Raw genomic sequence first — 55,611 nt, 5'->3', positions numbered from 1 at the left:
GCCACGAACAAATCCGTCGTGGTCGCCGGCAACGGCACGTGCGACATCGCCGGCGATACGGAGAGCGTCGCCTACCTGTACATCGCCGACCGCTAGATCTCGATCTTAGCCGCCGCCCGGTACCAGCTCACCCCGTCGCCGTCGGCCTCGCGCACCGCCAAGCCCCGCCCGATCAGGCAGTTCAGGTGCGCCAGGGCCTCGCCCGTGGCCATGCCCAGCAGGTCCGGGCCGATCGGCCGGGCGAACAGGCTGCCGAACACGTCGACCACCCGCTTGGGCTCGACCAGCTTGCCAGCCAGTCGCGTCAGGGCCCGCTCGTGGCCCGAGATCAACCCGTCGATGCGGGCGTGCAGCCCCCGGAACGGGTCGTTGTGGGCCGGCAGGACCAGCACCGTGTCCGGCGCCACCGCCTTCACCTTGGCCAGCGAGGCGAGCCAGTCGCTCAGCGGGTCGGCGTCCGGCTCGGTCGGGAACACCGAGACGTTGGACGAGATCCTGGGCAGCACCTGGTCGCCGGAGATCAGCACGCCCAGGTCCTGGCACCACAGGCAGGCGTGATCGGGCGAGTGGCCCTGGCCGGTCACCACCCGCCAGTCGTGGTCGCCGATCGCGAAGACCTCGCCGTCGGTCATCCGGCGGTAGCTGTCGGGCAGTTGGTGGATCGCCTTGCCGAAGCCGCCGAACCGGGCCTTGTAGGTGTCGATCGCCGCCTCGTCCCAACCGGCGGCGTGGAAGAACCGCACCCCGTCCTCGGGCGCCGCGCGGCCGGTGTCGGCCGCCAGCATCCGGCACTGGAAATATTCCAGCCGGGTCATCCACAGGCGGACGTCGAACTTGCGGACGATCCAGCCGGCCAGGCCGACATGATCGGGATGCAGGTGGGTGACGATCACCCGGGTGACGGGCCGTCCGCCCAGGGCGCCGGCGAAGGCCGCGCGCCAGGCCTGCGAGGTCTCCTGGGTCTGCAAGCCGGTGTCTACCACCGCCCAGCCCTCGCCGTCGGCGATCGCCCAGACATTGATGAAGCCCAGCGAGCCGCCCAGCGGCTGGCGCAGCCACAGGACGCCGGGCGCGACCTCGACGGCCTGGCCCGACCCCGTCTCCGGCGCCGTTTCGAACGGATAGACCAACCGCGGCCTCGACGACCTTTCGGGCGGTTCGACCGCGCCGTCCTCGATCCCGTCCCGCATCTGCGCCCTCCGGTCGCGGCCATCGTCATGATTGCGCCCCCGTCGGACGACATCTTGACCCTCGATGCAAGCGGGCCTTAAGTCCGCCGCGAGGAATTTACCCCAGGAGACGCACCCCATGAGGCCCATCGCGATCGGCTTGACGGCCGCCCTCGCGCTCGCCGCGCTTGTTCCCGCCACCGTGATCTCGGCGGCCAAGGAAAAGGACAAGCCGGCCGCCGTCGACGCCAAATCCCGCGAGGCCGGCATGAAGGCCGCGCCGGACGTCGCCAAGGCCGCCGGCATCTCGTGCACGGTTACTGACGCCCGCCTGATCGGCAACGACAAGAAGACCAGCACCGACTATTACGAAGTCGCCTGCCAGCAGGGCCTGGGCTTCGCGCTGCTGGCCAAAAAAGACGCCGCGCCGCAGGCCTACAGCTGCCTGGAGACCGCCCAGGCCGCAGCGGACGGCAAGCCCAGCGCCCTGGCCTGCGTCCTGCCCGGCAACGCCGATCCGAAGGCCGGCCTGGCGCCGTACCTGGCCAAGGCCCAGACGGCCTGCGATATCCAGAACGCCCGCGCCATCGGCGCCGGCGCCAAGAACGCCTATTTCGAAGTCGCCTGTAAGGGCGGCGCCGGCTACATCGTCCAGACCTCCGCCCCGATCAATGTCGACCAGGACGTCACGGTCAACAGCTGCCTGCTGTACGAGGAAGGCGGCAATGTCAGCTGCAAGCTGACCGACAAGGCCACCCAGCTGGCCGTCGTCGACACGCTGAACGCCGCCTCGGGCAAGAACTGCGCGATCAAGGACAAGCGCTACATCCTCAGCACCAAGACCGACAACTACTTCGAAGTCGCCTGCCAGGACGGCAAGGGCTACGTGCTGCAGCAGGCCTCGGCCGGCGGCGCCCTGGTCAAGGCCATCGACTGCGCCCAGGCCGGCTATGTCGGCGGCGGCTGCACCCTGAGCGACGCCGTGGCGGCCCAGACCGAACAGGCCGGCCTCTACAGCAAGCTGGCCGCCAAGGCCGGCTTCGACTGCAAGGTCGAGAAGTACGGCATGCTGCCCAGCAACGACCCCCGCAAGGAGATCGTCGAGCTGAAGTGCTCCAACCGTCCCGACGGCGGCATCGGCATCTTCACCGCCACCAGCAACACGGTCTACGACTGCGTGACCTCGGAAATGAACGGCTACCGCTGCAGCTTCACCAAGCCGGACGCCGCCTATCCGCGCCTGACGGCCGACCTGAAGGGCCTGGGCAAGGGCAGCTGCACCGTCTCCGGCTCGCGCATCATCGGCCAGACCGCGACCCAGGGCTTCGTCGAAGTCGCCTGCTCGGACGGCCTGCCGGGCTGGGTGATGGCCTATCCGCTGAACCAGACCGCTCCCAAGCCGGCCGAACTGCTCTCGTGCCTGCAGGCCAAGGGCGTGGGCGGCGGCTGCAAGCTGCCGACCAACCAGACCAAGAGCTGATCGGGCGTCGAGCCTGATACAGCAAGCCCGCCGGGATCGCTCCCGGCGGGCTTTTTGTTTGGTCCCGGCCCAAAGCTTCAAATCCGTTGTCATCCCGGACAAGCGCTACGCGCTTTCCGGGATGACAACGGTTGTTGGTCCGAGCGTCGGGAAACGGCCCCTAGAACCCCGCCCCGACCTTCTCCAGGCCCGAGGCCATCTGCTTCAGGCGCTTGTCCAGCTCGGCCATGGTGCGGTTCAGGGCGCCCTCGTCGTCGCGCCAGACCTGCAGGGTGCGGCCCCAGACCGCCGACATCGCGGCCAGCCGGGCCGGGACGGCGTCGACGCCGGCGGCTTCCAGGATGGCGCGGGCGGTCCTGGGGAAGCGCATCGCCGAGACCACCACGCTCTCGGAGCGGCTGATGGCGATCAGGGCGGCGCGATGCGGCTCCATCGCCTCGATCCGGGCCATGGCCGCGTCGAACAGCCGGTCGTGGGTGGTCGCCTCATCGGCCGAGGCCGTGGCCAGGGCGGCGCGGTCGAAGCGGGCCGCCAGGTGGTTCAGCACCGCGCCCTTGCCGTCGGCGCGGGCGTAGAGTTCGGCGAACGGCACCTCGGCCTTCAGGGCGATGTCGCGCAGGCTGATCTGCGTCCACGGCCGGTCGGCGGCCAGGGCGAGCGCGGCGGCGGCGGCGCGGTCGAGGATGTCTTCGGCGGCGGTCATGGCTGTTGAGATGGCGGGTAAGCGGGACGGTTACAAGAACCCTCTCTCTTAGGGAGAGGGGTCTATCAGCCCCCCAGCTCCACCGACCGCTTCACCGCCGCCGCCAGCGCGCGCGGCAGCAGGTCGCCGAAACCGCCCTCGCCCATCAGCACGTCCAGCGCCGCGGCCGTCGTACCGCCGGGGGAGGTCACCTGCCTGCGCAGTTCGGCCGGCTCCTCGCCGCCCTGGCCCAGCAGGGCCGCCGCGCCGACGATGGTGGCCCGCGCCAGCCTGGCCGAGGCGGCCGGGTCCAGCCCCTGGCCGGCGCCTGCCGCCTCCAGCGCCTCGATGAAGGCGTAGAGATAGGCCGGGGCCGAGCCGGACACCGCGGTCGCGGCGTGCATCAGGGCCTCGTCGTCGAGATCCACCGTGGTGGCGACCGGATCCAGCAGGGCGTGGGCCCGCGCCCGGGCTTCGTCGGTGTCGGCATGGATCGAAGCCGTGCCCAGGCCGATGGCGACGGCGGTGGTCGGCATCACCCGGGCCACGGCGCGGCCGCCGAACGCTGCGGAAATGTCGGCTGCGCGCACCCCGGCGGCGATCGAGACGACCACGGCGTCGGGCGCCAGATGCGGGACGACGTCGGCCACGGCCTGCCGCCAGATCTGCGGCTTGACCGCCAGCAGCACGGTCTTGGCCGCGGCGAGGGCCTCGAGCGGCGGATTGACGATCGCGCCCGGGAAAGCGGCGGGGTCGACATTGGGATCGCGGATGATCAGGTCGGCGGCGGAGAAGGCCTCCGCCTTGGTCCAGCCCTCGATCAGGGCCCCGCCCATGCGTCCGGCGCCGAGGAGGAGGATGGGGGTGGTCATGGGCGGCTCCGCTCTGGCTGATCCTTCTCCCCTTGCGGGAGAAGGTGTCGCGAAGCGACGGATGAGGGGTCGCGCGGCGGCGAGCCGGCGACTCCGCTCAAGCGTCCGAGAAACCCCTCATCCGACCTTGCTTCGCAAGGCCACCTTCTCCCGCAAGGGGAGACGGAAAGTCCAGCCCTAAGCCTGGCCCACCGTCTCGAACATGCAGGCGGCCATGGCCTCGTCCGGGGTCTTGGCGCCGTGCAGCAGGAAGTCGAAGGCGGGATAGAAGCGGTCGGCGGCCTCGACGGCGGCGTCGATCATCGACGCGGCCTGGGCCATGGTCGGACGCTCGCCGGCCGGCAGCGCCAGGGCGTGGCGGAACACCACCTCGCCGTCGTCGGTCCAGACCTCGAAGTGGCCCAGCCAGACGCGCTGGTTGATCATCGACAGCAGCTCGTAGGCGCTGGGACGCTTGGTCTTGCTGGCGCGCAGGTCCAGCGACAGGCACAGCTGCAGGCAATCGGCCTCGGGCCGCCAGGCGAACCACAGCTCGTAGTCCTTCCAGTCGCCGGTCAGGGCGAAGGCCAGGTCGCCGTCCTCGGTGCGGTCGAACGTCAGGTTCTCGGCCGCCAGCACGTGTTCGACCACTTCCAGCGGATCCATCGCCAGCAGGACGTCGTCTTCTTCCGGTTGGGTGTCCATTAGACCCTTCGACCCCCGGGGAGAGACGGGTCGTGGGACCCGACCAAATCACCCACTCCAGGGACTCTAATCTGCTTCGTGGGCGGCGTCACAACCGCCTTCACGTCGAACGGGAACGAAACTCGCCTATCCAGCCGCGTCGGCGGCCTTCCTGGCGGGGGTTTTCGCCGCGGTTTTCGCGGCTTTCAGGGCCGCGACTTCCTCGCGCAGCGCCGCCACCTCGGCCTTCAGGGCCTCGAAATCGTCGCGCCGGATCAAGTCGAACTCGGCGGCCAGGCGGTCAGCCTGGGCCCGCATCGCGGTCTTGGCCTCCTCGCCGGCGGTCTGGGCGATGCCCATGGCGGCCTGGGTCAGCTTGGCGAATTCGTCGAGGAAGGGGTTTTGGCTGTGCATCGAGATTCCAGAGCGCGGCGCGGTTCGTCGCGGCTCTTATATGGGAAAGGAAGGATGAAAGCGAAGTGGGAACGCGCTAGAGGTTCGACCACTTGTCCGTCCGGAGCGCTCGCGGCGTGATCTTCCCCGACATCGACCCCATCGTCCACATCGGCCCTTGGGCCCTGCAGTGGGGGCCGCTGGCCCTGCGCTGGTACGCCCTGGCCTATGTCGCCGGCATCCTCCTGGGTTGGCAGTACGCCATCCGGCTGGTGCGGAGCGACCAGCTGTGGGGCGGGCGCAAGCCGACCGCCACCTCGGTGCAGATCGACGACCTGGTGCTGTGGATCACCCTGGGCATCATCCTGGGCGGCCGGATCGGCTACGTGCTGTTCTACATGATGCTGAACGACGACCAGCGGGCCGGCCTGGCGGCCAATCCGTTGACGGTCTTCAAGGTCTGGGAGGGCGGCATGTCCTTCCACGGCGGCTTCCTGGGCGTGTGCGCGGCCATCGCCCTGTTCGCCCGCCACCAGAAGATCGACATGCTGAAGCTGGGCGACCTGGTCGCGCCCGTCGTGCCGATCGGCCTGTTCTTCGGCCGCTGCGCCAACTTCATCAACGGCGAGCTGTGGGGCCGGGTCACCGACCATCCGTTCGGCATGATCTTCTGCAACCGCACGATCCAGGCCGCCAACCGCGGCGTCTGCCCCGCCGGCGAACTGCCGCGCCATCCCAGCCAGTTGTACGAAGCGGCGCTCGAGGGCGTGGTGCTGTTCCTGATCCTCAACTTCGCCGCCTACCGGCTGAAGTGGCTGCAACGCCGCGGCGCGCTCGTGGCGACCTTCCTGATCTGCTACGGCCTGTTCCGCGCCCTGCTGGAGAACGTGCGCAACCCCGACCACGGCATGCCCGACTTCCCGTTCGGCCTGACCATGGGGATGATCCTGTCGATCCCGATGCTGCTGGTCGGCGCCGCGCTGCTGTGGCGGGCCCTGCGCGAGCCGGTTTCCGCTCCCGTCGCGGAAGACCATGAGCCTGCTTAACCGCCTGCGGGCCCAGATCGCCCAGGACGGACCGATCAGCGTCGCCGAATACTTCACCCGCTGCCTGCACGACCCGCGCGACGGCTATTACGCCACCCGGCCGGCGCTGGGTGCGAGCGGCGACTTCCTGACCGCGCCCGGCGTCAGCCAGATGTTCGGCGAGCTGATCGGCCTGTGGATGCTGGAGACCTGGACCCGCATGGGCCGGCCCGCGCCGGTGCGGCTGGTCGAGATCGGTCCGGGCGACGGGACGCTGATCGCCGACATCCTGCGCGCGGCGCGGCTGCTGCCCGAATTCCTGGCCGCCGCCGACCTGTGGCTGGTCGAGGTCTCGCCGCCGCTGCGCCAGGCCCAGGCCGCCAGGCTGGACGGCGCGCCCCTGGCGCCGCGCTGGGCCGACCGACTGGAAGCCGTGCCGGCCGGCGCGCCGCTGCTGCTGGTCGCCAACGAGGTGCTGGACTGCCTGCCCGCGCGCCAGTTCGTGCGGACCGAAGACGGCTGGGCCGAGCGGGTGGTGGGTCTGGACGAGGCCGGGAGCCTGGCGTTCGGGCTGAAGCCCCTAGGGCCTCCCCCCCAGGGAGAGGACCTGCCCGTTGGCTCCGTCGTCGAATCCTCGCCCGCCCAGGCGGCCCTCGGCGCGGAGATCGGCCATCGTGTCGCCCGCGACGGCGGGGCGGCGCTGCTGATCGACTACGGCCGCGACACGCCGGGACCGGGCGACACGCTGCAGGCGCTGAAGGCTCACCGGAAGGTCTCGCCCCTGGCCGAGCCGGGCCAGGCCGACCTGACCGTCTGGGCCGACTTCCCCGCCGTGCTGGCCGCCGCCGCCGAGGTCGGGGCCGCGACGGGACCCATCCTGTCCCAGGGCGCGTTTCTCCAGGGCCTGGGAATCGCGCAGCGCGCCCAGGCCCTGGTCGCCGCCCAACCTCCGGCGAACCAGGCTGATCAGGCCGGCAAGCTGGCCCGGCAGCTTGATCGCCTGACCGGACCGGCGCAGATGGGTCAGCTGTTCAAGGTCGCCTGCCTGTCCGCGCCCGGCCTTTCTCCTCCGCTTTTCGAGGAATCGTAGACGATGCCCGACCTGCCCACCGTCCAGTCGCCGCTGCTGGCCGCCGTCGCCGGGGTCCGGCACGCGTTCTTCACCCGCCAGGGCGGGGTCTCGACCGGGCTCTATTCCAGCCTCAACGTCGGTCGCGGCAGCAAGGACGAGCCGGCCGACGTCGCCGAGAACCGCGCCCGGGCCGCCGCCTGGTTCGGGGCCGCACCGGAAGACCTCAACACCTGTTTCCAGATCCATTCGACCATCGCCATCGTCGCCGACGGCTCGTGGGGCGACGTCCGGCCCGAAGGCGACGCCGTGGTGACCCGCACGCCGGGCGTGGTCTGCGGCGCCCTGCACGCCGACTGCGCGCCGGTGCTGATCGCCGATCCGGTCGCCAAGGTCGTCGCCGCCGCCCACGCCGGCTGGCGCGGCGCGCTGGGCGGGATCGTCCAGGCCGCGGTCGACCAGATGACGGCCCTGGGCGCCGAGCCGTCGCGCATGGTCGCCGCCGTCGGCCCCTGCATCGGACCCCTATCCTACGAGGTGGGCCTGGAGTTCCTGCACCGCTTCGAGGCCGACAGCCCCGGCTCCGGCCGATTCTTCTCGCCCGGCCCGGCCGACGACAAGCGCCTGTTCGACCTGCCGGCCTTCGTCCTGGACCGCCTGGAGACGGCCGGGGTGGCGCAAAGCGAATGGGTCGGCCGCGACACGCGCACCGAGCCTGAGCTGTTCTTTTCGAACCGCAGGGCCTTCCTGGACGGGGAGTCCGACTACGGACGGCTTCTGTCGGCGATCGCGCTCGAAGCCTGAGCATGTCGAATAACCAGAATCTATCGAGACTCGGGGTTGTTCCCACGCCCGGGACTGCTAGAAGCCCCCGCAACGGCGACACCCCCTCCCGAGACAAAACCATGAAGCTGCTGTCCGGCAATTCGAACCGCACCCTGGCCCAGTCCATCGCGGAATATCTCGACATGCCGCTGACCCGCGCCCAGGTGCGCCGGTTCGCCGACCTCGAGGTGTTCGTCACCATCGACGAGAACGTGCGCGGCGAGGACGTCTTCGTCATCCAGTCGACCAGCTATCCGGCCAACGACAACCTGATGGAGCTGCTGATCTGCGTCGATGCGCTGAAGCGCGCGTCGGGCAAGCGGATCACGGCCGTGCTGCCTTACTTCGGCTACGCCCGCCAGGACCGCAAGACCGGCGGCCGCACGCCGATCTCGGCCAAGCTGGTGGCCAACCTGATCACCCGCTCGGGCGCCGACCGCGTGCTGACCATGGATCTGCACGCCGGCCAGATCCAAGGCTTCTTCGACATTCCGACCGACAACCTGCTGCCCTCGCGCCTGCTCGCCGACGACATCCACAAGCGCTACACGATGGGCGACGACCTGATGGTCGTCTCGCCCGACGTCGGCGGCGTGGTCCGCGCCCGCGCCCTGGCCAAGCGCCTGAACGACGCCGACCTGGCCATCGTCGACAAGCGCCGCTCGGCCCCGGGCGAGAGCGAGGTGATGAACATCATCGGCGACGTGAAGGACCGTCGCTGCATCCTGTTCGACGACATCGTCGACTCGGCCGGCACCCTGTGCAACGCCGCCGCCGCCCTAATGGCCCACGGCGCCAAGTCGGTCTCGGCCTATGTCACCCACGGGGTGCTGTCGGGCGCGGCCGCCGAGCGGGTGGCCAATTCGGTGCTGACCGAACTGGTGGTCACCGACTCGATCGAAGCCTCGGACACCGTCAAGGCCTGCCCCAAGATCCGCTACGTGTCCTGCGCGCCGCTGATCGGCGAGGCCATCCGCCGGATCGCCAACGAGGAATCGGTCTCCAAGCTGTTCGACTAGCCCCGCGGGCGAGCCTCCCGAGCCGGAAACCCTTTTGACGGTCCAGCTTGTCAAGACGTGGTTAACGGGCTGACTGTCACAATCTCGTCCGCGCGCCGATGGTATGGCGGGCGCTCTATGTCATTGGGGATGTTCTCGGGATGTTTTCCACCACGCGTACGCGCGCCGCGCTGACGGCCATCGCCGTGGTCGCCGCCACCTTGCTGGCCAGCTGCGAGACCCCGCCCCCGCCGCCCCCGCCCGTGGTCGCCGCCCCGCCCGCCCCGCCGCCGATCACCCTGTCGTCCAGCATCATCGAGAAGGCCAGCGCCTATCGCGGCTACATGCAGCGCGCCGCCGCGATCGGTTCGACCTTCGAGAACGGCGACCAGATCCAGGCCTCGCTGAAGATCGGCGTCGCCTACGAGCCCAAGCAGTTCCTGTCCGGCGCCACGGCCTACGCCGCCGTCCTGGCCCTGCAGGATCCGACCTACGTGGCCTCGGTGCGCGCGTTCGCCACTGATCCGGCCCAGCGCCAGTCGGTCATCAACCAGATCATCGCCGACCCGGCCTACGCCGTCGGCTTCAAGGGCAGCGACACCGCCGCCGGCCGGATCATCGACACCCTCGGGGCCGGCGGCCTGAAGCTCTACACCTCCGGCAAGGCCGTGAAACAGGCGGCCTACGACGTCCAGCGCGCCAAGTGGTCGCTCCTGCCGGTCCTCGACCGCGACGGCCGCCTGGCCTACGCCAAGACCATGTCCTCAACGCCCGGCCTGGCCGACAGCGCCGACGTGGCGGCCATGCAGCAGGCCTCGATGGGCGGCGTGCCCGTGGTGCCCGCCCCGCCCGCCGACCCGACCGCCGCAAGCGCCCCGGTCGTCGGCCTCCGTTCCGCCCCGCCGCCCTACAAGCCCCTGGTGATCCGCGGCCTGGCCGTGGCCGCCCTGGCCGCGCTGGGCTACGCTGGCGACGACAAGCTGCCCCTGATCGAGGCGGTGATGGCCGAGCCGGCCAGCGCCATGTGCCTGAACATGGGCAAGCTGAACCTCTACCAGTGCCTGGCCGTCGCCAAGCCGCACTACGAAGACGTGTTCTGCCTGGGCCAGCACGTCATGATCGACACCGGCATGTGCGTGCTCAAGGCCTCGGGCGCCGAACTGCCCTACGAACCGCCGCCCCCGCCCAAGCCCGAGCCGGTGGTCAAGAAGAAGCCCGTCGCCAAGAAAGCGCCGACGAAGAAGAAGGGCTAGCGACTTCCTTCTCTCCCCTGCGGGAGAAGGTGTCAGCGAAGCTGACGGACGAGGGGTCGCACCGGCGAGGGCCGTGCGGCCCTTCTTCGTCTGCGACCGAAGACCCCTCATCCGACCGCCTTCGGCGGCCACCTTCTCCCGCAAGGGGAGAAGGACGCGCCCGGCCCCGTTGCATCGGGCGGCCGCTGCGTGTATGGAGCGCGACCCAAAAACGTCGACCGGGCGAGGCAATCCAGTCTTGTGCGGCGGCTTCGCATTCCGAGAGCATGGGGCTCTCCAGAGAGACAAGACATGGCCGAGATCATTCTCAACGTCGAACTTCGCGACCGCGCCGGCACCGGCGGCTCGCGCGAAACCCGCCGCCAGGGCAAGGTCCCCGGCGTTCTGTACGGCGGCGCCAAGGCCCCGGTGAACATCGCCGTGAAGGGCAACGAATTCCGTAAGGCGCTCTACACCGGCAAGCTGCTGGGCCACCTGGTGACGCTGCAGCACGGCGACGAGAAGCAATCGGTCATCGCCAAGGCCGTGCAATTCCACCCCGTCACCGACGAGCCGCTGCACTTCGACCTGTACCGCGTCGACGAGCACCAGCTGATCAAGATCGAGATCCCGGTCCACTTCAAGAACCACGACATCTCGGTCGGCCTGAAGAAGGGCGGCACGCTGGAAGTCATCCGCCACACCGTCGAGCTGGCCTGCCCGGCCGACAAGATCCCCGAAGAACTGGTCATCGACCTGGCCAAGCACGACATCGGCGACACCATCCGCATCTCGGAAGTGAAGCTGCCGGAAGGCGTGCGTCCGGCCATGGACCGCGACTTCGTGATCGCCAACCTGAAGGCCTCGGCCGCTTCGCAATCGAACGAAGGCGACACGACGACCGAAGCCTAAGGGCTTTCCGGTCGGGTCTCCGATCCGATATCGAGAACGGGCGGGCTTCACGGCCCGCCCGTTTTTCGTTTGGGCGCTCACCCAGGACCATCAAGCGATGCTGATCCTCGCCGGCCTCGGCAATCCCGAGCCGAAATATGAGAAGAACCGGCACAATGTCGGGTTCATGGCGGTCGACGCCCTGGCTCGCAAGTGGGGCACCGCGCCGTGGCGCTCGCGCTTCCAGGGCCTGGCCTGCGAGGGCCAGGTCCCGACCCCGAACGGGCCGGTCAAGCTGCTGCTGCTCAAGCCCCGGACCTTCTACAACGAGAGCGGCCGCGCCGTGGGCGAGGCGATGAAGTTCTTCAAGCTGGCCCCGAGCGACGTGATCGTCTTCCACGACGAGATCGACATGGCTCCCGGCCGCTTCCGGATGAAGGCCGGCGGCGGGGCGGCGGGCAACAACGGCGTGCGCTCGATCACCAGCCAGGTCGGCGACGCCTTCCGGCGCGGCCGGATCGGCGTGGGCCATCCGGGCCACAAGGACGCGGTCATGCACTACGTGCTGGGCGACTTCCACAAGGTCGAGCATCAGTGGCTGGACCCGATGCTGGACGCCCTGGCCGACGCCCTGCCCTTCGCGGCGGCCGGCGACGACGAGCGCTATCAGGCCGAGGTGCTGCGCCTGGCCCCGGCCCCCAAGGCCGATCCCAAAAAAGCCGCGCGGCAAGCCGACTAAGCCTGGCGATCGCAGCTTGACCGATTGACGTCGCTTCGGCGACGCGAGAGACACCGCCCCGTACGCACGGAGTCGTTCATGTCGTCCCTACTCGGCCTGTCGCCCCTTCTCGGGCTCGCTCTGCTGGCCTTTTCGATCGCCATGTGCGTGCACGTGGTGCGAACGCACCGCGAGCTCTACTGGGTGTTCATCATCCTGATCGTCCAGCCGATCGGTGCTCTGATCTATTTCCTGGCGATCTTCCTGCCCGAATTCACGCGCGGGACCGCGGCCCAGAAGATGCGGAAAGCCGCGCGCGAGACCCTGGACCCGCAGCGTGAATACCGAGAGGCCAGCAAGGCCGTTGAAGACGCCCCCACCGTGGCCAACCGCGCGCGCTTGGCCGTCGCCGCCGCCAGCCTGGGCCGTCACGCCGAGGCCGAGCGCCTGTACGCCGAGGCGCTGCAGGGCATGTACGCCGACGACCCCCAACTGCTGCTGGGGCGCGCCAACGCCTTGGTCGAGCTGAACCGGGCGACCGAAGCCCTGCCTCTGCTGGCGGCCCTGGACGGCCAGTCCAAGGTCCGCGCGCCGCAGACGGCCATGGCCATGGGCCGCGCCTACGCCCAGCTGGGCCGCCACGCCGGGGCCGAGCCGCTGCTGCGTTTGGCCGCCGACCAGATGCCCGGCTTCGAGGGCATGGCGCGCTATGCGGTGTTCCTGGCGCAGACCGGCCGCAAGGACGAGGCCCGCGAGGCCCTGGCCGAAATCGACAAGCGCCTGGCCAAGACCCATTCGCACTTCCGCAAGGAAGCCCGCGGCTGGCGGGACCTGGCGGCGACGGCGGTGGGGTGACGTTTCAGGGGAGAGGGTCTAACCCCGCTCCCGTCCGTCCCCGATCAGCAGGTGGCCCAGCCAGCTGACCACGCCGACCACCACCGAGCCGAAGATCCCGGCCCACAGGCCGTCGACCACGAAGCCCTTCAGCAGCAGGCCGACCAGGCCCAGCATCGCGGCGTTCACCACCAGTAGGAACAGGCCCAGCGTCACCGTCAGCGGCAGGGTCAGCACGAAGACCACCGGCCGGACGATGGCGTTGACCACGCCCAGCAGCACCGCGGCGATCAGCAGGCTGGTCCAGCCGCCCGGCGCGGCGATCCCCGGCACGATCTCGGACGCCAGCCACAGGCCCAGGGCGGCGATCAGGGCGCGGATGATGAAGCGCGTCACGGGCGGTCTCCTTGGCGTCAAGCGCGGCCATTAGATGGCGCAACAGCCCTGTCCCAGCAAGGCCCGCCTTGAGCGATGCGAGGACCCGTACCCCCGCGCCCAGGCCGAACCTTCCGTCGCGTCCATCTGACATTTTTGGCTTGAACTTCTGAGAATGAACGTTCATTCTCACCCTCGAAGCGCCAATACCCGAGTCCGGGTGTCGGACATTACAAATACGTTATCGACCTTATCTTGACCGCAACGCCTTCCTATCTGACCCATTCTGGTGGGGATGATGGCGCGCGATTGACGGGCGGATCCGCACCAAGGGGATAGTTTCTATGGCCGTGAATTCACTATCGGTGATGTCGCCGGACGGCGGCCTGTCGCGTTACCTCACCGAAATCCGCAAGTTCCCGATGCTGGCCAAGGACGAGGAGTTCATGCTCGCCCAACGCTGGAAGGAGCACCAGGACAGCGAGGCGGCCCACAAGATGGTCACCAGCCACCTGCGCCTGGTGGCCAAGATCGCCATGGGCTATCGCGGCTACGGCCTGCCGATCGGCGAAGTGATCTCCGAGGGCAACGTCGGCCTGATGCAGGCCGTCAAGAAGTTCGAGCCCGACAAGGGCTTCCGCCTGGCCACCTACGCCATGTGGTGGATCCGCGCCTCGATCCAGGAGTACATCCTGCGCTCGTGGTCGCTGGTGAAGATGGGCACGACCGCCGCGCAGAAGAAGCTGTTCTTCAACCTGCGCAAGGCCAAGAGCCAGATCAGCGCCTTCGAGGACGGCGACCTGCGCCCCGAACAGGTCAGCGCCATCGCCACCAAGCTGGGCGTGCTGGACAGCGAGGTCATCTCGATGAACCGCCGCCTGTCGGGCCCCGACGCCTCGCTGAACGCGCCGCTGCGCGCCGACGGCGAAAGCGAGTGGCAGGATTGGCTGGCCGACGACAACCAGGTGTCGCAAGAGACCGTGGTGGCCGAGAACGAAGAGAAGTCCCTGCGGATGACTCTTCTGGAAGAGGCCATGGTCGAGCTCACCGACCGCGAGCGCCACATTCTCACCGAACGGCGTCTGAAGGACGAGCCCACCACCCTGGAGGACCTGGCCTCGCAATACGGCGTCAGCCGCGAGCGGGTCCGCCAGATCGAGGTGCGGGCGTTCGAGAAGCTGCAAAAGTCGATGCGCGAAGCCGCCATCGCCAAGAACATGGTCGAAGCCTAAAAGGCTTTGACCCGCAAAGACTGGAGCGCCCCGGATCGCAAGGTCCGGGGCGTTTTTCGATGACCCTGCCCCAACTGATCCTGCTGCCCGGCCTGCTGAACGACGCCGAACTGTGGCGCGACCAGGTCGCGGGCCTGGCCGACGTGGCCCGTTGCCAGGTGGCGGACCTGACGCGGGGCGCGAGCCTGCGCGACCTGGCCGAGCAGGTGCTGGCCGACGCCGAGCCGAGCTTCGCCCTGGCCGGCTTCTCGATGGGCGGCTATGTGGCCCAGGAGATCGCCCGCCTCGCCCCCGAGCGCATCGAACGCCTGGCCCTGATCGACACCGCCATCCGCGCCGACACTCCGGAACGCGCCGCCCAGCGCCGCGCCGTCAACGCCGCGGCCAGCCACGAGGGGGCCTTCCTGGGCGTCGCCGACCGGCTGATGGCCAGCTATGTCGACCCTTCCCGCCTGGGCGACAAGGACCTGACCGGCCGCATCCAGGCCATGACCCAGCGGCTGGGCCGCGCGGTGTTCCTGCGCCAGAACGCCCTGCCCCGCCAGGACGGCGCGGCCGCGCTGCGGGCCCTGCGCTGCCCGATCGTCATCATCTGCGGCGAGCACGACGCCATCACCCCCCTGGCCGGCCAGCACGAAATGGCCCACGCCATCGGCTGCTCGCACATGGTGATCATCCCGAACGCTGGCCACATGACGCCGATGGAGGCGCCCGAAGCGGTCAACGCCGCCCTGCGCCGCTGGCTGGCGCGGACGGGTCGCTAGGGCAGGCGCTTCCAGAGCCAATCGTTGTCATCCCGGAAGCGCGTAGCGCTGTCCGGATGACAGTGGCGGCCGCCCCTGCGTCAGAAGCTCAGCTGGATCCCCGTCCGGAAGGTCCGGCCGTAGCGCTCGTTCTCGCCCAGCCGGCGGTCGTTGCCGACGAAGGTGCGCCAGGGCTCGTCGTTGAGGTTGGAGGCCTCGACGAAGACGCTGGCGGTCTTGCCGAAGGCGTAGGCGACGCGGGCGTCGAGCTGGCCGTGGTCGTCCCACCACACGTCCGAGCCCTGGTCGGCGCCGATCGTGTAGAGAAACTTCGAGCGGTAGGAATAGGCCACCCGGGCCGAGAAGCCGTACTTCTCATAGAACAGCTGGGCGGTGGCCACGGTCTTGGACTGCTGGGCCAGCGGCAGGCTGTCGGCGCGGCCGGGCACGCCGCGCAGGGTCGAGTCGATCAGGGCCAGGTTCACGCCCACCCCGATGCCGTTCAGAGCGTCGGGCAGGAAGGTCAGCTGCGATTGGACATTGAACTCGACCCCCGCCACGCTGGCCTTGCTGGCGTTCAGCGGCGTGGTCACCGCCGCCCCGGTCAGGGCCACGCCGCCGAAGGTCCCGTTCTGGTTCAGCAGGGTCTGGGTGAAGATCGGGTCCTGGATGTCCTTGAAGAACACCGCGGCCGACAGCACGCCCTGGCCGGGCAGGTAGTATTCGACGCCGGCGTCGAGATTGGCCGACAGCAGCGGCTTCAGGTCCGGATTGCCCTGGACGACCGTGTCGGCGGTGGCGTCTACGGTGATGGCCGGGGCCAGCGACACATAGTCCGGGCGGCCGATGGCGGTGGTCGCCGCCGTCCGCAACACCAGGCGGTCGGTGACGTCCATCTTGGCGTTCAGGCTGGGGAACCAGTTGGTGTACTTGTTCGAGCCCGTGGTGTCGGGCCCCTGCTTGGATGTGACGTTGTTGAAGGTCTTGGCGGTGTAGTCGCCGTCGGTGGTCTCGACCCGCAGACCGGGAACCAGGGTCACGCGGCCCATCCTCAGCGTCGCCATCGCGTAGCCGGCATAGATCTTTTCCGACACGTCGTAGTCGCTGAGCAGCGAGGTGCTGAGCGACTTGCCGGCGTTCGGCTTCAGCGTGGCCGGGTTGGCGGTCACATAGGCCTGGGCGGCGCTGTAGTCGACCTTCGGACCGAAGGGGTAGCGGCCCTCATAGGTCGAGGCCAGGCTGGGCGGGTTCAGCGCCGCCAGGGTGAAGGCCGTCGAACCCGGATCGTAGGTCGTGTAGTTGCGGTCGTTGGTCTTGGAGCGGTCGATCAGCTTGGCGCCGATCTTCAGCTCGCTGTCGTCGCCGATCGCCGACAGGGGGAAGGCGTAGTCGGCGCGGGCCTGCTTCAGTTCCTCGACGGCCTGGCGGCGGTCATAGTTGACGCTCTTGAAGACGTAGTTGGCCGGGTCGTAGGCCGTGGCGGTCGGGGTCACCTGGAACAGCACCTGCGAGACGTCGTAGATCCCGGCCATGGTCTTGCCGGTGGCGAACTGGAACTCGCTGCGCAGCGGATCGGTCTTCTCGGCCCGGCTATAGGCGGCGTCGATGTCCAGACGGCCGACCGGCAGCTGGAAATGGCCGCCCACGGACACGGTCCTGGTGTTGTCGTCCTCGTCGCGGCGACGCACGTAGCGCGTGCCCGTGGCCTTGGTGAACGACCCCGTGGCGGCCGAGGTCGGGACGATCGCGCCGGCGATCGGCAGGCGGAAGCGGTCGCGGGTCTCGTGGTCGGTGAACTTCGAATAGGAGCTGCGCAGGTAGAACTGGACGTCGTCGCTGGGCCGCCAGTCGAAATTGCCGACGAAACCGGTGCGCTCGCGGACCAGGTTGTAGTCGCGGCTGTCGAAGTCCGCCGGGATCGGATTGCCGCCGGCCTTAGTCCACGACGCCCCGGCCACGTTCTGCGACTCGACCGGGCGCTTGGAATAGTTGGCCGAGACCACCGCCCCGAACTGGCCGCCGGGACCGAACGTGCCGCCCAGCGAGGCGTCGAGTTCGTAGGGGTTCTTGTCGTTGAGGTCGAAGCGGCCATAGGCGGCGCGGGCGCCGCCGAAGGTTCCGTGACGATCGAAAGCGCTGAGCGTGACGATGTCGACCTGGCCGGCGATGGCGCTGGCGTCGAGGTCGGCGGTCAGGCTCTTGATCACCTTGACCGAACCGATCATCGCCGAGGGGATGTCGTCCAGCTTGACCTGGCGGTTGTCGGGCTCGGGGGCGGCGGCCGTCTGGCCGTTGACCGTGACGTTGACGTAGCGCGGATCGACGCCGCGGATGATCACGTAGCGGCCCTCGCCCTGGTCGTTGGCCACCGACACGCCGGGCAGGCGGCGCACGGCCTCGGCGACGTTCTGATCGGGCAGCTTGCCCACGTCGTTGGCGTAGAGGGCCTCGACGAAGTTGTCGGCCGCCTTCTTGACCTGCAGCGAGCGGCGCTCGGCGGCGCGGGCGCTGCTGACGACGACTTCCGACACCTCGTCGATCGGCTTCAGGGTCAGGGTGACCTCGCCGCCCGCGTCGGCCACGGTGACCGGCAGGGTCGAGGCGCCGTAGCCGACATAGGCCACGGTCACGTCCGTCGCGCCGGGGGCCACGCCGGTCAGCACGAAACGGCCGTCGGGACCGGCCGTGGTCGAGCGGCCGCCCGCCTCGATCCAGGCGCCCGGCAGCGACGCGCCGCGGCTGTCCACCACCCGGCCGCGCAGTTCGGCGGCCATCGCCGGCGTCGCCGCCACGGCCATGACCATCGCCACGACGCTGCCCCGGCGCAGCAGGGCGCCCTTGAAACCGACCGACATGATGCACCCCTGATTTCGCCCCGCCCCTTTTCCGGAGCTTCAGGCCGTCAGGTATTGGCGACACGCGTCAGGTCAGCGACAGAACCATGTCGGTTTTATGTATCGCCAATCCAGCTACACCCTCGAAATCCGCCGATTCAGGCGCGGATTTCAAAGCATGATTGACTTGATGGAGAACGATCCGCCTGGCGATTCATTGAAATAGGGATCGGATCATCATGCGAATTCTGGCCATGCAAGCGCCGATCTGCAGTCGCCGGGACCGTCAGGCGGCGCCGCGACCGCCATTGTCGTCCTCGACCAGGAAGCCCATCAGGCCGTCGATCCGCTTGACCAGCTCGGTCCGCGCCATGCCGCCGGCCGTGCAGGCCTCCAGGGCGGCGGCGGCTTCGAACAGCCGGGCGTCCTTGATCGCTTCGCCGACCTTCTTGAGCTCGACCGCCTGGGCGGCCAGGGCGCGCCGGGCCTGAGCCGGGTCGCTGTCCAACGCCTGGGCCGCCGACTTGACGATCCGCAGGGCCTGCGACAGGCGGGCCGCGGGGGCGCCGCCGGCGTCGGCCTTGCGCTTGCGCGGCCCCTTGTATTCGGCCGAGTTGAAGCGGCGGCGGTCGGGCCCGACATATTGCACGGCCTCGATCCAGTCGCGCGGCTTCAGCGTCACCGCCTCGAGCCGCCGCTCCAGATCCTTGATCGTGAACGGCTTGCGCATGAACTCGTGGATGCCGGCGTCGCGGGCCCCGAAGATCGCGTCGGCCGTGGCCTCGGCGGTGCACATGATGATCGGGTTCTCGCGGCAGGCCAGATCGCTGCGGCGGATCTTACGGGCCAGGGCCAGGCCGTCGCAGCCGCTGGAGGCGTGCTCGACGAAAATCAGCAGCGGGTCGACCGTGCGGGCCATGCCCCAGCCGGCCTCGATCGACGGCGCGTGGAAGATCTGGACGTTGCCGACATGGCGCAGCTGGTCGGCCAGCAGGCGCACGGCCGCGGTGTTCGGGTCGACGACCAGCACGCGCTGCATCTTCGCCGCGATACGCTGCAAGGTGCGGATGTTGCCGTCGAACACGGGTCCCTAAGCTCCAAAGATAACTCGCCCGCAGACTAGGCGGGCGATGGTAAAAATCCGCTTAGTCTTCGCCTGTTGCGACAGAAAGTCCCGGATTCAGGCCGCCAGGCTGGCGCTCAGGCCCGCGTCGAAATCCTGCAGCAGGTCGAGCGCCTCCTCGATGTCGGCGACCAGGGGCATGCCGGCCGGGAAGCGGTAGCGCCAGAAGCTGGCGATGTGGGCGATCACCCCGACCTTCTCGCCCAGCGACAGGAACATGTCGGGCGCGCGCAGCAGGAACTCGCGGAACGCCTGGGGCCTGCCGTTGTCGATCAGGTCGTCGAACGCCCGGTCGTAGACCTCCAGGGCCCGCATGATCGCCTTGCGCTCGACCAGCATGCCGTGCCGCAGGCGCTTGCGGGTGTCGTCCAGGAAGCGCTGGGTGACGACGTCACGGTTGCCGGTGATCGTCAGCCGCGTGATTTCGCCGCCGACGGTGTCCAGCTCGGTCCACAGCCGGGTCAGCATCCACTTATAATAGAGGAAGCCCTTCCAGCTGAAGACCCCCTCCTTGAAGCTCTCGCCGTCCATGACCAGGGTCTCGCGCAGCGGCTCCAGCCGCTCGTCGACGTCGGTCGACAGCAGGGCCTCGACCAGGCGGGCGGCGTGGGCGCCGGGCACGGCCTGGCCGGCGTCGCGATAGGCCAGGTCGATCAGCAGCGAGATCTGGGCCGAGACGAAGCTTTGCATCTGCTCCATGTCGGCGGACGACAAGGCGAAATAGCTGGAGGCCACCGACAGGCCGTGGCGGCGCAGGTGCTCGCGCAGCAGGAACGGGTCCAGGGACGGCAGCTGGTCGATCAGGCGCAGGGTCGCCAGGTCGCGCGCCATGTCGCTGTGTTCGTTGCAGGCCGCGCGCAGCAGGTCCACCCAGCCGCGCTGTCCGACGAAGAACGACTGGCCGCCCAGGCCCAGGTCGCTGCGCTCGAACGGAATGATGATCTTGGTGGCGTTGGGCCGGACTTCGTCGAACAGGAAGATGTCGTCGGCCCGCAGGCGATGCTTGACCACCAGGGCGGTGTTGAGGACGCGGTTGCGGAACAGCGGCGCCTCGCCGTGCTCGGGTCGGTGGCCGCTGCGGGCCTCGATGGCCAGCAGGTTGAGCACGCGGCTGGTCGACGCCTCGCGATCAAGCGCCCGCAAGCTGCGCGTCAGGCGATCGGCCTTGTTGGCGGACTTCATCAAGCGACGCGCGACGGCCAATGACGGCGAACCTCCCCGGGGAAGCCCTCGTCATAAACCCTGGCCTGCTAAGCAATCGCTAATCCGCCAGGCGCCTGACCGGCTCGGCCTGGGCCGGGGCGGACGGGCGCCGGCAGGCGGCGATGGCCTGGATCAGCCCGGCCGGCTGGATCGGCTTGGGCTGGGCGTCGTCGAAGCCCAGGCCGATCAGGCGCTCGACCTCGCCCGACATCGCGTCGGCGGTCAGGGCCACGACCGGAACGTCGAGCCGGCCGCCCTCCCCGCCGCGCAGGCGCCGCAACGCCTCGACGCCGTCCATGACCGGCATGTGGACGTCCATCAGCACGACGTCGAAATCCTCGACCCGCAGCCGGGCCAGGGCCTCGCGACCGTCGCCGGCCGTGGCGACCAGCACGCCGACGGCCTCCAATATGGCGCGGGCGACGGCCTGGTTGGCCAGGTTGTCGTCGACCACCAGCACCCGCGCGCCGGCCACGTCGGGTGCGGCGTCCGGCGCGGCCGGCGAGGCCGGAGCCTCGGCCGTCGCCAGGGGCAGGACGACGGTGAAGGTCGAGCCCTCGCCCGGGCGGCTGGCCACGCCGATGCGGCCGCCCATCATTTCGGCCAGTTCGCGGCAGATCGACAGGCCCAGGCCCGTGCCGCCGAACCGGCGGGCGATCGACCGGTCGCCCTGGACGAACGGGGCGAACAGCTTGGCCTGCTGCTCCGGGGTCATTCCGACGCCGGTGTCGGACACCGTGATCTCGACGCCGCCGGCGACGTGCGGCGTGATGGCGATGTCGACCCGGCCCTCCTGGGTGAACTTCAGCGCGTTCGAGACCAGGTTCAGCAGGATCTGGCGCACCCGGATCGGATCGCCCGACAGCCAGGTCGGGGTGTCGGGCGCGATCTCCAGCGACAGACCCAGGCCCTTGACGCGGGCGGTCTCGCGCCAGACCCGCTGGAGCTGACGCCCCAGGACCCGGATCTCGAACGGAGCGGCCTCCAGCTCCAGCTTCCCGGCCTCGATCTTCGACAAGTCGAGAATGTCGTTGAGGATCGCCATCAGCCCGTCGCCCGACTCGACGATGGTCTCCAGATAGTCGGCCTGGCGGGCGTCCAGCTGGGTCGAACCCAGCGCATGGGCCATGCCCAGGACCCCGTTCATCGGCGTCCGCAGCTCGTGGCTCATCATCGCCAGGAACGCCGATTTGGCGCGGCTGGCCTCCTGGGCCTCCGCCTGGGCCTGCTCCAGCGCCAGGGCGCTGGCCCGCACCAGGCGCATGGCGTCCAGCACGAAGATGCCAAGGCCCGTCAGGGTGATCAGGATCATCACCCGGCCCACCGTCCCGAAGCCGCCGAAGCCCACCGAGGCCACGGCCAGGGCGATCATCGGCGGCGGGATCAGGGCCAGCATCGCGGTCTTGCTGACCGCGGCGTATTTCAGCCCCTCGATCAGCAGGCCGAACAGCACGATCAGCGCCGCGAACTTCATCGCCGGCTGGCCATGGACCCAGCACAGGGCCGCCATGGTCGACCAGGTCGTGGCGAAGGCCGCGCCCGGGCAGAAGCGGATCGCCAGCGGCGTGCGGCCGTCCTCGCGCGGCTTGAACAGCCGGTTCAGCAGGGCCAGCCAGGCTTCCAGCACCGCATTGACCGCGCCCCAGGCCAGCACCGCCTTCCAGCCGAAATTCAGGGCCAGCAGCCAGCCGACCAGGGCGGTCATGGTCAGGCGGATCACGCGGCTGCGCCGGCTCATCGCCAGGGTCGCGCCTTCGCGGCCGTCGTCGAGCAGCTCCCGTAGGTTCACGATACGCTCTCCGCGACAACACCGCCGCGCCTGTTTGTAGGGCGCGGCGGGTTCACGAAGCGTTTACCGTGCGACGAAAGCGCGCGCGATCAGCCCTGGAACGGATCGCGCATCAGGATGGTGTCGTCGCGCTCGGGGCTGGTCGACAGCAAGGCCACCGGCGCGCCGATCAGCTCCTCGACGCGGCGCACGTACTTGATGGCGTTGGCGTTGAGGTCCTTGAACGAGCGGGCGCCGGCGGTGCTTTCGCTCCAGCCTTCCAGCTCCTCGTAGATCGGCTGGGCGGCCTTCTGATCACGCATGCCGGCCGGCAGGTAGTCGACGACCTTGTCGCCGATCTTGTAGCCGACGCAGATCTTCAGGGTCTTCAGGCCGTCCAGCACGTCCAGCTTGGTCAGGGCCACGCCGTGGATGCCGTTGATGGCCACCGACTGGCGCACCAGCACCGCGTCGAACCAGCCGCAGCGACGGGCCCGGCCGGTGTTGACCCCGACCTCGCGACCGACGGTCGACAGGTGCTTGCCGACTTCATCGTCCAGCTCGGCGGCGAACGGGCCTTCGCCCACCCGGGTGGTGTAGGCCTTGACGATGCCCAGCACGTAGCCGGTGGCCGCCGGCCCCATGCCCGAACCGGCCGAGGCCTGGCCGGCCACGGTGTTGGACGAGGTGACAAACGGATAGGTGCCGTGGTCGACGTCGAGCAAGGCGCCTTGCGCGCCCTCGAACAGGATCTTGCGGCCGTCCTTGTATGCCTTGTCCAGCAGGCGCCAGGCCGGCTGGGCGTAGGCCAGGATGCGCGGGGCCAGGGCCATCAGGGCGTCGAACAGCTCGGCGGCGTCGGCCTCGGGCAGGCCCAGACCGCGGCGCAGGGCGCCGTGATGGGCGAGAAGCCGCTCGATCTTCGGCTTCAGGGCTTCCGGGTCGGCCAGGTCGGCGACGCGGATGGCCCGGCGGCCGACCTTGTCCTCGTAGGCCGGGCCGATGCCGCGGCCGGTGGTGCCGATCTTCTGGGTCGAGGCCGCCTCGCGGGCCTGGTCCAGGTCCTTGTGCAGCGGCAGGATCAGGCAGGCGTTGTCGGCCAGCACCAGCAGCTCGGGCGTGATCGCCACGCCCTGCTCGGCGATCTTGTCGATCTCGGTCAGCAGGTGCCAGGGATCGACCACCACGCCGTTGCCGATGACCGACAGCTTGCCCTGCACGACGCCCGACGGCAGCAGGGCCAGCTTGTAGACCTTGCCGTCGACCACCAGGGTGTGGCCGGCGTTGTGGCCGCCCTGGAACCGCACGACGACGTCGGCCCGGTTGCTGAGCCAGTCGACGATCTTGCCCTTGCCCTCGTCGCCCCACTGGGCGCCGACAACGGTCACATTGGCCATGTTCAGATATGCCTTATCACCTGCCGAAAGGCGCCCGCGGCCCTTCGACAGGACTCGGCGGCGGACGTTTCATCTGTTGTGATCGGCGTGACGGCCCGCTCCAGAAAGGGGCCGCCCGGTTCAGAACTTGTAGACCAGCCGGACCCCGGCGTCGTCAAGCCCCTGGTTCTTGCCCTGGTGGAAGATCTGGCCGTTCGACAGGTGGGTGTAGCTGAGCTCGGCCGCCCAGCGGTCGTTGAGGTCGTAGCCGAGGGCCAGTTCCGGCTCGAACAGCACCTTCGAGCCGAAATCGATGCGGTGGTAATAGAGGTAGGTGCGGCGGGCCCGCTCCTCGTCGCTGATGTTCGGGGCGTTGGCCGGCGGCAGCTGGGTCTCGCCGTCGGTATAGGCCAGGCCCAGGCCCGGACGCAGGTAGAAGCCGCCCGGCTGGCCCAGCTCGATCCGCCAGTCGAAGCCGGCGGCCACGAAGTTGGAGGTGTTCTCGCTGTTGATCGACACCATGGCGTGGACCTGCGGCTTGCCCAGCCAGCGCAGGTTCTCGATACGGTCGGTCCGGTAGCCCAGGTGGACGTCGACGCCGTCCTCGCGGCCGGCGGCCCCCAGGCCGACAGCGTCGCCGATGAAGGTGACGTCGTGCTTGTAGACGCCGACGAAGGCTTCGCCGGCCAACGCGGGCGCGGCGGCGGTCACTGCGGCGCAGGCCGCGGCGGCGAACAGGGCTTTCTTCACGGAATGCTCCCCAGCAGGATCGTGCGTCCTCTTATCGCGTGATCGGCTCTGCTCGCAAAGGGTTTCGGCGTCGCTTGCCGGACGATAGACCTAGGCGCCATGAGCATCGCCCTTTCCGACATCCAGGCCGCCGCCGCCCGCCTCGCGGGCCTGGCCGTCCGCACGCCGCTGATCGAGAGCCCGGCGCTCAACGACCGCCTCGGCGGCCGGGCGCTGATCAAGCCCGAGACCCTGCAGCGGGCCGGGGCCTTCAAGTTCCGCGGCGCCTACAACCGCCTGTCCCAGCTGAGCGACGACGAACGCCGGCGCGGGGTGGTGGCCTTCTCGTCGGGCAACCACGCCCAGGGCGTGGCCCTGGCCGCCCAACTGCTGGGCTGCCCGGCCCTGATCGTCATGCCGTCCGACTCCCCGGCGGTAAAGGTCGAGGGCACGCGAGGCTTCGGGGCCGAGATCCGATTCTACGACCGCTTCACCGAGGACCGCGTCGCCATCGCCGACCAGATCGCCGCCGAGCGCGGCTGCGTGGTCGTGCCGTCCTACGACGACCCGCACATCATCGCCGGCCAGGGCACGGTCGGGCTGGAGATCGTCGAGCAGGCCCGAGCCCTGGGCGTCGAGCTGGACAAGGTGCTCGGTCCGGTCGGCGGCGGCGGGCTGATCGCCGGCGTCTCGACCGCGGTCAAGGCCCTGTCGCCGGCCACGCAGGTCTGGGGCGCCGAGCCGGCCGGCTTCGACGAGACTCGCCGCTCCCTGGCCTCGGGCCGGCGCGAGACCATCGATCCGGACGCCCGCTCGATCTGCGACGCCCTGCTGACCCCGATCCCCGGCGAACTGACCTGGCCGATCAACAGCCAGACCCTCAGTGGGATCGTCGCCGTCACCGACGCCGAGGTCGCCGAGGCCATGCGCTACGCCTTCTCGGTGCTGAAGCTGGTGGTCGAGCCCGGCGGCTGCGTGGCCCTGGCGGCGGCCCTGGCCGGCAGGATCGACCTGAAGGGCCAGACGGCGGCGATCGTCTGCTCGGGCGGGAATGTCGATCCGGCGCTGTACGGGCGGGTGCTGGGTGGGGAGATCTGAACCGCCTCCCGCTTCGCGGACGAGGACGAGGCAGGCCGCACCTTCCGCAATCGGGCCCGCCGGCGGCTTTTCCGCACGCGCGGCGAGGGCGACGTCGAGAAGTAGAGCTTTCTTCCTTGGGCGTTTGAGGCTAGCCCGCAACCTCCGCACATGGGCGGAAGAGGTTCTGTGAGGGTGCGATGAGGGCATTTGGGTTGGTCGCCGCGGCGCTGCTGTGGCTGTCGCCGAGACCAGGCCTGGCCCAGCCTTCGTCGACGCCGGCCGCGGAGCTCAACGCGGCCTGCCGCGCGCCGGGGCGCGCCGTCGACGAGGCGGGCTTCGTCCGCATCGGCGGCATCCAGCAATGGGTCGTCGTCGAAGGCCAGGACTGCGCCAACCCGGTCGTGCTGATCGTCCACGGGGGTCCGGGCAATCCGAACACGCCCTTCGCCCACACCCTGTTCGGCGCCTGGACCAAGGACTTCACGGTCGTTCAGTGGGACCAGCGCGGCGCGGGCAAGACCTATGGCGCCAACCCGCCGGCGGAAGGCGAGCCTCTCAGCATCGAGCGGCTGGCCGACGACGGCGTCGAAGTGGCGCGCTATCTCACCCAGCGGCTGGGCAAGCGGAAGGTGATCCTGATGGGCGGCTCGTGGGGCTCCGCGCTGGCCGTCCACATCGCCCAGGCCCAGCCGGACCTCTTCCATGCCTATGTCGGCACGGCCCAACTCGTCAGCTACGCGGACGATGTGAAGGCCAGCTATGAGCGCACCCTGAGCCTCGCGCGCGGCGCGGGCGACGCGGAGACGATCGGCAAGCTGGAAGCGCTGGGCCCGCCCCCGTGGACCAACCCGCGGGGCTTCGGCGTCCTCCGGCGCGCCACGCGCAAGTACGAGGCGCTGAAGACCGATCCGCCGCCGGCGGACTGGTTCAAGTTCGCGGCGGGCTACGACACCCCCGCCTATGAAGCGGCCTACGAGGCCGGGGAGGACTATTCCTTCCTGCAGTTCGTCGGGATGGCCGGGGACGGCATGGGGCCTCGGCTCGACCTGCGCAAGCTGGGAACCCGCTTCGAAATGCCCGTCTTCCTGCTTCAGGGCGACGAGGATCTCGTCACGCCGCCCGAAATCTCCCGGGCCTATTTCGACACCCTGACGGCTCCAGCCAAGCTGTTCGTCCGCTTGCCGCGCACCGGTCACGATCCCAACCGCACGATGATCGACGGCCAGTTGGAGGTTCTCGAAAGTCGCGTGCGGTCCGCCGCGATGAAGACGGACAAGTCCCGCCGCTAGTCCGGCGCCATTCTCGCGTGCAGTCGGTCCCGGCTAAGGCTAGGGTCTCCGCTCCACGACCAAGATCTGCTCCAAAGAGTGCCGATGATGAAACGCCTGCTGCTCGCGACCGCCCTGATCGCCGCTCCCGTGCTGGCTCATGCGGCGGAGACGCCAAAGATCGACCCCGCCCGGCTGTCGGCCCACATCAAGGTGCTGTCGTCCGACGACTTCGAGGGCCGCGGCCCGGCCACGGCGGGCGAGACCAAGAGCGTCGACTACATCGTCGGCCAGATGAAGGCGATCGGCCTGGAGCCGGCCGGCGACCTTCTCCAGAAGGATGGGCGGAAGGACGGACCCCGCGCGTGGACCCAGGACGTGCCGCTGGCCAAGTTCGACATCAAGGGCCCGGTCGCGGCCCAGTTCACCGTCGGCGGCAAGGCCGTCCCCCTGGCCCAGGGCGAGCAGATCGCCATCCGCGCCGCCATGACCAATGTCGACAGCGTGTCGATCAAGGACGCCCCGATCGTGTTCGTCGGCTACGGCGTCAAGGCGCCGGAACGCAACTGGGACGACTTCAAGGGCATGGACCTGAAAGGCAAGGTCCTGGTGCTGCTGATCAACGATCCGGACTTCGAAACCGGATCCGGCGACTTCGGCGGCAAGGCCATGACCTATTACGGCCGCTGGACCTACAAGTTCGAGGAGGCCGCCCGCCAAGGCGCGGCCGGCGTGCTGATCGTGCACGAAACCGCCCCGGCCTCGTACGGCTGGGCGACGGTCAAGAACTCCAACACCAACACGATGTTCGACATCGTCCGCAAGGAGCCCGCCAAGAGCCACCCCGCCCTGGAATCCTGGATCCAGCGCGACGTGGCCGTCGACCTGTTCAAGGCGGCGGGCCTGGACTTCGATGCGCTGAAAAAGCAGGCCCAGTCCCGCGACTTCAAGCCCGTGGAGCTGAAGGGCGCGACCTTCTCGGCCGAGTACGCCGTCGACCATAAGGTGATCATCTCGAAGAACGTCGCCGGCCGGATCAAGGGCTCGGCCCATCCGGACGAGACGGTGATCTACAGCGCCCACTGGGACCACCTGGGCGTCGGCCAGCCGGACGCCCGCGGCGACAAGATCTATAACGGCGCGATCGACAACGCCGACGGGATCGCCGCCATCCTGGAGCTGGCCCGCGCCTTCAAGAGCCAGCCGGCCCCGCAGCGCTCGATCCTGTTCCTGGCCGTCACCGCCGAGGAGCGCGGCCTGCTGGGCTCGGAATATTACGCGGCCAACCCGCTGTTCCCGCTGTCCAAGACCGTGGGCGACCTGAATATCGACGCCCTGTCGGCCGCCGGCCCGGCCAAGGACATCACCACCTCGGGCGACGGCAAGGTCGACCTGCAGGACTTGCTGGTCGCCAAGGCCAAGGCCCACGGCCGCTATTTCACGCCCGATCCCTCGCCCCAGGCCGGCCACTTCTACCGCTCGGACCACTTCCCGTTCGCCAAGCGCGGCGTGCCGGCCATCTCGGTGGGCTCGGGCGAGGACCTGGTCCAGGGCGGCAAGGAAGCCGGCCAGAAGGCGGAAGAGGACTACACCGCCAACCGCTACCACCAGCCGGCTGACGAATGGCGCGCCGACTGGGACCTGACCGGCCAGGCCCAGGACATCGGCCTGTTCTACGAGATCGGCGCGGACCTCGCCAACTCGAAGACCTGGCCGGAATGGCAGGCGGGCTCGGAGTTCAAGGCGCTGCGGGATCAGACCAAGGGCGATCGGAAGTAGCCCTCTTTCCTTGTCATCCCGGACGAGCGCGCAGCGCGAAGATCCGGGATCGGCGCTTGAGCGCCGCGCTTCCGGCGGTCCCGGATCTGCGCTTCGCTTGTCCGGGATGACAGGTTCATTTGCGATTGATTTGGCGCTCCTCCAGCGATGGGGTGAGCGAGGTATCTGAATGACAGCCTCCGTCTTCGACCTGTTCAAACTCGGGGTCGGCCCGTCGAGCAGCCACACCATGGGGCCGATGACGGCCGCCAACCTGTTCGTCGACCGCCTGCGCGACGCCGGAAAACTGCCCGAGGTCGTCCGGGTCGAGACGCGGCTCTACGCCTCGCTGGCCCTGACCGGCCGGGGCCACGCCACCGACCGGGCGGTGATCCTGGGCCTGATGGGTTTCGCGCCGGCCAAGCTGGATCCCGACGTCGGCGAAGCGGCGCTTCTCGAGGCCAAGGCGACCCAGTCGCTGCGGCTGGGCGGCCAGATCGACATCGTCTTCGACGAAGAACGCGACATCGTCTGGGCCGGCCACGAGCGCTTGCCCCAGCATCCCAACGGCCTGACCTTCACCGCCTTCGACAAGGCCGGGCACATCGTCGCCGAGCGCACCTATTTCTCGATCGGCGGCGGCTTCGTGCGCGACGAGAGCGAGATGGGCCGCAACACCCCGCCGGACGAGGGGCCGCAGGTCCCCCATCCGTTCGAGAGCGGCGCCGACCTTTTGCAACGGGCCGCCGACGCCGGCCTGTCGATCGCCGGGGTGATGGGCGCCAACGAGCTGGCGCGGATGGACCAGGCCGAGCTCGACGCGGGCCTGGACCGCATCTTCCAGGCCATGGAGGCCTGCATCGACCGCGGCATGCGCGAGACCGGCACCCTGCCAGGCGGCCTGGCGGTCAAGCGCCGGGCCCGCCAGATCCACCAGACCATTCAGGGCCGCATGGAGCGCCAGATCAGCGATCCGCTGGCGGCCATGGACTACGTCAACCTGTGGGCCATGGCGGTCAACGAGGAGAACGCCGCCGGCGGCCGGGTGGTCACCGCCCCGACCAACGGCGCGGCCGGGCTGATCCCGGCGGTGCTGCGCTTCTACCACCGCTTCCACCAGGGCACGTCCCAGGGCGTGCGGGTGTTCCTGCTGACGGCGGCGGCGATCGGCGCGCTCTACAAGCGCAACGCATCGATCAGCGGGGCCGAGGTCGGCTGCCAGGGCGAGGTCGGCGTGGCCTGCTCGATGGCGGCGGCCGGGTTGTGCGCTGCTTTGGGCGGCACCAATGACCAGATCGAGAACGCCGCCGAGATCGGCATGGAGCACAACCTCGGCCTGACCTGCGACCCGATCGGCGGCCTGGTCCAGATCCCCTGCATCGAGCGCAACGCCATGGGCGCGATCAAGGCCATCGACGCCGCCCGCCTGGCGCTGCTGGGCGACGGCCAGCATTCGGTGAGCCTGGACAAGGTGATCGCCACCATGAAGCGCACCGGCGAGGACATGAGCGAGATCTACAAGGAGACCTCGCTGGGCGGGCTGGCGGTGGGGCTGTCGGTCAATCGGGTGGAGTGCTGAGGGCTGGAGGGGGTTCACCACCGCCTTTTCCCCCTTGCCCTTTCTCCCGCCCCTGACCTAGGGTGCGCCCCGAGAACAGGAAGGGAACACGTGCATGCCCGGGACCATTCGCGCCGGCATCGGCGGCTGGACGTTCGAGCCCTGGCGGGGCGGCCCGTTCTATCCCGAAGACCTCAAGCAGAAGGACGAGCTGAAGTACGCGTCCAGCAAGCTGACCAGCATCGAGATCAACGGCACCTACTATTCCACCTTCAAGCCCAACAGCTGGCAGAAGTGGCGCGACGAGACGCCCGACGACTTCGTGTTTTCGGTCAAGGCCAGCCGGTTCTGCACCAACCGCCGCGTGCTGTCCGAGAACAACGACTCGATGGAGAAGTTCCTGGCCCAGGGGCTGGAGGAGCTGGGCCCCAAGCTGGGGCCGATCAACTGGCAGTTCATGGCGACCAAGAAGTTCGACCCGGTCGATTTCGAGGGCTTTTTGAAACTGCTGCCCAAGGAGATCGGCGGCCGGCCGGCCCGCCACGCCCTCGAGGTCCGCAGCCCGACCTTCGCCGACCAGCAGTTCTACGACCTAGCCGCCAAGTACGGCGCGGCCATCGTCTACGCCGTCGACGACGAGGAGCCGACCTGGCCCTGCATCGACCAGCCGACCGCCGACTTCACCTATGCCCGGCTAATGTCCAGCAAGGCCGACGAGCCCACCGGCATGACCTCGGAAGAGCTGGACGGGATCGCCAAGCAGACGCGTGAATGGGCCAAGCGCGGCGACGTCTTCGCCTATTTCATCGCCGGAGCGAAGGTGCGGAACCCGGCGGCGGCCATGGCCCTGATCGAAAAGCTGAAGACGTAACGCTCTTCACCCTCCAGAACCCTCTCCCATGGGGAGAGGGAGGGGCCCAGTCGAAGCCTGGGAGGGTGAGGGGCTTGGACGTTAACCGGCGTGCCGGCAGGGCGTTTCGTGAGAAATCGGTGAGGGTTTGCCCCCTCACCCTCCCACCGCTGCGCGGCGAACCCCTCCCTCTCCCGTCGGGAGAGGGTCCGAAACCTCGAGACACCCCAGCCCCCGCAGGCTCGCCGCCACCGCCGCGTCCAGCGGGGTGTGCGGCACATCCCCCAAGAACGCCCGGAGCTTGCGGTCGTCCAGCGCCAGGGGCTCACGCCACAGGTAACGCATCTCGGCCATCTCGTGGAACAGCGGCACGACCGGCGACAGGGCGACGACCAGCCACCAGGGGAAACCCGTCACCGGCAGCTTCGGCTGGCCGGCCGCCCGCCGCACCGAGGCCGCCATCTCGCCCCAGCCCAGTCGGTGGCCGCCGAAGTGGAAGACCTCGAAGGCCGCGAGGCGGTCAGCCCGGTCGAGCAGTTGGGCCATGGTTTCGGCCAGGTCCGGCAGGTAGGCCCAGGCGTGGGCCACGCCCCGGGCCGCGGGCTCGGTCACCGACCTCACCGGCCCGCCCGACTTGACCACCGCCTGGCCGAACCAGTTGTTGCTGGCGTGCGGCCCGAAGAAGTCGCCGGCCCGGACGATCAACACCGGCGCCCCCTGGGCCGAGGCCGCCTTCAGCCGCCGCTCCATCTCGACGCGGATCTTGCCCTTGCGGGTGGTCGGGTTCTGCGGCGCGGTCTCGTCGACCAGCGGGAAAGTCTCCAGGCCGAAATTATAGACCGTGCCCGGCAGCAGGATCCGCGCGCCCTGCGCCTTGGCCGCGGCGATGGTGCTGTCCAGCATCGGCAGAACCAGCTTGCCCCAGTTGCGGTAGCCGGGGGGATTGGCGGCGTGGACGATCAGCTGGACGCCCTGGGCGGCGCGGGCCACGTCGGCCGCGACCATGGCGTCGCCCCGGATCCAGTCGATTCCGGCGCGGTCAGGCTGGGCGCGGCGGGTCAGGGCCCGGACCGTCCAGCCGTGGCGGACCAGGGCCGAGGCGGCTTCGCCGCCGATGCCGCCGGTCGCGCCGATCACCAGGGCGATGCGTTGCTGGGTCGTGGTCATTGTCGGTCTCCGTCGGGGTTGATGACCGCAAGATCGACCAAGCCAGCCCAAACGAGAATTGACGAACCTTCTTGATCTGCCATGCATGAATGCATGAGCGATCCCGACTGGAGCCTGTACCGCGCCTTCCTGGCGGTGATGACCGAGGGCAGCCTGTCGGCCGCCGCCCGGGCCCTGGGCCTGACCCAGCCGACCCTGGGCCGCCAGGTCGCCCAGTTGGAGCGCGCCCTGGGGGTGGCCCTGTTCACCCGCTCGCCCCAGGGCCTGAAGCCCACCGACGCCGCGCTCGACCTCCAGCCCCACGCCCAGGCCATGGCCGGGGCGGCCGGCGCCCTGGTCCGCGCCGCGTCCGGGGCCGGCGACACGGCGCGCGGCGTGGTCCGCCTGACCGCCAGCGAGATCGTCGGCGCCGAGGTGCTGCCGGCGATCCTGGCCGACTTCCGCCCGCTGCATCCCGGCGTGACGGTCGAGCTGTCGCTGGACAACCAGCAGCAGGACCTGCTGCGCGGCGCGGCCGACATCGCCGTGCGCATGGTCCGTCCGACCCAGGACGCCCTGGTCGCCCGGCGGCTGGCCGACACCCACCTGGGCCTCTACGCCCACCGCCGCTATCTGGAGGCCGAGGGCGCGCCCGCCACCCTGGACGCCCTGGCCGACCACGCCCTGATCGGCTTCGACAAGGGCACGCCGTTCCTGCGCGGCCTGGTCCAGCACGTGCCGCTCCCGCCCCAGGGCTTTGCATTCCGGGCCGACAGCGACCTGGCCCAGCTGGCCGCCGTCCGCGCCGGCTTCGGGATCGGCTTCGTCCAGCACGGGGTGGCCCGCCGCGATCCCGACCTGGTCCCGGTCTGCCCCGGCCAGATCGGCTTCGACCTTCCGGTCTGGCTGGTCATGCACGAGGACCTGCGCGCGACCCTGCGCATGCGGGCGATGTTCGACCACCTGGCGGAAGGGCTGAGCGCGTTCCTGGCGACGTCGCAGCCCTAGGGTCGCGCAACCGTGAGGATCGAACGTGGTTAACCGAACCTCAACGCCGGCGCGCTACAACCCTCCCCATGCGCCGCGCCCTCGCCTGCCTGCTGATCCTCGCCGCCCTGGCCGGCTCGGCCGCGGCCCAGACGGCCAAGCCGACGCGGGTGGTTCCCGCCAAGCCGGCCAGCGCCCCGGTCCAGGCCGACACGCCGGCCCTGCCGCCGCCGCTGATCCCGCTGACCGGCGCCGCGCCGGCCCGCGACCCGGACCAGTGCCGCGCGTCCTGCAACCGCACCTACTTCTTCTGCCGGGCCAACGGTGACGACGACAGCTGCCCGACCCAGTGGATGCAGTGCAAGTCGCGCTGCACGGCCACCTATTCGCCGCGCGCGCTCGGCAATTAGCCACGCCGACCCGACGACGGTTTGACGGCTCGCATAACGCTGATACGCTCACCTGAACAACGATAAGTCGGGGAGGCGCGCCATGGGCGCCAAGTCGCTTCCGAAGGTCTGCATCATCGGCGCGGGCTGCAGCGGCTTCACCACCGCCAAGCGGCTGAACGACGCCGGCGTCCCCTATGACTGCTTCGAGGCCTCCGACGACATCGGCGGCAACTGGTACTACAAGAACCCCAACGGGCTGTCGGCCTGCTACGAAAGCCTGCACATCGACACCTCCAAGTGGCGGCTGGCCTTCGAGGACTTCCCGGTTCCACCCGACTGGCCCGACTTCCCGCACCACAGCCAGGTCCTGAAATACTTCAAGGACTATGTCGCCCGGTTCGGCCTGCGCGAGACCATCACCTTCAACACCAAGGTCCTGCGCGCCGAGCGCACCGCCGACGGCCTGTGGTCGGTGACCCTGTCGACCGGCGAGACCCGGCGCTACGACGTGCTGATCGTCGCCAACGGCCACCACTGGGACCCGCGCATCCCCGACTATCCGGGGACCTTCGACGGCGTCGCCTTCCACGCCCACGCCTATAGCGACCCGTTCGACCCGGTCGACATGCGCGGCAAGACCGTGGTCGTGGTCGGCATGGGCAATTCGGCCATGGACATCGCCAGCGAGCTGGCCCAACGCCCGATCGCCGGCAAGTTGATCGTCTCGGCCCGGCGCGGGGTCTGGGTGTTCCCGAAATATCTGAACGGCAAGCCGTCGGACAAGTCGGCCATGCCGCCGTGGATGCCGCGCCGGCTGGGGCTGAAGATCGTCGGCGCCCTGGTCCGCAAGCATGTCGGCCGGATGGAGGACTACGGCCTGCCCAAGCCCGACCACGAACCGTTGGAGGCCCACCCCTCGGTCAGCGGCGAGTTCCTGACCCGGGCCGGCTGCGGCGACATCACCTTCAAGCCGGCGATCAAGGCCCTGGAGGGTCGCGAGGTGCGCTTCGCCGACGACAGCGTCGAGCCCGTGGACGTGATCCTGTTCGCCACCGGCTACAGGATCAGCTTCCCGTTCCTGGACGACCCGGCCCTGGTTCCCGACGCCGACCACCGCCTGCCGCTGTTCAAGCGGATGATGAAGCCCGGCGCGCCGGACCTGTTCTACATGGGCCTGGCCCAGGCCCTGCCGACCCTGGTCAATTTCGCCGAGCAGCAGTCCAAGCTGGTCGCCGCCTACCTGACCGGGCGCTACCTCCCGCCCCCGGTCGACGAGATGCGCCGCATCACCGCCAGGGACGAGGCGCGCCACACCGGCCACTATTACCCCTCGGCTCGCCACACCATCCAGGTCGACTTCGGGGTCTATTGCGCCGACCTGAAGAGGGAGATCGCGGCCGGCGGGAAGCGGGCGCGGGCGGCCGGCGGCGCCCTGCCCGTGCCGGCGCGAGCGTCGGACGCCTTGCCACTGGCGGCGGAATGAGGCTGAAATCATGACGGGGCGTCATCTGGGCCTCGCCACGAGTCGCGTCCGATGTCGAACATCGCCTACTTCCCCGCCCGCGGCCCCGGCGAGGACAACCGCCCCGGCAAGCGCGAACGGACCAAGGTCGCCAACCGCCAGGCGATCCTCGACGCGGCGCGGGCGGTGTTCGGCGAGCTGGGCTACGAGGCCGCCACGGTGCGCGACATCATCCGCCGCACGGGCTTGGCTTCGGGCACCTTCTACAACTACTACAAGTCCAAGGAAGAAGTGTTCGACGCCCTGGCCGACGACGGCGCGCGGCGCTTTCGGCCAATCCTGCGGGCCGAGTCCGACAAGGCGGCCGACTTCGAGAGCTTCCTGCGCGGCGCGATCCGGGCCTATTTCGACTTCCTGGCGGCCGAGCACGAGAGCTGGCGGATCAACCGGCCGGCCGGCGAGGTCTTTCCCCACGCCCGCGCCACCCCCGAGGTCCAGGCGGTGTTCGACGAGGTCCACGCCGCCTTCGCCAAGGTGCTGGAACACGACCACGCCCCGGCCGTCGACCTGGACTATTTCGCCGCCGCCTGCATCGCCGTCGCCCGCGAGGTCGGCGACAAGATGCTGGAGCGCCGGCCGATCGACGTGGACGGCGCCGCCGACTTCGCCGTCCGGATGATCCTGGGCGGCCTGCCCGCCCTGCCCCGCCTCTAGACCTCCCGTTCCGCCGACAAGAAAGAGCCCGAATGGCCGATCCCGCCGTCCAGAAATTCATCCTCAAGGTGCTGTTGTCGCTGCCCAGCCCGGTGCTGCGGGCGATGTCGGGGGGCGGGAGCGTCTATCGCGGCGGGCGGACCCTGGATCCGCGCTTCCAGTTCCTGGCCGCGGGGGCCGCCAAGATGCCGTCGCTGACCACCCTGTCGCCGGACGAGGCCCGCGCCGCCAGCGCCCAGGGCCTGGCCGCCATGAGCGGTCCGCCCGAGCCCGGCGTGCGCAACGAGAGCCTGTCGATCGACGGCCCGAACGGGCCGATCCGGCTGCGCGCCTACCGCCCGGCCGACCAGGACAGCGGCGCGCCGCTGATCGTCTTCGCCCATTTCGGCGGCGGGGTGATCGGCGACCTGGAGACCTGCCACGCCTTCTGCGGAATCCTGGCCCGCCTGGCCCGTACGGCGGTGCTGTCGGTCGACTACCGCCTGGCGCCGGACCATCGCTTCCCGGCCGGCCTCGAAGACGTGCTGGCCGCCTTCCGCTGGGGCCGCGACAACGCCGCCCGCTTCGGGGCCCTGCCCGGCGTGGCGGCGATCGGCGGCGACTCGATGGGCGGCAACCTCTCGGCCGTCGTCGCCCAGGAGATGAAGCGCCTGGGCGAGGCCCAGCCGGCTCTGCAGCTGCTGATCTATCCCGCCGTCGACGTGGCCAGCGAGACGCCGTCGATGACCACCTATGGCGACGCCTATCCGCTGAGCCGGCCGATCATGGACTGGTTCATGGGCCACTACATGGGTCCCGACGCCGACCCGGCCGATCCGCGCCTGTCGCCGGACAAGACCGCCGACCTGTCCGGCCTGGCCCCGGCCGTGGTGGTCACCGCCGGCTTCGATCCCCTGGTCGACCAGGGCGAGGCCTACGCCAAGCGGCTGATCGCGGCCGGCGTGCCGACCACCTACCGCTGCTACGACAGCCTGGCGCACGGGTTCACGGCCTTCACCGGCGCGGTCCCAGCGGCCGACGCGGCCTGCCGCGAGATCGCGCGGCTGGTGCGGGCGGCGTTCGACAAACTCTAGCTGTCATCCCAGACGAAGCGCGCAGCGCGAAGATCCGGGACCAACGCGTGAACGGTGCTTCCGGCGGTCCCGGGTCTGCGCTTCGCTCCGCCCGGGATGACAGAGCTTTGGAGACCAAATCCATGCGCGCCCTCGTCGTCGAGAGCCTGGCCCCCGACTTCGCTGGCTGCGCCGTCCGAGACGTCCCAGCGCCGCAACCCGGCTCCGGCGAGGTGCTGGTCCGGGTCCGCGCCGCCAGCGTCAACTTCCCCGACCTGCTGATGACCCGGGGCGAATACCAGTTCAAACCGCCCCCACCCTTCACCCCCGGCCTGGACCTGGCCGGCGAGGTCGCGGCCCTGGGCGAGGGCGTCACGGGCTGGAAGATCGGCGACGCCGTGGTCGGCGGCGCGCGGCTGGGCGGGTTCGCGCAGTACGCCGTGCTGGCGGCCGACGCCCTCAAGCCCAAGCCCGCGCGGCTGTCGTTCGCCGAAGCCGCCGCCTATGGCGCGGCCTATCTGACCGCCTATGTCGCCCTGGTGCGCCGGGCGCGGCTGGAGCCCGGCGAGCGGGTGCTGGTGCACGGCGCGGCCGGCGGGGTGGGCCTGGCGGCCGTCGACCTGGCCAAGGCCCTGGGCGCGAAGGTGATCGCGGCGTCGGCCTCCGACGACAAGCTGGCGCAGATACAACGCCTCTACGCCCCCGACGCCGTGGTCAACGTGACCGGCGGCTTCCGCGAGCGCGTGCAGGACATCACCGGCGGCCACGGCGCCGACGTGATCTACGACCCGGTCGGCGGCGACGTGTTCGACGAAAACGTCCGCTGCATCGCCTTCGACGGCCGGCTGCTGGTGATCGGCTTCACCTCGGGCCGCATCCCGACCGTCTCGGTCAACATGCCGCTGATCAAGGGCTTCTCGGTGATGGGCGTGCGGGCCGGGGAGTACGGCCGACAGTTTCCGGAGAAGGGGCGCGAGAACGCCGAGGCGGTGTGGCGGATGGCGGACGAGGGCGTGATCAAGCCCCACGTGCACGCCGAGCTGCCCCTGGACCGCTGGCGCGAGGCCTTCGACCTGCTGGCCGAGCGGCGAGTCGTCGGCAAGGCGGTGATCCGGCCGAATCTCTGAGGTTCACCTTGGCCAGGCCAAGATCTCAAGGTACCGCTTTGCTCTGACTGGGACGCGAGAAGAGGTCGCCATGCATGGGATAGTGACCGCGGCGTCGGTGTTCGTGCTCGTCGCCGCCACGTCGCCCGGCGCGCTCGCCAAGCCGGCGCAGGAGCGTCGCATTCTGGTCGCGAGCTACCCGCCGGCTGAATTGCGGGTCGATGGAGCGCTGCTCTGCACGACGCCATGCGTGGTCCCGGAACACCGTTTGAAGGGTACGTTCACGCTTTCGAACGACGGCTTTCCGGACGTCAGCTATCGATACCCTCTGCCGCCGACCCCGCCTGGCGGTGTGCTCGATCCCGCCCAGGAGATGAGCTTCGAGATCGGTCAGGGCTTCATGATGTTCCACCGCTCGCCGGGCTTGGGGAACGACAACATGCCGCCCTCGCCGGCCCCGCCCCCCTTGGGCCCGCCGGAGCCCATGCGCTCCGTGCCTTCGCCCAAGTTCTAGCGGGAGGGATCGGACTCATGTTGACAGCGCCCGCCCCTTCCCTTATCCACCGCCCCTCACTCGCGGCGGCCCTACGGCTTCCGCGTCCCATTATTATCGGAGCCACCTCGTGAAGCGGACATTCCAGCCGTCGAAGCTCGTGCGAGCCCGCCGTCACGGCTACCGCGCGCGTATGGCCACCAAGAACGGCCAGAAGATCGTCGCGCGTCGCCGCGCCAAGGGCCGTAAGCGCCTGACGGCCTAACAGCCTTCTCCCGCGTCAGCGGGAAAAAGACCATGATGGAAGCCGCCCTTTCCTCGAACCAGGCTCTGAGCCTGCGCCGGAAAGGGCGGCTTTTTTCATGACCGAAGCCCCGGTCATTCCTCCCGCGCCTCCGGCCGTGAAGATCGAGCGCCTCAAGAAGCGCCCGGACTTCCTGAAGGCCGCCAAGGCGCCCAACCTGGCGCGCGGGGCGGTGTTCATGCAGATGCGCCCGCGCCACGACGACGACCCGCTGATCCGGGTCGGATTCACCGCCACCAAGAAGATCGGCGGCTCGGTCGAGCGAAATCGCGCCAAAAGACGCCTGCGCGAGGCCGCCAGGCTGCTTCTGCCCCTTCATGGCCGCCCCAGTTGCGACTATGTGTTCATCGCTCGCGGCGGAACCGGCCAGCGGCCATGGGGGCGTTTGCTTGACGATGTTAAAACCGCGCTGATAAGCCTCGCCGCCGACCTCGATCGCGCGGGCCCGGGCGCGACGCCCGCTCCGCACGCCCCCGCCGCGTCCGATTCCTCCGTTTCTGGTTAAGTCCAACCCATGCAGAACGACTCCAACAAAAACACGCTGATGTTCCTCGTCTGCGCGTTCGCGATCTTGATCGGCTACCAGTTCTTCGTGCTGGGTCCGCAGCAGAAGCAGCAGGAAGCCGCGCTCCGCGCCAAGAAGGCCGCCGAGGCGCAGATCGCCGCCCAGCCCGGCATGACCATCGGCGCCGACGGCCTGCCCCAACCGCTGAAGCTGTCGCGCGACCAGGCCAAGGCCCAGAGCCCGCGCATCGCCGTGGACACCCCGGCCCTGTCGGGCTCGATCGCCCTGAAGGGCGCCCGGATCGACGACCTTTGGCTCAAGCGCTTCACCCAGACGGTCGACAAGAATTCGCCGCCGGTCGAGCTGTTCCGCCCCGAGGGCGCCGAGCACGCCTGGTTCGCCGACTTCGGCTGGGCCGGGATCGCCGGCATGACCGGCCTGCCTACCCCCAACACCGTGTGGACGGCCGCGCCCGGCCAGGTGCTGCGCCCCAACACCCCGGTCGTCCTGACCTATGACAACGGCCAGGGCCTGGTGTTCACCCGCACTATCTCGGTCGACGCCGACGCGATGTTCACGGTCGCCGACACCGTCCGCAACCAGGGCGGCGCGGCCGTGGCCCTGGCTCCCTACGCCTCGGTCCAGCGCCAGGGCATTCCGACCGAAGGCCCGCACGGCCTGGGCAAGACCCAGATCGTCTACGAGGGCGGCATCGGCGTGCTGGGCGGCATCGACGGCGTCAAGGACGGCAAGTACCTGCTGCAGAACCAAGCCAAGTACCCGAAGTGGAAGAAGGACAAGCCGCTGCAGGACAATCTGGAATCCAAGGGCGGCTGGATCGGCATGACCGACAAGTACTGGCTGGCGGCCCTGGTCCCCCAGCAGTCCGAGATGATCAAGGGCCGCTTCCAGGTGAAGCCGGTCAGCGGCGTCGACGTCTATGAATCGGCCTTCACCGGTTCGCCGCGCTCGCTGGCGGCCGGCGCGACCATCACCAACACCACCCGCCTGTTCGCCGGCGCCAAGACCGTGCCGCTGCTGACCCGCTACCAGTACGGCGGCAAGCCGGTGGTCTGGTGGCAGTTCTGGAACCGTCCGGCCAGCGTGATCCCCAACTTCGACAAGGCCGTCGACTGGGGGATGTTCGAGATCATCACCCGGCCGATCTTCAACATCCTGGAGATCTTCTACAAGCTGGTGGGCAACTTCGGCGTGGCCATCATGCTGCTGACCGTGGCCTTGAAGCTGATCCTCTTCCCGCTGGCCGACAAGAGCTACGAGTCGATGGCGAAGATGAAGAAGATCGCGCCCGAGGTCGAGAAGCTGAAGGCCAAGCACAAGGACGATCCGGCCAAGCAGCAGCAGGAGATGATGCAGCTGTACGCCAAGGAGAAGATCAATCCGATGATGGGGTGCATCCCCATGCTGGTGCAGATCCCGATCTTCTACTCGCTGTACAAGGTGCTGACGGTGACCATCGAGATGCGGCACGCGCCGTTCTTCGGCTGGATCGTCGACCTGTCGGCGCCCGAGCCGACCACCCTGTTCAACCTGTTCGGCCTGATCCACTGGGATCCCGCCACCCTGCCGCTGCTGGGCGCCTCGATCGCCCACCTGGGCGTCTGGCCGCTGCTGTACGGCTTCACCATGTGGCTGACCACGGCGATGAACCCGCCGGCTGGCGATCCGATCCAGCAGAAGATCTTCCAGTTCTTCCCGATCATCTTCACCTTCACCCTGTCGGGCTTCGCCGTGGGCCTGGTGATCTACTGGTGCTGGAGCAACGTGCTGACGATCATCCAGCAGTACATCATCATGCACCGCTACAAGGTCGAGAACCCGATCGACAAGCTGATCGCCCGCTTCAGCGGCAAGTCCGTCGGGGCCACCTGATGGACGAGCTGGGCTACAGCGAAGAGGAGATCGAGGCCGCCCGCGTGCTGTTCGCCCAGCCGGCGACCTTCATGATGGGCGCGGTCAGGATGGACGGCATGCCCGCCCCGACCCTGCCGGAAGTGGCCTTCGCCGGCCGCTCGAACGTCGGCAAATCCAGCCTGATCAACGGGCTGGTCGGCCAGAACCACCTGGCGCGGGCCTCGAACTCGCCGGGGCGCACGCGGGAGGTCAACTTCTTCGTGCTGGCCGAGAAGCTGCGCCTGGTCGACCTGCCGGGCTACGGCTTCGCGCGGGTGTCCAAGAGCATCGCCGACAAGTTCCAGGACCTGGGCCGCGCCTATCTGCGCGGCCGGGTCAACCTCAAGCGCGTCTACTTGCTGATCGACGCCCGCCATGGGCTGAAGGCGGTGGACGTCGAGGCCCTGGACGCGCTGGACGTCGCGGCGGTCTCCTACCAGATCGTCTTGACCAAGGCCGACAAGATCAAGCAGGCCGAGCTGGACGCCACGGTCGACCGGACGCTGAAGGCCATCGCCAAGCGCCCGGCGGCCTTCCCCAAGGTGATGGCGACCTCGTCGGAAAAGGGCCACGGCCTGCCCGAGCTGCGCGCCGAGATCGCGCGGACCTGTTTGAGCTAGGGAGCCGCCCTCGTCCTTCGACAAGCTCAGGATGAGGGCTACTTTCGACCTCGAAGCGGCTGTAGAAATCCTCATCCTGAGCTTGTCGAAGGACGAGGATTTCAGCCCCCCGGTTCATCCTATCCACACCATCGTTCCCAGGCCTTAACCTTCCGGCGACGTCCGCCGGCTAAGGCCACGCCTCCCGTTTCCGAGAATCCCCCATGACCCGTCACGAACTGAAGACCTGGCCGCAATATTTCGCCGCCGTGCGCTCGGGCAAGAAGCGCTTCGAGATCCGCCGCAACGACCGCGAGTTCGCGGTGGGCGACGTGCTGGTGCTACGCGAGTTCGATCCGGAGCAGGACGCCTATACCGGCCAGGTCGAGGAGCGGCAGATCACGTTCCTGCTGTCGGAGGAGGACTACGGCGTCATCCACGGCTTCGTGGCCATCGGCTTCGGCGAGGTGGTCCATCACGGCGACATGCCGGCCGACGGCGCCCTGACCGCGGCGCAGCTGGCCCACTGGCACGAGACGGCCTCCAACAACGCCGCCCTGCGCGCCCAGGACGCTCGCAAGGTGGCCCAGAGCTACGCCGCCCCGACCACCGGCCGCGCCGCCATGCCGGTCGCCGCCGATCGCCACAACGCCGTGGCCGCCGCCGCCGAGGCCGAGGCCGGCTTCCACGCCGCGGCCGCCAAGATCGTGCGGGGGAAATAGGTCCCCTGCGCTGTCATCCCAGACAAGGCCCGCGGTTCGCCGATCCGGGATGACAATGGTGTTGAATGGAAAAAGGGCGGACCTCGCGGTCCGCCCTTTTGTCGTTCCGGCGGTAAAGCCCGGAGCTACGCCGCCTGGCTGACCTGGGCCGGGAAGACGTCGTCCATGCGCAGATAGGTGATCAGGCGGCTGTCCAGCGAGATGATCGCCTGGATGAAGCGCAGCTCGTCGGTGCCCAGGTCCGGGGTCGGCTGCAGGTGGTCGCGCGACACGGTGAAGGTCTCGCTGACCGCGTCGACCAGGATGCCGGCCAGGCGGTCCTGGCACTCGACCACGACGATGACGTGGCGGGTCTCCGGAACGGTCACGCCGAGGCCCAGGCGGTTGCGCAGGTCGATGACCGGCATGATCGCGCCCCGCAGATTGATCACGCCCTTCAGATAGGCCGGGGCGTGCGGGATCGGGGTGGCCGGGGTCCAGCCGCGGATCTCGCGGACCGTCTTGACGTCGATGCAGAACTCCTGCTCGCCGATGCAGAACGAGATCAGCTCCAGGGCGGGTTCGGCGTGGTCGGTCATGGCGGGGTCCCGAGGGTCGAAAGTCTTCGCGGCGAAGGCCGAAAACCGGTTTCGCGTCGTCCGCCACAAGAGCCCGGGCGCCGTTTAATAACGGTTAATGTAGAGCTTGTGGGGCGGCGTCGAATTGTCGCGCAGGCGTCCAGCGCCGGCTAGGGCTCCGACGCCCCGACATCGCCCTCGTCGGTCAGGTTGAACTCGTACCAGACGCCGTTCAGCACGCCGAAGGCGACGGCCAGGCCCAGGCCCAGGATCCAGGTGAAATACCACATGGCTGAAACTCCTCAGTACAGGGCCGGGTCGGTCTTGAGCGCCGCCGTGCTGGTCCGGCCCCACAGCACCTTGAACACCCAGGCGGTGTAGAGCAGCACGACCGGCATCAGCACGACCACGACGATCAGCATGATGAACAGGGTCAGGTGGCTGGATGAGGCGTTCCACACCGTCAGGCTCGAGCGCGGATCGATCGTGCTGGGCAAGATGAACGGGAACATCGACAGGCCGACCGTGGCCACGATCCCCGCCGCCGAGGCCGAGGAGCCGCCGAACGCCAGGGGCGCGGACCGCCGCCACAGGCCCAGCAAGGCCAGGACCGCGCCGCCGAAGCCCAGCGCCGGCGCGGCCAGCATCCAGGGATGGCGGCCAAAATTGTCGAACCAGGCGCCGGGCGCGGCCACCGTGGCCATCCGCAAGGGATTCGACGGCGCGGCCGGATCGAACGCGCCCTCTATCCGGAAGCCCAGGCGCGTGGCCAAGAGCCCCCCGACCAGGAACAGCAGCAGGCTGGCGATCGCCGCCGCCGTCCCGAACCGGCGGGCACGATCCTGGACCACCCCCGCCTCGGCCTTGATCCCCAGCCAGGCCGCGCCGTGCAGCGCCAGCATGGCCACCGACAGCAGGCCGCAGACCAGGGTGAACGGGGTGAACAGGCCGAAGAACGCGCCATGATAGGTGGCCCGCAGGTCGCCATCCAGCTTGAACGGCGCGCCCTGCAGCACGTTGCCGACGGCGACGCCGAACACCAGCACCGGCACGAAGCCGCCCGTGAACAGGGCCCAGTCCCAGAACGCCCGCCAGCGCGGGTCCGGCCGCTTGGACCGGTACTTGAAGCCGACCGGCCGCAGGATCATCGCCACCAGCACCAGGAAGATGGCCAGGTAGAAGCCCGAGAAGCTGACGCCGTAGACCAGCGGCCAGGCCGCGAAGATCGCCGCGCCGCCGGTGATGAACCACACCTGGTTGCCTTCCCAGGTGGCGCCAACGGTGTTGATCACCATGCGGCGCTCCTCGTCGGTGCGGGCGACGAAGGGCAGCAGCGCGCCCACGCCCATGTCGTAGCCGTCGGTCAGGGCGAAGCCGATCAGCAGCACGCCCAGCAGGCCCCACCAGATCAGGCGCAGGGTCGGATAGTCGAGGGGGAGTTCCATGATCCGATATCTCCTAGGCCACGGCTTCGCCGGCGGGCGCGGCCAAAACACCGGGGGGGCCGGACGGGAAGGCTTCCTGCTCGGCGAACGGCCCCTTCTTGATGGTCCTGAGGATCAGCCCGACCTCGACCACCGCCAGGGCGCCGTACAGCAAGGTGAAGACCACAATGCTGGTCAGGATCTGGGCCACGCTCAGCGACGACGGGGCCAGGAAGGTCGGCAGCACGCCCTCCACCGCCCAGGGCTGGCGCCCGACCTCGGCCAGCACCCAGCCCAGCTCGGTCGAGATCCACGGCAGCGGGATGGCCGCCACGGCGATCATCAGGAACCAGCGGGTGTTCTGCCGCCGCAGGGCGGCCAGCACGAAGGCGGTGGCGAACAGGGCGATCATCAGGAAGCCGATTCCGGCCATGATCCGGAACGACCAGAACATCACCGGCACGTTGGGCACGGTCTCCCAGGCGGCTTTCTGGATCAGCGCCTTGTCGGCCGTTCGCGGGTCGGCGACATGGCGCTTGAGCAGCAGGGCGTAGCCCAGGTCGCGGCGATGGGTCTCGAACACGCCGCGCGCCGCCAGGTCCTTGGGATTGGCCTTCAGGGTCTGCAGCGCGTCGTAGGCGACCACGCCGCTCTCGATCCGGGTCTCAGCCTGGGCCACCAGCTCGAAGATGCCGGCGACGGGCCGGTCCAGGCTGCGGGTGGCGATCAGGCCCAGGACATAGGGAATCTTGATCTCGGCGTGGGTCTCGCGCGCCTTCAGGTCGGGAATGCCGAAGGCGGTCAGGCCGGCCGGGGCGGGTTCCGTCTCCCACATGGCCTCAAGCGCCGCCAGCTTCATTTTCTGGTTGTCGGTCAGGGCGTAGCCGCTCTCGTCGCCCAGCACGACCACCGACAGGGACGAGGCCAGGCCGAAGGCGGCGGCCACGGTCAGCGAGCGCTTGGCGACGCTGACATACCTGCCCTTCAGCAGGTACCAGGCGCTGACGCCCAGCACGAAGACCGCGGCGATGGTGTAGCCGGCGCTGACCGTGTGCACGAACTTGGCCTGGGCCACCGGATTGAACAGCACGGCGCGGAAGTCGGTCACCTCCATCCGCAAGGTGTCGGGATTGAAGGCCGCGCCGACCGGGTTCTGCATCCAGCCGTTGGCGACCAGGATCCACAGGGCCGACAGGTTGGTGCCCAGGGCGACCAGGAAGGTGACCAGCAGGTGGGTGACCGGCCTCAGCTTGTCCCAGCCGAAGAACATCAGGCCCACGAACGTGGCTTCGAGGAAGAAGGCCATCAGCCCCTCGATGGCCAGCGGCGCGCCGAAGATGTCGCCGACATAGTGCGAGTAGTACGACCAGTTCATGCCGAACTGGAACTCCATGGTCAGGCCGGTGGCGACGCCGAGCACGAAATTGATGCCGAACAACGTGCCCCAGAACCGGGTCGTGGTGCGCCAGATCGGCCGCTTGGTCATCACATAGACGCTCTCCATGATCACCAGCATGAAGGAGAGGCCCAGGGTCAGGGGCACGAACAGGAAGTGGTACAGCGCCGTCAGGGCGAACTGCAGACGAGAGAGGTCGACGACGGCGGGATCCATGCAGCGCTCCGGTTGTCGTTGGCGATCGATCGCGCCAGGGACTTTCCACCCCTAGACGCCTCGTGGCTAGGGCGCTTTGATCCGGATCAAGGACGCGCCCGTCCCCGTTCCCTAACGACGGTCCATGTCCGCCAGTCTCACCGCCCAGCTCGAGGCCGTCGCGCGACCCTGGCTGAAGGCGTCGGCCCGGTCCGGCGGCCGGGCGTCCTCGGCCGCGTCGCTGTGGCTGCTGGCCGACGTCCCCGCCGCGATCGCCTTCGCCGCCGGCCTGGCCCTGGCGATCGACGCCCTGCCGCGCGGCCTGGCCGCCGCCGGGCCGTGGCTGGTCGTGCTGGCCCTGGCCGCCGCCGCGCGCGGCCTGCTGGCCCGGCGCGCCGCCGAGGCCGGGGCCCGGGCCGCCGCCAGCGTCAAGGCCCAGGCCCGCCACGACGCCGTCGCCTCGGTGCTGGGCGGCCGCGTCACCGGCGGCGAGGCCCTGTCGGCCGTGGTCGAGGGAGTCGAGGCCCTGGACGGCCACGTCGCGCGTTTCGAGCCGGCCCGGCGGGCCGCCGCCGTCGCCCCCCTGCTGCTGATCGCCGCCATCGCCGTCGCCACCCCCGTGGCGGCCGGGATCCTGCTGGCGACCCTGGTCCCGTTCGGCCTGGTCATGGCCCTGGCCGGCGGAGCGGCGGCCGAGGAATCGCGGCGGCAGTTCCTGGCCCTGGAGCGATTGTCCGGCCTGTTCCTCGACCGGGTCCGCGCCCTGCCCCTGGTGCTGGCCTTCCAGGCCGAGGGCGCGGTGACCCGCGACCTGTCCGTCGCCGCCGACGACCTGGCCCGGCGAACGATCCGTGTGCTGAGGGTGGCCTTCCTGTCGTCTGGAGCGCTGGAGTTCTTCGCCGCCCTGTCGGTGGCCCTGGTGGCGGTCTATTGCGGCTTCAACCTGCTGCGCCTGCTGCCCTTCCCGGTTCCCGAACAGCTGGACCTGAAGCGCGCCTTCTTCGCCCTGGCCCTGGCGCCGGAGGTCTACGCGCCCCTGCGCCGCCTGGCCGCCGCCTATCACGACCGCCAGGCCGCCGAAGCCGCCGCCCTGACCCTGGCCGCCCTGCCCGCCCCCGCGCCCGCCCCGCCGGCCGCCGCCTTCGGCGCCCCGCCGGCCCTCCGCTTCCAGGCCGTGACCGTGAGCTACGAGGCCGGCGAGGCGCCGGTGCTCGACGGCTTCGACCTCGACATCGCCCCTGGCGAGGTGGTCGCCCTGCTCGGCCCCAGCGGCAGCGGCAAGACCACCCTGCTGAACCTGCTGCTGGGCCTGGCGCCCCTGAGCGGCGGCGAGGTGTCGATCGGCGACCAGCGCCTGTCGCACCTGGGCTCGATCGCCGCCTCGGTCGCCTGGGCCGGGCAATCGCCGGTGATCCTGCCCGGGACCCTGGCCGACAACCTGGCCCTGGCCTATCCGGGCGCGGACCGCGAAGCTATCCAACGCGCCGCGCGCGCCGTCGGCCTGGACGCCGTGCTCGACGACCGCGGCGGCCTGGACACCAGGCTCGACGAGCGCGGCGCCGGCCTGTCCGGCGGTGAACGCCGGCGGCTGGGCCTGGCCCGCGCCCTGCTCAAGCCCGCGCCGATCCTGCTGCTGGACGAACCGACCGCCGACCTCGACGCGGCCTCGGAACAGGCCCTGTTGCCGATCCTCCGTGAAGCCGCGCACGGCCGCACGACTCTGATCGCCACCCATTCCGAGATCGTGGCCGCCCTGGCCGATCGCGTGGTGCGGCTGTGAGCGTGTCCGAAACCAATAACGTCTGTCATCCCGGACAAGCGAAGCGCAGATCCGGGACCGCCGGAAGCGCCGGCGCTCAGGCCCCGGTCCCGGATCTGCGCGCTATGCGCTTGTCCGGGATGACAGACATTTGCGGCGGGACGGATGCGATGATCCCGCTCTCGGGAGCGCGGCTATGAGCGCCGGCCCCCTCGCCGCCCTGATCCGCCAGCAACGCAAGCGCCACGCCGACGGCCTGCGCCTGGCCGCGCTCTCGGCCGCCGTCGTCGGGGCGGGCTCGGTGCTGCTGCTGGGACTGTCGGGCTGGTTCCTGACCGGGGCGGCGATCGCCGGACTGGCCGGACTGGCCTCGGCTCAGGCCTTCAACGTGCTGCTGCCCAGCGCCGGCATCCGCCTGCTGGCCATCCTGCGCACCGCCTTCCGCTATCTGGAGCGGCTGTCGGGCCACGCCGCCGCCCTCAAAGCCCTGGCCGCCATCCGCCCGACCCTCTACGCGGCCCTGGCCGCCGCCCCGCCCGTCCAGGGCCTGCCCCTGTCGCGCGGCGAGGCCTCGGCTCGGCTGGTGCAGGACGTCGACGCGGTCGAGACCCGGCTGATCCGCCTGTCCGCCCCCTGGGGCGCGGGCGCCGCGGTCGCCGCCGGCCTGGCCCTGGCCGCCCCCGCCGGCTGGGCGCCGGCCCTGGTCGTCGCCCTGGCCGCGGCCGCGACCGTGCTGAGCGTCCGCGCCCTGGCCCGCCGCCTGACCGCCCGCACCGGGCCGGCGATCCAGCAAGCGACCGGCGACCTGAAGGACGCCCTGGCCGCCTACGCCGCCGCCGCGCCCGAGCTGCGGGTCTATGGGGTCCAGGAGCGCGCCGCCGCCGAGATCGCCGCCAAGGGCGCGCGGCTGGACGCCCTCAAGCGCGACGCCGTCGCCGCCGCGGGCTGGCTGGCCGTGCTGCAGGCCGCGATCCTGGGCCTGGCCGTCGCCGGCGTCCTGGCCCTGGCCCACGACGCCGCCACGCCCCTGGCGGCCATGGCCGGCCTGGCGACCGCCATGGCGCTGGAGGGTCTGGCGGGCGTTGGCAAGGCGTTCGAGCAGGAGGCCGGCGCCGATGCGGCGGCTGACCGGCTGGACGCGGTGCTGGAGCATGGGCCGAGCTTGGCGGGCGCTCAGGACGCGCCGGATCGTCCGAGCCTGACCTTCGGCGAGCTTACCGTGGAGCCTGGATCGCGACTGGTCCTGACCGGTCCTTCGGGCGTGGGCAAGACCACGGTGCTCGAGCGACTGCTGGGTTTGCGCGGCTTGAACTCCGCTCATCCCGGCATTCGCCCGGATGAGCGGTTGTTGTGCGGGGGCCAGGAGCCCGACGCGCGCGCCCGCCCCGCCTTCGCCCACGCCCCGCAGGACGCGGCGATGATCGCCGGCACGGTCCGGGCCAACCTCGCCCTGGCCGGCCCGCATCCTGACGAGGCCGTGTGGGCCGCCCTGGCCGACGCCGCCCTGGAGGCCCGGGTCCGCGCCCTGCCCCAGGGCCTGGACACCTGGATCGGCGAAAACGGCGAGCGGCTGTCGGGCGGCGAGCGGCGGCGGCTGTCCCTGGCCCGCGCCCTGCTGCGCGACGCCCCCTGGCTGCTGCTGGACGAGCCGACCGAAGGCCTGGACGCCGCCACCGAGGCCCTGGTCGTCGCGCGGCTGGACGCCCGCCTGAAACGCACCGGCCAGGGTCTGGTGCTGGTCAGCCACCGCCCCGCCCCGCATGCCCTGTGCGATCAGCAACTGCCAATCGCTCCGCCAGCGGCTATAGGGTAGCCGACCTTGCGCAGCGGAGATCGCTATCACGTGATGACCACGGTTTCGGCCGGGACGCTGCACAGCGACCTGCGGCCCCGGGCCTATCTGGCGTGCATGGCCACGGTGCTGGCCTGCTGCCTGATCCAGCTGGCCCTGCCCCCCGGCTTCACCGCCCCCTCGGCCTTCCTGCTGTTCGTGCCGGCCGTGCTGATCAGCGCGGCGGTCGGCGGCCTGGCGCCGGGCCTGTTCGCCACCGTCCTGGCGGCGGGAGCCGTGTGGCTGTTGAAGGTGCGCGGGACGCCCGACCAGGCCACGGCCCTGTCGAGCCTGGTGTTCGTGATGATCGGCTTCGGCATGTCGGTCGGCGGCGGCTGGTTCCATGCCGCCCGCTCGCGCGCCGCCGCCATGACCCATCACCTGCAGTCGATCCTCGATTCGGCCCCCGACGCGGTGATCGTCATTGACCCGGCCGGGGTCATGACCTCGTTCAGCCCCGCCGCCGAGCGTCTGTTCGGCTGGACCTCGGCCGAGGCGATCGGCAGGAACGTCAGCCTGCTGATGCCCGAGCCCGACCGCGGCGGCCACGACGGCTTCCTGGCCCGCTACAGCCGCACCGGCGAGAAGCGGATCATCGGCACGGGCCGCATGGTGGTGGGCCGGCGCAAGGACGGCACGACCTTCCCGATGGAGCTGGCGGTCGGCGAGACCCGGGGCCTGCAGCCGTTCTACACCGGCTTCATCCGTGACCTGACGGAACGCCAGCAGACCGAGGCCCGGCTGCGCGACCTGCAGACCGAGCTGGTCCACGTCTCGCGCCTGACCGCCATGGGCGAGATGGCCTCGACCCTGGCCCACGAGCTGAACCAGCCGCTGTCGGCGATCGCCAACCTGCTGACCGGCTCGCGCCGGCTGATCGACCGCGGCCGGCCCGAGGACCAGGCCAAGGTCCGCGACGCCGTCGACAAGGCCTCGGCCCAGGCCCTGCGGGCCGGCGACGTGATCCACCGCATGCGCGAGTTCGTGCGGCGCGGGGCCAGCGAGCGCGCGCCCGAGAGCCTGTCCAAGGTGGTCGAGGACGCCGCCGCCCTGGCCCTGATCGGCGCCCGCGAACACCTGGTGACCACCCGCCTGCAGCTCGATCCGGCCGCCGACGCGGTCTATGCCGACCGGGTGCAGATCCAGCAGGTGCTGGTGAACCTGATCCGCAACGCCGTCGACGCCATGGCCGACTCGCCGCGGCGTGAACTGACGATCGCCAGCCAGCGGTTGGAAAGCGGATCCGTCCAGGTCAGCGTCACCGACACGGGCTCGGGTATCAGCGACGACTTCCGCGAGCGATTGTTCCAGCCGTTCATGACCACCAAGGCCGAGGGCATGGGGGTGGGCCTGTCGATCTCGCGCTCGATCATCGAGGCGCACGGCGGACGCATCTGGGCCGACCCGAACCCGAAGGGCGGCACGGTGTTCCACTTCGTCCTGCCGCCGCGTAGAGATGACGACGAGGACAACAGGGACCTGATCGATGAGTGAAGCCGTGGTCCACGTGGTCGACGACGACGAGAGCGCCCGTGAATCCCTGGCCTTCCTGCTGGAGGCCGCCGACTTCGAGGTGGTCAGCCACGCCTCGGCCCTGGCCCTGCTGGACGCCCTGCCGCTGGACGGGGCCGGCTGCGTGATCACCGACATGCGCATGCCCGACATGACCGGGCTGGAGCTGGTGCGCGAGCTCAACGCCCGCGGCTGCCGCGTGCCGATCATCATGATCACCGGCCATGGCGACATCCCCCTGGCGGTCGAGGCCATGCGGGCCGGGGTGGCCGACTTCATCGAAAAGCCGTTCGGCGAAAGCCGGATGATCGACGCCCTCAACCGCGCCCTGGAGGCCGGCCCGCCGCCCCTCTCCCAAAACAAGGCCGCCGCCGCCGGAGCCTCCGACGAGGCGACCCTGGTCCGCCAGCGGCTGGAGACCCTGTCGGAGCGCGAGCGCCAGGTGCTGGACGGCGTCGTCGACGGCCAGCCCAACAAGGTGATCGCCCGCGAGCTGGGCATCAGTCCGCGCACGGTCGAGATCTATCGCGCCAAGCTGATGGCCAAGATGCACGCCGACAACCTGGCCGCCCTGGTGCGCATGACCCTGTCGACCCGGCGGGGGTAGGACGCGCGGCGATCGCTGCGTTCAAGCCAAGCTAGGTAGTCCTCCTTAGGCGTAGGACCCGACTGTACCGCCCGGCTCCGGCGACCGAGATTGGGCGGGCCAAGAGATCGGGAGATCGCCATGCTGTCCGTGATCCAGACCCCCGTCCCCACGGCCGTCCGCCAGCCGGCGGCGGTCGTACTGGACGGCCTGCATCAGAGCTTCGGCCGCGACGAGACGATCTTCGACGAGGGCCAGCCGGCCGACCGGATCTACCAGTTGATCTCCGGATCCCTGCGCACCTGCCGGATCCTGCGCGACGGCCGGCGGCAGATCGAGGCCTTCCATTTCGCCGGCGACGTGTTCGGCCTGGAGAGCGGCGAGACCCACCGCGTGGCGGCGCAGACCCTGGGCCCGGCCCTGGTGCGGGTGATGCCGCGTCCCGCCCTGGCGGCCCTGGCCCACGAGCGCGGCGACGTGGCCCGCCGCCTGCTGGAGCTGACCACCGACAGCCTGCGCCGCTGCCAGGACCACGTGCTGATGCTGGGCCGCCGCACCGCCAGCGAACGGGTCGCGGCCCTGCTGCTGGACCTGGCCGAGCGGACGGGCGCCCAGGCCCTGCTCGACGTGCCGATGACCCGCCAGGACATGGCCGACTATCTGAGCCTGACCATCGAGACCGTGTCGCGCACCGTCAGCCAGTTCCAGCACGACGGCCTGATCGCCCTGCCGACGACGCGCAAGGTGCTGTTGCGGAATAGGGCGGCGCTGGAAGCGATGATCGACTAGGACGACGCCACGTTCATCCACGCCGACGCCGTCTCGCCCGGCGCCAGGACCTTGATCCCGCTGTCCTGGCCATTGAACGGATCCGGCCGGTTGGCGACCGGTTCGGCGCAGACGAAGTCCGCGCCCGGCGGCGAATAGACGTGCAGCCAGCGGCACTCGGGCGAGGCGGTCAGGGTCGTGCTCGCCCCGCCGGGCGCCGACAGGGTCGCGACGCCGTTCCAGCCGGTGTAGCAGTTGTCGATCAGCTCGGAGACCGCCGTCGGCGCGCCGGCCGCCCAGTCCGAGCGCCAGACGCCCTCGACATGGGTGGTGGGCAGGCAGTCGTCGTCGGTCAGCCAGACGCCGGTCACGCCGGCCTGCAGCCGCTCGCCCGGGCGAGCCGGGAAATAGGGGTGGAAGCCCAGGCCGACGGGCGTCGGCTCGGCCCCGGTGTTGGTCACGGTCAGGTCCTGGCGCAGGCCCTCCTCGCCCAGGGTGAAGCGTTGCTCGGCGCGATAGGCCCACGGCCATTCGCCGGGCGGATGGTCGAAGGCCAGCACCGCCTGCGTCTCGCTTGCCGACACGACGGTCCACGCCCCGCGCCACGCCTGGCCGTGCAGGGCGTGCGGGTGGTCGCCGAGGTTGGGCGACAAGGCCACCTCATGGCCGCCGAAGCCGAAGCGCCCGTTCCGGATGCGGTTGCAGAACGGGACCAGGGCGAAGTTGCCGGTCTCCAGCACCTCGCTCGTCCCGGCCGGCGCCGGCCGCAGCACGTCGCGGCCGTCCCAGGTGAACCGGCCGACCGAGCCGCCCAGGGCGGGCAGCAGCTCGACGCGGGCGCGGGCGGTCTGCAGGACGACGACGGTCATGGGAGCCTCGGAAGAAGGACGACAACGTGGCCTGCCTAAGCGGATCGCGGCCCGGAAACAAGCACCCCTTCCCCCCGGCGTTCGACGGGCGCCGGGGGGAAGGGGGAAGCGGTAGGCCCCAGCCGATCGGAGCTGTCATCCCGGACAAGCGCCAAGGCGCAGATCCGGGATGACGGACCTACGGGATGGTCCCTATCCGACCTCCTCCACGTCCTCCGCGACCCGTTGGTCGCCGGCGTCGACCGCCAGGCCCAGCTTCTCCGACATCAGCAGGGTCAGCAGGGCCTGCATGACCCCGCCATTGGCCCCGCCGTCGCCGCCGGCCCCGGTGATCGAGACCTTGGGCACCACGTCGACGCCGCTGGTCTCCAGGGCCTCGGCGAAGCGCTCGGCCACCTGGCGGGCCAGCTGGTAGCGGGCGCCGCCCGAGGCCTCGACCTGGCTGGCGATGGCCTCGGCGGTGGCCAGGCCGACCTTGCTGACCCGCTCGGCCTCGGCGGCGGCCAGGGCCACGACCTTGCCGGCCTCGCCCTCGCCGAGCAGGCGGGTGGCGTCGGCCTCGGCCTTGGCCAGGGTCCGGCGCTGCTGGGCCTCCTGTTCGGAGCGCGCCAGGCTGGCCTTGCCGGCGTTCTGCTGCACCTGGATCGACAGCTGGCTCTCGGTGATCGCCGTCTGCTGCTTGGCCAGGGCCTCGGCCTCGCGCAGCTCGCGCTCCTTCTGGGCGGCGAACTTCTGCCGCTCGTAGGTGCCGATCTGCTCGTCGGCGATCTGCCGCTGGCGAAGCTGGGTCAGGATCTTCTCGATCTGGTCGTCGCCGGTGGCGGCGGGGCGCGGCGTGCCGATCAGCACCTCCTGCAGCTCGAGGTTATAGAGACCGAACTTGGCTTTCATCTCCTCGCTCGACTGGCCCTGGATGGCGCTGCGGTCCTGCAGCAGCTCGATCAGGGTGCGGGTCTGGCCGATGTTCTTGAAATAGGCGCTGACCATCGGGTCCAGGGTCTGCTCGACCAGCTTCTTGATGTCGCCGAACCGCTGGATGACCAGCGGGGCCTTGCGGTAGTCGATGTGGACCACGACCGAGACCGGCAGGGTCGGCTCGAACGCGTCGCGGGTGATCAGCGACACCTCGGCCAGGTTCTCGTCGAACTTGTGCGAGCCCACGGCCATCGTCTCCCACTTCAGGATGAAGTTGGTGGTCGGCACCATGGTCACGCGGCCGGCATAGGTGTTGAAGGCGTACTTGCCCGGCAGCAGCGGGTCGCGCCACACGCCGCGTTCGCCGTTGGCCACCAGCTCGCCGTGGCGATAGCCCTCGCCCGAGGTGTCGGCCCCAAGCGCGCCGGTATAGGACACCACCACGCCCACCTGGCCGACCTCGACCACGGTCTTGTTGATCCGCTCGACCGTCGCGAACAGGCGGTTGATGTAATAGGTGCCCTCGACCAGCACCTGCAGCTGGCGGCCCTTGCGGCCGCCGGCGGCCAGGAACTTGCCGGCCTCCTGGAAGCTGTTGTGGAAGGTCGCGGGGTCTTCCGGATCGGCGCCGACTAGCGGCGCGATCAGCTCGCCGGCCGGCAGGCCGGGGCCGTCATGGACGGTGATCACCCCGATCTGGTCGTCGGCGTCCTTGATCACCACCGGCTCGAAGCCGCCGCGCTCCTCGATGATCTCGGCCATCTGCTCCAGCAGGTCCGCCTCGCTGCGCTCCAGGCTGAGCGCGAAGGTGCGGTCCTTGGTCACCACCACGAACTGGGCCAGGTTGATGGCGTAGGCGCCCTCGCGCAGGATCTTGCGCTGCGGGCCCTTCTGGCCGCCGGCCTCGAGGAATTTGCGCGCGTCCTGGAAGTCGACGCCCGCCGGATGGGTGGCCAGGGTCTGGTCGGCCTCCAGCGGCGCGCCGTCACGGGCGAAGACATAGCCGATCCGGCCCTGGGGAATGGTCACCAGGGACTGGACGTGCAGCCGGTACTGGAACGGGAAGAAGAAGTGCAGGCCGCCGCGCAGAACGTCGGGCTGGAAGCCGGCCTCCTCCTTCAACGCGATCAGGCCGCCGGCGATCGAGCCGCGCCGGCTCCACAGCTTCTCGACCACGGCGACGCGGTTGTTGCCGATGTAGCGGACCATGCCCGACACCCCGACGAACACAGCCGCGAGCACGACGAAAAGCGCCGAACCGACCAGCGGTCCCAACGCCATCAGATTAGACATGTAGGTAGCCCCATGCGGCCGCCTGGGAAGCGATCATCGCTCCATGAAACAGCGGCCACGCTTCAGGTATGCATGCCGCGACGCCCCGCAATCATCCGGCGATCACATCGGATCACGGACACGAGAACTTCGTTACAGGAGGTTCATGAACGCCGGTTCGTTCCCCGGTTGGGCGTCTGTCCTCGGCGGATAGCGAGCGAAGCTTTGAGAAATCAAGGCTCTAAATTTTCTCGACCCTGATCTGTCCCCACCCCTTCAAACCACCCTCATACTGCTTGCACCTGAAGGCATGGGGAGGGCGCACGTACGGCGACCGATGCGGCCTTCGGGGGTGGACGAGCGGGAAGGCTTGTCCGTCGTGT

General features: G+C 69.7%; 52 protein-coding genes and 2 pseudogenes (1 of these 54 only partly in view). 34 read left to right on the top strand and 20 right to left on the bottom strand.

Features of this window, described 5'->3' with window-relative positions:
• On the top strand, positions 1 to 96 hold the final stretch of the coding sequence (locus tag BM066_RS05840; RefSeq protein WP_089925202.1) for a hypothetical protein. Its footprint begins 261 nt before the window's first position; the window shows 96 of its 357 coding nt (coding positions 262-357); its start codon lies beyond the left edge, outside the window; its stop codon occupies positions 94 to 96.
• Here the strand turns inward: BM066_RS05840 and BM066_RS05835 are convergent.
• Complete coding sequence (locus tag BM066_RS05835; protein WP_089925199.1) at positions 93 to 1,190, bottom strand: MBL fold metallo-hydrolase; 1,098 nt, start codon at positions 1,188 to 1,190, stop codon at positions 93 to 95. The genes BM066_RS05840 and BM066_RS05835 overlap by 4 nt on opposite strands.
• A gap of 118 nt (positions 1,191 to 1,308) precedes the next feature.
• Here BM066_RS05835 and BM066_RS05830 point away from each other — a divergent pair, with 118 nt between their 5' ends.
• Positions 1,309 to 2,649, top strand: coding sequence for a hypothetical protein (locus tag BM066_RS05830; RefSeq protein WP_089925196.1), 1,341 nt, complete (start codon positions 1,309 to 1,311; stop codon positions 2,647 to 2,649).
• Between the two features lie 160 nt (positions 2,650 to 2,809).
• Here the strand turns inward: BM066_RS05830 and BM066_RS05825 are convergent, their stop codons facing one another.
• The 4 genes from BM066_RS05825 to BM066_RS05810 all read right to left on the bottom strand — a co-directional run bounded on the left by BM066_RS05825 (position 2,810) and on the right by BM066_RS05810 (position 5,280).
• Complete coding sequence (locus BM066_RS05825; RefSeq protein ID WP_089925192.1) at positions 2,810 to 3,352, bottom strand: TetR family transcriptional regulator; 543 nt, start codon at positions 3,350 to 3,352, stop codon at positions 2,810 to 2,812.
• A 65-nt stretch (positions 3,353 to 3,417) separates the two neighbouring features.
• The gene (gene proC / locus BM066_RS05820; RefSeq protein WP_089925189.1) at positions 3,418 to 4,203 is read right to left on the bottom strand and encodes a pyrroline-5-carboxylate reductase; all 786 of its coding nucleotides are present in this window, start codon (positions 4,201 to 4,203) and stop codon (positions 3,418 to 3,420) included.
• Positions 4,204 to 4,380: 177 nt separating this feature from the next.
• Complete coding sequence (locus BM066_RS05815) at positions 4,381 to 4,887, bottom strand: type III secretion system chaperone family protein (protein WP_089925186.1); 507 nt, start codon at positions 4,885 to 4,887, stop codon at positions 4,381 to 4,383.
• A 126-nt stretch (positions 4,888 to 5,013) separates the two neighbouring features.
• Positions 5,014 to 5,280: an accessory factor UbiK family protein gene (locus BM066_RS05810; protein WP_089925182.1), complete on the bottom strand. Its 267-nt coding sequence runs from the start codon at positions 5,278 to 5,280 to the stop codon at positions 5,014 to 5,016.
• A 116-nt stretch (positions 5,281 to 5,396) separates the two neighbouring features.
• On the opposite strand from BM066_RS05810, the gene lgt reads away from it, so the two are divergent.
• From lgt to BM066_RS05770, 8 genes are all read left to right on the top strand, one after another.
• Positions 5,397 to 6,305: a prolipoprotein diacylglyceryl transferase gene (gene lgt, locus BM066_RS05805; RefSeq protein ID WP_089925179.1), complete on the top strand. Its 909-nt coding sequence runs from the start codon at positions 5,397 to 5,399 to the stop codon at positions 6,303 to 6,305.
• The gene (locus BM066_RS05800; RefSeq protein WP_089925177.1) at positions 6,292 to 7,374 is read left to right on the top strand and encodes a class I SAM-dependent methyltransferase; all 1,083 of its coding nucleotides are present in this window, start codon (positions 6,292 to 6,294) and stop codon (positions 7,372 to 7,374) included. The genes lgt and BM066_RS05800 overlap by 14 nt, the downstream gene beginning before the upstream one ends.
• 3 nt (positions 7,375 to 7,377) lie before the next feature.
• Complete coding sequence (pgeF, locus tag BM066_RS05795; RefSeq protein ID WP_089925174.1) at positions 7,378 to 8,157, top strand: peptidoglycan editing factor PgeF; 780 nt, start codon at positions 7,378 to 7,380, stop codon at positions 8,155 to 8,157.
• Between the two features lie 101 nt (positions 8,158 to 8,258).
• Positions 8,259 to 9,197, top strand: a complete 939-nt coding sequence (locus BM066_RS05790) for a ribose-phosphate pyrophosphokinase (protein ID WP_089925171.1) — start codon at positions 8,259 to 8,261, stop codon at positions 9,195 to 9,197.
• Positions 9,198 to 9,337: 140 nt separating this feature from the next.
• Complete coding sequence (locus BM066_RS05785) at positions 9,338 to 10,429, top strand: hypothetical protein (RefSeq protein WP_089925168.1); 1,092 nt, start codon at positions 9,338 to 9,340, stop codon at positions 10,427 to 10,429.
• 291 nt (positions 10,430 to 10,720) lie between these two features.
• On the top strand, positions 10,721 to 11,320 hold the full coding sequence (locus tag BM066_RS05780; RefSeq protein WP_089925165.1) for a 50S ribosomal protein L25/general stress protein Ctc: 600 nt from the start codon (positions 10,721 to 10,723) through the stop codon (positions 11,318 to 11,320).
• Between the two features lie 97 nt (positions 11,321 to 11,417).
• On the top strand, positions 11,418 to 12,038 hold the full coding sequence (pth, locus tag BM066_RS05775) for an aminoacyl-tRNA hydrolase (protein WP_089925162.1): 621 nt from the start codon (positions 11,418 to 11,420) through the stop codon (positions 12,036 to 12,038).
• Positions 12,039 to 12,116: 78 nt separating this feature from the next.
• Complete coding sequence (locus BM066_RS05770; protein ID WP_089925158.1) at positions 12,117 to 12,872, top strand: tetratricopeptide repeat protein; 756 nt, start codon at positions 12,117 to 12,119, stop codon at positions 12,870 to 12,872.
• A gap of 18 nt (positions 12,873 to 12,890) precedes the next feature.
• Here BM066_RS05770 and BM066_RS05765 read toward each other — a convergent pair whose 3' ends face one another.
• Positions 12,891 to 13,247, bottom strand: coding sequence for a phage holin family protein (locus BM066_RS05765; RefSeq protein WP_089925155.1), 357 nt, complete (start codon positions 13,245 to 13,247; stop codon positions 12,891 to 12,893).
• Positions 13,248 to 13,561: 314 nt separating this feature from the next.
• On the opposite strand from BM066_RS05765, the gene rpoH reads away from it, so the two are divergent.
• Together rpoH and BM066_RS05755 are read left to right on the top strand one after the other, a co-directional pair.
• Entirely contained in the window at positions 13,562 to 14,458 is an 897-nt protein-coding gene (gene rpoH / locus BM066_RS05760) for an RNA polymerase sigma factor RpoH (RefSeq protein WP_089925152.1), read from the top strand.
• 59 nt (positions 14,459 to 14,517) lie between these two features.
• Positions 14,518 to 15,222, top strand: coding sequence for an alpha/beta fold hydrolase (locus BM066_RS05755; RefSeq protein WP_089925149.1), 705 nt, complete (start codon positions 14,518 to 14,520; stop codon positions 15,220 to 15,222).
• Between the two features lie 80 nt (positions 15,223 to 15,302).
• On the opposite strand, the gene BM066_RS05750 is transcribed toward BM066_RS05755, so the two are convergent.
• The 6 genes from BM066_RS05750 to BM066_RS05725 all read right to left on the bottom strand — a co-directional run bounded on the left by BM066_RS05750 (position 15,303) and on the right by BM066_RS05725 (position 24,255).
• Positions 15,303 to 18,056, bottom strand: a complete 2,754-nt coding sequence (locus BM066_RS05750) for a TonB-dependent receptor (RefSeq protein ID WP_089925146.1) — start codon at positions 18,054 to 18,056, stop codon at positions 15,303 to 15,305.
• Positions 18,057 to 18,321: 265 nt separating this feature from the next.
• Positions 18,322 to 19,119, bottom strand: a complete 798-nt coding sequence (locus BM066_RS05745) for a response regulator (RefSeq protein WP_089925142.1) — start codon at positions 19,117 to 19,119, stop codon at positions 18,322 to 18,324.
• A 96-nt stretch (positions 19,120 to 19,215) separates the two neighbouring features.
• Entirely contained in the window at positions 19,216 to 20,340 is a 1,125-nt protein-coding gene (locus tag BM066_RS05740) for a hypothetical protein (protein WP_089925139.1), read from the bottom strand.
• A 79-nt stretch (positions 20,341 to 20,419) separates the two neighbouring features.
• Positions 20,420 to 22,150, bottom strand: coding sequence for an ATP-binding protein (locus BM066_RS05735; RefSeq protein WP_089925134.1), 1,731 nt, complete (start codon positions 22,148 to 22,150; stop codon positions 20,420 to 20,422).
• Between the two features lie 89 nt (positions 22,151 to 22,239).
• Positions 22,240 to 23,526 (bottom strand): adenylosuccinate synthase, encoded by a 1,287-nt coding sequence (locus BM066_RS05730; protein ID WP_089925131.1) that lies wholly within the window; start codon positions 23,524 to 23,526, stop codon positions 22,240 to 22,242.
• A 120-nt stretch (positions 23,527 to 23,646) separates the two neighbouring features.
• Positions 23,647 to 24,255 (bottom strand): acyloxyacyl hydrolase, encoded by a 609-nt coding sequence (locus tag BM066_RS05725; protein WP_089925127.1) that lies wholly within the window; start codon positions 24,253 to 24,255, stop codon positions 23,647 to 23,649.
• Positions 24,256 to 24,354: 99 nt separating this feature from the next.
• Here BM066_RS05725 and BM066_RS05720 point away from each other — a divergent pair, with 99 nt between their 5' ends.
• From BM066_RS05720 to BM066_RS05700, 5 genes and pseudogenes are all read left to right on the top strand, one after another.
• A complete protein-coding gene (locus BM066_RS05720; protein ID WP_089925124.1) occupies positions 24,355 to 25,332 on the top strand; it encodes a threonine ammonia-lyase in 978 nt (325 codons plus the stop codon).
• 179 nt (positions 25,333 to 25,511) lie between these two features.
• Positions 25,512 to 26,603 carry an alpha/beta fold hydrolase gene (locus tag BM066_RS05715; protein WP_089925121.1) on the top strand — a complete coding sequence of 364 codons (1,092 nt, stop codon included), beginning with the start codon at positions 25,512 to 25,514 and terminating at the stop codon, positions 26,601 to 26,603.
• Positions 26,604 to 26,690: 87 nt separating this feature from the next.
• Positions 26,691 to 28,361, top strand: a complete 1,671-nt coding sequence (locus BM066_RS05710) for a M28 family metallopeptidase (protein WP_089925556.1) — start codon at positions 26,691 to 26,693, stop codon at positions 28,359 to 28,361.
• A gap of 169 nt (positions 28,362 to 28,530) precedes the next feature.
• Positions 28,531 to 29,919 carry an L-serine ammonia-lyase gene (locus tag BM066_RS05705; protein WP_089925118.1) on the top strand — a complete coding sequence of 463 codons (1,389 nt, stop codon included), beginning with the start codon at positions 28,531 to 28,533 and terminating at the stop codon, positions 29,917 to 29,919.
• Between the two features lie 3 nt (positions 29,920 to 29,922).
• Positions 29,923 to 30,769 (top strand): annotated as a pseudogene (locus tag BM066_RS05700) (DUF72 domain-containing protein).
• Between the two features lie 135 nt (positions 30,770 to 30,904).
• Here the strand turns inward: BM066_RS05700 and BM066_RS05695 are convergent.
• On the bottom strand, positions 30,905 to 31,915 hold the full coding sequence (locus BM066_RS05695) for an NAD-dependent epimerase/dehydratase family protein (protein ID WP_089925112.1): 1,011 nt from the start codon (positions 31,913 to 31,915) through the stop codon (positions 30,905 to 30,907).
• A gap of 93 nt (positions 31,916 to 32,008) precedes the next feature.
• Here BM066_RS05695 and BM066_RS05690 point away from each other — a divergent pair, with 93 nt between their 5' ends.
• From BM066_RS05690 to yihA, 11 genes are all read left to right on the top strand, one after another.
• Entirely contained in the window at positions 32,009 to 32,902 is an 894-nt protein-coding gene (locus BM066_RS05690) for a LysR family transcriptional regulator (protein WP_089925109.1), read from the top strand.
• Positions 32,903 to 32,970: 68 nt separating this feature from the next.
• The gene (locus tag BM066_RS05685) at positions 32,971 to 33,291 is read left to right on the top strand and encodes a hypothetical protein (protein WP_089925106.1); all 321 of its coding nucleotides are present in this window, start codon (positions 32,971 to 32,973) and stop codon (positions 33,289 to 33,291) included.
• A gap of 82 nt (positions 33,292 to 33,373) precedes the next feature.
• A complete protein-coding gene (locus BM066_RS05680; RefSeq protein ID WP_089925103.1) occupies positions 33,374 to 34,756 on the top strand; it encodes a flavin-containing monooxygenase in 1,383 nt (460 codons plus the stop codon).
• Positions 34,757 to 34,807: 51 nt separating this feature from the next.
• On the top strand, positions 34,808 to 35,449 hold the full coding sequence (locus BM066_RS05675; RefSeq protein WP_089925100.1) for a TetR/AcrR family transcriptional regulator: 642 nt from the start codon (positions 34,808 to 34,810) through the stop codon (positions 35,447 to 35,449).
• A gap of 32 nt (positions 35,450 to 35,481) precedes the next feature.
• Positions 35,482 to 36,522, top strand: coding sequence for an alpha/beta hydrolase (locus BM066_RS05670; protein ID WP_089925097.1), 1,041 nt, complete (start codon positions 35,482 to 35,484; stop codon positions 36,520 to 36,522).
• Positions 36,523 to 36,644: 122 nt separating this feature from the next.
• Positions 36,645 to 37,628, top strand: a complete 984-nt coding sequence (locus BM066_RS05665) for an NADPH:quinone oxidoreductase family protein (RefSeq protein WP_089925095.1) — start codon at positions 36,645 to 36,647, stop codon at positions 37,626 to 37,628.
• Positions 37,629 to 37,710: 82 nt separating this feature from the next.
• Positions 37,711 to 38,121: a hypothetical protein gene (locus BM066_RS05660; RefSeq protein ID WP_143093663.1), complete on the top strand. Its 411-nt coding sequence runs from the start codon at positions 37,711 to 37,713 to the stop codon at positions 38,119 to 38,121.
• Positions 38,122 to 38,230: 109 nt separating this feature from the next.
• Positions 38,231 to 38,365: a 50S ribosomal protein L34 gene (rpmH, locus tag BM066_RS05655; RefSeq protein WP_012284717.1), complete on the top strand. Its 135-nt coding sequence runs from the start codon at positions 38,231 to 38,233 to the stop codon at positions 38,363 to 38,365.
• 97 nt (positions 38,366 to 38,462) lie between these two features.
• Positions 38,463 to 38,909 carry a ribonuclease P protein component gene (gene rnpA / locus BM066_RS05650; RefSeq protein ID WP_089925090.1) on the top strand — a complete coding sequence of 149 codons (447 nt, stop codon included), beginning with the start codon at positions 38,463 to 38,465 and terminating at the stop codon, positions 38,907 to 38,909.
• Between the two features lie 9 nt (positions 38,910 to 38,918).
• On the top strand, positions 38,919 to 40,802 hold the full coding sequence (gene yidC, locus BM066_RS05645) for a membrane protein insertase YidC (RefSeq protein ID WP_089925087.1): 1,884 nt from the start codon (positions 38,919 to 38,921) through the stop codon (positions 40,800 to 40,802).
• Positions 40,802 to 41,443, top strand: a complete 642-nt coding sequence (yihA, locus tag BM066_RS05640; RefSeq protein WP_089925084.1) for a ribosome biogenesis GTP-binding protein YihA/YsxC — start codon at positions 40,802 to 40,804, stop codon at positions 41,441 to 41,443. Before yidC ends, yihA begins: the two co-directional genes overlap by 1 nt.
• Before the next feature lies 1 nt (position 41,444).
• Here yihA and BM066_RS26885 read toward each other — a convergent pair.
• A pseudogene (locus tag BM066_RS26885) lies at positions 41,445 to 41,561 on the bottom strand (hypothetical protein); the annotation flags it as partial.
• Positions 41,562 to 41,646: 85 nt separating this feature from the next.
• Between BM066_RS26885 and BM066_RS05635 the strand changes: the two are divergent.
• On the top strand, positions 41,647 to 42,144 hold the full coding sequence (locus tag BM066_RS05635; protein WP_089925080.1) for an ASCH/PUA domain-containing protein: 498 nt from the start codon (positions 41,647 to 41,649) through the stop codon (positions 42,142 to 42,144).
• A 125-nt stretch (positions 42,145 to 42,269) separates the two neighbouring features.
• Here the strand turns inward: BM066_RS05635 and BM066_RS05630 are convergent, their stop codons facing one another.
• The 4 genes from BM066_RS05630 to BM066_RS05615 all read right to left on the bottom strand — a co-directional run bounded on the left by BM066_RS05630 (position 42,270) and on the right by BM066_RS05615 (position 45,737).
• Complete coding sequence (locus BM066_RS05630; protein ID WP_089925077.1) at positions 42,270 to 42,722, bottom strand: chemotaxis protein CheW; 453 nt, start codon at positions 42,720 to 42,722, stop codon at positions 42,270 to 42,272.
• Positions 42,723 to 42,871: 149 nt separating this feature from the next.
• On the bottom strand, positions 42,872 to 42,991 hold the full coding sequence (gene cydX, locus BM066_RS05625; RefSeq protein WP_089925074.1) for a cytochrome bd-I oxidase subunit CydX: 120 nt from the start codon (positions 42,989 to 42,991) through the stop codon (positions 42,872 to 42,874).
• Positions 42,992 to 43,003: 12 nt separating this feature from the next.
• Positions 43,004 to 44,146: a cytochrome d ubiquinol oxidase subunit II gene (cydB, locus tag BM066_RS05620; RefSeq protein ID WP_089925071.1), complete on the bottom strand. Its 1,143-nt coding sequence runs from the start codon at positions 44,144 to 44,146 to the stop codon at positions 43,004 to 43,006.
• Between the two features lie 13 nt (positions 44,147 to 44,159).
• Positions 44,160 to 45,737 (bottom strand): cytochrome ubiquinol oxidase subunit I, encoded by a 1,578-nt coding sequence (locus tag BM066_RS05615; protein WP_089925069.1) that lies wholly within the window; start codon positions 45,735 to 45,737, stop codon positions 44,160 to 44,162.
• A 124-nt stretch (positions 45,738 to 45,861) separates the two neighbouring features.
• Between BM066_RS05615 and cydD the strand changes: the two genes are divergently transcribed.
• The 5 genes from cydD (at position 45,862) to BM066_RS05590 (ending at position 52,193) form a co-directional block, all read left to right on the top strand.
• Positions 45,862 to 47,496 (top strand): thiol reductant ABC exporter subunit CydD, encoded by a 1,635-nt coding sequence (gene cydD / locus BM066_RS05610; protein WP_089925066.1) that lies wholly within the window; start codon positions 45,862 to 45,864, stop codon positions 47,494 to 47,496.
• A gap of 175 nt (positions 47,497 to 47,671) precedes the next feature.
• Complete coding sequence (locus BM066_RS05605; protein WP_089925063.1) at positions 47,672 to 49,288, top strand: ATP-binding cassette domain-containing protein; 1,617 nt, start codon at positions 47,672 to 47,674, stop codon at positions 49,286 to 49,288.
• A 33-nt stretch (positions 49,289 to 49,321) separates the two neighbouring features.
• Positions 49,322 to 50,800, top strand: coding sequence for a PAS domain S-box protein (locus BM066_RS05600; protein ID WP_255367492.1), 1,479 nt, complete (start codon positions 49,322 to 49,324; stop codon positions 50,798 to 50,800).
• Positions 50,793 to 51,425, top strand: a complete 633-nt coding sequence (gene fixJ / locus BM066_RS05595; protein WP_089925056.1) for a response regulator FixJ — start codon at positions 50,793 to 50,795, stop codon at positions 51,423 to 51,425. Before BM066_RS05600 ends, fixJ begins: the two co-directional genes overlap by 8 nt.
• A gap of 120 nt (positions 51,426 to 51,545) precedes the next feature.
• A complete protein-coding gene (locus BM066_RS05590; protein ID WP_089925051.1) occupies positions 51,546 to 52,193 on the top strand; it encodes a transcriptional regulator FixK in 648 nt (215 codons plus the stop codon).
• Here BM066_RS05590 and BM066_RS05585 read toward each other — a convergent pair.
• Positions 52,190 to 53,041, bottom strand: a complete 852-nt coding sequence (locus BM066_RS05585) for an aldose 1-epimerase (RefSeq protein WP_089925047.1) — start codon at positions 53,039 to 53,041, stop codon at positions 52,190 to 52,192. The two genes, BM066_RS05590 and BM066_RS05585, sit on opposite strands and share 4 nt — an antisense overlap.
• A gap of 192 nt (positions 53,042 to 53,233) precedes the next feature.
• Positions 53,234 to 55,249, bottom strand: coding sequence for an SPFH domain-containing protein (locus BM066_RS05580; protein ID WP_089925043.1), 2,016 nt, complete (start codon positions 55,247 to 55,249; stop codon positions 53,234 to 53,236).
• Positions 55,250 to 55,611 lie beyond the last annotated feature (362 nt).

Source organism: Caulobacter sp. UNC279MFTsu5.1, assembly GCF_900114015.1.
Classification (GTDB): Bacteria; Pseudomonadota; Alphaproteobacteria; order Caulobacterales; family Caulobacteraceae; genus Caulobacter.
Note: the sequence above shows the minus strand (reverse complement) of the source record. Positions and strands in the feature narration are given on the sequence as shown.

Coding starts and splice junctions, on each gene's coding strand:
- BM066_RS05780 (WP_089925165.1), top strand. CDS start 10,721: ATGGCCGAGATCATTCTCAACGTCGAACTTCGCGACCGCGCCGGCACC.
- BM066_RS05720 (WP_089925124.1), top strand. CDS start 24,355: ATGAGCATCGCCCTTTCCGACATCCAGGCCGCCGCCGCCCGCCTCGCG.
- BM066_RS05770 (WP_089925158.1), top strand. CDS start 12,117: ATGTCGTCCCTACTCGGCCTGTCGCCCCTTCTCGGGCTCGCTCTGCTG.
- BM066_RS05750 (WP_089925146.1), bottom strand. CDS start 18,056: ATGTCGGTCGGTTTCAAGGGCGCCCTGCTGCGCCGGGGCAGCGTCGTG.
- BM066_RS05740 (WP_089925139.1), bottom strand. CDS start 20,340: ATGAAGTCCGCCAACAAGGCCGATCGCCTGACGCGCAGCTTGCGGGCG.
- BM066_RS05615 (WP_089925069.1), bottom strand. CDS start 45,737: ATGGATCCCGCCGTCGTCGACCTCTCTCGTCTGCAGTTCGCCCTGACG.
- BM066_RS05785 (WP_089925168.1), top strand. CDS start 9,338: ATGTTTTCCACCACGCGTACGCGCGCCGCGCTGACGGCCATCGCCGTG.
- BM066_RS05830 (WP_089925196.1), top strand. CDS start 1,309: ATGAGGCCCATCGCGATCGGCTTGACGGCCGCCCTCGCGCTCGCCGCG.
- yidC (WP_089925087.1), top strand. CDS start 38,919: ATGCAGAACGACTCCAACAAAAACACGCTGATGTTCCTCGTCTGCGCG.
- BM066_RS05600 (WP_255367492.1), top strand. CDS start 49,322: ATGACCACGGTTTCGGCCGGGACGCTGCACAGCGACCTGCGGCCCCGG.
- BM066_RS05710 (WP_089925556.1), top strand. CDS start 26,691: ATGAAACGCCTGCTGCTCGCGACCGCCCTGATCGCCGCTCCCGTGCTG.
- BM066_RS05690 (WP_089925109.1), top strand. CDS start 32,009: ATGAGCGATCCCGACTGGAGCCTGTACCGCGCCTTCCTGGCGGTGATG.
- BM066_RS05685 (WP_089925106.1), top strand. CDS start 32,971: ATGCGCCGCGCCCTCGCCTGCCTGCTGATCCTCGCCGCCCTGGCCGGC.
- BM066_RS05825 (WP_089925192.1), bottom strand. CDS start 3,352: ATGACCGCCGCCGAAGACATCCTCGACCGCGCCGCCGCCGCCGCGCTC.
- BM066_RS05580 (WP_089925043.1), bottom strand. CDS start 55,249: ATGTCTAATCTGATGGCGTTGGGACCGCTGGTCGGTTCGGCGCTTTTC.
- fixJ (WP_089925056.1), top strand. CDS start 50,793: ATGAGTGAAGCCGTGGTCCACGTGGTCGACGACGACGAGAGCGCCCGT.
- BM066_RS05680 (WP_089925103.1), top strand. CDS start 33,374: ATGGGCGCCAAGTCGCTTCCGAAGGTCTGCATCATCGGCGCGGGCTGC.
- BM066_RS05630 (WP_089925077.1), bottom strand. CDS start 42,722: ATGACCGACCACGCCGAACCCGCCCTGGAGCTGATCTCGTTCTGCATC.
- BM066_RS05670 (WP_089925097.1), top strand. CDS start 35,482: ATGGCCGATCCCGCCGTCCAGAAATTCATCCTCAAGGTGCTGTTGTCG.
- BM066_RS05695 (WP_089925112.1), bottom strand. CDS start 31,915: ATGACCACGACCCAGCAACGCATCGCCCTGGTGATCGGCGCGACCGGC.
- cydD (WP_089925066.1), top strand. CDS start 45,862: ATGTCCGCCAGTCTCACCGCCCAGCTCGAGGCCGTCGCGCGACCCTGG.
- cydX (WP_089925074.1), bottom strand. CDS start 42,991: ATGTGGTATTTCACCTGGATCCTGGGCCTGGGCCTGGCCGTCGCCTTC.
- BM066_RS05835 (WP_089925199.1), bottom strand. CDS start 1,190: ATGCGGGACGGGATCGAGGACGGCGCGGTCGAACCGCCCGAAAGGTCG.
- BM066_RS05715 (WP_089925121.1), top strand. CDS start 25,512: ATGAGGGCATTTGGGTTGGTCGCCGCGGCGCTGCTGTGGCTGTCGCCG.
- BM066_RS05705 (WP_089925118.1), top strand. CDS start 28,531: ATGACAGCCTCCGTCTTCGACCTGTTCAAACTCGGGGTCGGCCCGTCG.
- BM066_RS05815 (WP_089925186.1), bottom strand. CDS start 4,887: ATGGACACCCAACCGGAAGAAGACGACGTCCTGCTGGCGATGGATCCG.
- BM066_RS05590 (WP_089925051.1), top strand. CDS start 51,546: ATGCTGTCCGTGATCCAGACCCCCGTCCCCACGGCCGTCCGCCAGCCG.
- BM066_RS05675 (WP_089925100.1), top strand. CDS start 34,808: ATGTCGAACATCGCCTACTTCCCCGCCCGCGGCCCCGGCGAGGACAAC.
- pth (WP_089925162.1), top strand. CDS start 11,418: ATGCTGATCCTCGCCGGCCTCGGCAATCCCGAGCCGAAATATGAGAAG.
- BM066_RS05800 (WP_089925177.1), top strand. CDS start 6,292: ATGAGCCTGCTTAACCGCCTGCGGGCCCAGATCGCCCAGGACGGACCG.
- proC (WP_089925189.1), bottom strand. CDS start 4,203: ATGACCACCCCCATCCTCCTCCTCGGCGCCGGACGCATGGGCGGGGCC.
- BM066_RS05585 (WP_089925047.1), bottom strand. CDS start 53,041: ATGACCGTCGTCGTCCTGCAGACCGCCCGCGCCCGCGTCGAGCTGCTG.
- BM066_RS05810 (WP_089925182.1), bottom strand. CDS start 5,280: ATGCACAGCCAAAACCCCTTCCTCGACGAATTCGCCAAGCTGACCCAG.
- rnpA (WP_089925090.1), top strand. CDS start 38,463: ATGACCGAAGCCCCGGTCATTCCTCCCGCGCCTCCGGCCGTGAAGATC.
- pgeF (WP_089925174.1), top strand. CDS start 7,378: ATGCCCGACCTGCCCACCGTCCAGTCGCCGCTGCTGGCCGCCGTCGCC.
- BM066_RS05790 (WP_089925171.1), top strand. CDS start 8,259: ATGAAGCTGCTGTCCGGCAATTCGAACCGCACCCTGGCCCAGTCCATC.
- BM066_RS05730 (WP_089925131.1), bottom strand. CDS start 23,526: ATGGCCAATGTGACCGTTGTCGGCGCCCAGTGGGGCGACGAGGGCAAG.
- BM066_RS05755 (WP_089925149.1), top strand. CDS start 14,518: ATGACCCTGCCCCAACTGATCCTGCTGCCCGGCCTGCTGAACGACGCC.
- yihA (WP_089925084.1), top strand. CDS start 40,802: ATGGACGAGCTGGGCTACAGCGAAGAGGAGATCGAGGCCGCCCGCGTG.
- BM066_RS05665 (WP_089925095.1), top strand. CDS start 36,645: ATGCGCGCCCTCGTCGTCGAGAGCCTGGCCCCCGACTTCGCTGGCTGC.
- cydB (WP_089925071.1), bottom strand. CDS start 44,146: ATGGAACTCCCCCTCGACTATCCGACCCTGCGCCTGATCTGGTGGGGC.
- BM066_RS05635 (WP_089925080.1), top strand. CDS start 41,647: ATGACCCGTCACGAACTGAAGACCTGGCCGCAATATTTCGCCGCCGTG.
- BM066_RS05605 (WP_089925063.1), top strand. CDS start 47,672: ATGAGCGCCGGCCCCCTCGCCGCCCTGATCCGCCAGCAACGCAAGCGC.